Origin of the sequence: Streptomyces sp. NBC_01465 (assembly GCF_036227325.1) — a bacterium.
Lineage (GTDB): Bacteria > Actinomycetota > Actinomycetes > Streptomycetales > Streptomycetaceae > Streptomyces.
In genome coordinates this window covers 8,966,634-9,023,706 of sequence record NZ_CP109467.1, presented here as the reverse complement: position 1 = coordinate 9,023,706, position 57,073 = coordinate 8,966,634, and the positions used below count along the sequence as shown (strand labels likewise).

The following is a 57,073-nucleotide window of genomic DNA, read 5'->3' as shown; positions in this document are numbered from 1 at the left end:
TGACCCGCCTTGGCCGCCAACAGGCCGCCGCCTTGGTCGGCACCCTGGCCAACGAGAAGATCGACGCCCTCTACGCATCCACCCACCAGCGCACCGAACTGACTGCGGCCCCGCTCGCCGCGGACCGCGGACTGCCGGTGCTGATCCGCGACGGAATCCGGGAGGTCTCTGCCGGGCACTGGGAAGGCGCCAGCGACCACGCCTCGCACACCGCGTTCCTGAGGCTCGTCTTCAACTGGCCCACCGATCCGACACCCCGCGTACCCGGAGGCGAGAGCGGCCTGGAGGTGCTGGAACGGTTCGACAACGTCATCGACGAGGCCGTCCTAAGCGGCCTGGAGACGGTCGTGATGGTCAGTCACGGCGTGGCGATCCGCGTCTGGCTGGCCGCCCGCACCGACAACTTCTCCGTCCACGACGCAAAGAAACGCGAGTTGGACAACACCGGTGTCGTGATCGTCGACCGCAGCGCTGAAGGCGCCTGGCAGGTCGTGTCCTGGGCCGGACTGCCGGTCGGACCATCCAGAAACGAGCCGCAGGACAGCGGACCGCTGGGTCAACCGGTATGAAGCGATCCCTTGGCGGCACGTGCTGACCTCGCCCGGTGGTGCCGCAAGGTCCGCCTTCCCGAGCGGGTGTACCTGGCCGAAGCGGACCAGGGCCTTGCTCTGGATCTGGCGGAGAGCTCCCACCGGGCCTTGCTGCGGGCTCGGTTAGACCGCGACGGCACGGTGATCCTGCACCCCGCTCCCCGCGCCCAGGACCTGGGCTGGACCGGCGGCCGGGCCCACGAAGCGGTGATCCCCCTGGCCGCAGTCCAGAACCGGGCCCCGGTGCGAACAACGACAGCCCCCGTCGTCAGCCGCGAGCACGGGCACCTGCCCGGCGGTGGGAACCGCCTCTATCTCCATCTCCACGGGCGTCGCGACCGGCAAAATCCCATCTTGACCCGGCATCTGCCGGCGCTGCTCAGGGAACTGGGCGATCCACTCTGCTGGTTCATCCGCTATCCCGACCCCGACGAACACCTCCGCCTTCGCCTTGTCTGCGAGCCCGACACCCTTGGCGCGGTCTTCGAGCGCATCGGCACGTGGAGCGAACAGCTCCGCCGCCGCGATCTGATCACCCACACCAGCGTGGAGACCTACCATCCGGAGACTGCGCGGTTCGGCGGCCCTGCGGCCCTCGACGCGGCCGAGCTCCGGGTGGCCCTGGCGACGCTCCCTGGACAAGCTGGTGACCGCCTTCCTCAACCGGCCAGATGCCCCGGGCATGGCCGTCTTCGACACGAGGCTCGGACTCACGCTGCTGGACGTGGCCGGCTCACCCGAGGACCCGGCCGCACGCCTGGTGGTGGCCAACTTGTACCGCAGGGCAGTCAGAACAACCGATGGTTACGTCGCCCGAGAGGCCTTTACGTACCCACTGTTCAGTGTCCTCGCCACCGGACAGGAGCAGAATGCCTGCCGCGCGCTGCTGCACGCCTGCGGGCTGGAATCCGGGACGCTCCCCGAGTACCTCAGCGAGCTACTCGCAGCCGCCTTGATCACGAGTCACGGGGTCATCCGCCGCAGCGTCGGCTTCCCAGAACACGCTTGCCCAATTGGGGAAAAATGATCTCTATCTCGCGTGGAACGCCCGGCATCCCCGGAGTTGGGCACCTCACCACGTGGCCCGACTCACGACTTCAGCTCGCCGGCCGCCCGACGGGAACCCGCAAGGCTCCGCCGCGCGACACGCCAGTCCTCGATCGGGTGCTTCACCTCGCGCGAGTGAATCGAAAACGAGATCACGGCCGCCAACCCCACCTCGGCCCGCCCGCACACATGCAATCGAACTTTCGAGCGGCAGATCGCACTCACGACACCGTTACGAGGCACGGATGGGCCCAGTTATCCGAGCACCTGTCCGGTTCGCCGATCAAGGAGGCCACATGAAGCGTCAACGAGATGTGACTGGAGTTCACCTTGTGTTCGAGCGACCCCATCCCTGCCCCACACGGACGCGACGACATCGCGCCGCGTTCCTGGCCGTCGCTCTCGTCGCGGGAGACCCGGATCGGAGGCGGGTGGCGTGAACCAGCACACACAGCCCCCTGCCACATTGCTGGCCTGGGTCGAGCATTTCGTCGAGCCGATCGACTTCGTGCAGGACGCGTCGATGCCCCGGAGCAACTCCCGGGTGTGGCGCATCACGTCAGGTCGACGCTCGGTGTTCTTGAAGATCTCGCCGACCCCGAGCTTCTTCGCCCGTGAGACGCGGGCATACCGATCCTGTGTCCCGGCATTGGAACCGCGCCAGGCGCCCCGCCTCCTTGCTTCCCGTCCCACGCACCTGGCTCTGCTCCTGACCCAAGTACCTGGCGAGCCGATCAAGACGCTGCCCCGTATCCCGTCAACGCACGGCGCGATCCACCGGCAGGCCGGAGCCTGGCTACGGAAGTTTCACGGTGAACAGGAACTCGTCCGGGACGAACGAGGCGAGGCCCTCGCCGAGCTGGCGCGTGCCGCGCAGGGAGCCGAGCGCCACCTGCAGGACGCTGGCACCCTGCTCACCGAGCCCGAGTACAAACTCGTTCGTTTGCATGCCGAAGCCTTGAACGAGCTCGGCCCATTGCCCCTCGGCTTCGTACACGGAGACTTCCAGGAACGGAACTGGCTGTGGCACACCGATGCCCGCCGTCTGGGAGTCATCGACTACGAACGCTCCCGCCCCTATGTCCAGGTCTACGACTTCATCAAACTCGCCGGAGGCCCCTGGGCCGATGATCCGGCGCTGCGGAACGCATTCTTCGAGGGCTTCGGCCGCGACCTCACCTTCGATGAACACCAGGCCCTGCGCTGCCTGGGCGCGCTCGACGCGGCGAGCGCCATCGCGTGGGGATCGGCCCACGGCGACCACACAATCGTGGAACGCGGCCACCGCACGCTCGCACGCCTCACCGCCGGGGAGGAACTGTGACAGAGGCATCACAGCGATACCGCACGATCGTCGATGTCCTGGCCGTACTGCAGCGCTCGGACGGACGCGTCCTGCTGGTACGCCGCGCAGCGGATGCGGAGTACGCGCCCGGACTGCTCACCGTTGTCGGAGGCCATCTCGAGGACGGGGAAACGGTCTCGGCCGGCGCCCTGCGCGAGGCCCACGAGGAAGTCGGAGTCACGGTCGACGAAGAGAACCTGGAATTCTGCGGGTTGATCCACTATCGCGGCGAAGCGGGCGGCCGGCTCGGCACCGTCTTCATGGCGCAACGCTGGCAGGGCGAGCCGTTCAACGCCGAACCCGACAAGCACACCGGACTCGTATGGGCACAGCCCTCCCAGCCTCCTGCCGACTGCCACCCCTACACCGCCGCCGTCCTGCGCGCCTTCTCTGCGGGATCCCTGTACACGCCGGTGAACTGGGCACCGGCAGCGACGGAGGGGCACCAATGAGGCTGTTGCGGCACCCTCGGATGGAGAAGGCCACCGTCTCCAGCTCGGAAATGGAGCTGTTCGGCGGGCCGTTGCGCTACGACTCGGGGTGGAGCAAGCACGAGTACTCCCGCCTCGACCTCACCTTGTGGGGTGCGCTGAAGTCCCTGCCCTTCCTCATCGGGCGAACCGTCGCCCTGGCCTGGCGCACCGACCGCCGCTCGCTGATCACCGTCGGCGTCACGGAAGTGGGCCAGGGCATCGCTGCCGCGGTCAAACTGGTCGCCATCAACGCCGTCTTCGACGGCGGAACCCTCACATCCGACCAAGTGAAGGCGATCCGACTGCCGCACGAGGAGCTGTCCGAGTACGCGTTCCTCGAAACCCGGGACGCGGTACAGCGGCTGCGCCCCGTGGATGGGCAGATCATGCTCGCCGCCTACCGTGCCCGACTCGGAAACACCGCTACCGCCCACCTCGCCGACGGCCGGCACCTCTTCGACGTGCCGGCGCTGGATCGACATGACGTCCACGTCCGCTACCGCCCTCTGTGGGACAGCCCCTTCAACCGTGCCCCCGTCCCTGAGCGGCTCGCCGTGCAGCAAGCCTGGGCGTGGTGCTTCGTTCCCGACGGCCGGGTCGTCCTCGTCGCCGACCCCGGCCCCCGCGGTGCCTTGCCCATGCTGCCCGGCGGCACCGTGGAGATGACCGTCAGGTCGCCCGAGGTCAGCCTCCACCGCGAAGCCGCCGAGGAAGCCCAGCACACCCTGAATGACCCGGTGCGACTGGGCTGGGTGCTCGATGAGGCAGGCGAGGTCTTCGGCGGAGTGGGGCCCAGCGCCAGGCTCCGCCTCGCCGCCCGTGTCACCGGCATCGGGCCGGCGGCCGTCGACCTCGCCACCGGCCGCCCGTTCGCCCGCCTTCTCGCCACCCCTGCCCAGGCAGCCGCCCTCCTGGGATGGGGCTCGCCGGGAGCGCGGCAAGCCCAACTCGCCGCTGAAACGGCACAGGAGCGCTGGGCCCTGCCCGTCGCTCGCCCCGCTGCCATCGAGGAATTCCGCGCGGAGGGGATGCGGCTGAGCTGACACGAACGACCGCCCCACCCCGTTCCGCTTACCGCCGCTGTGAGGTACAACCATGCCGCTGTCGCACCCCCACATCCGCACCACCGTCGAGACCTACCTCGCCCACCACCCTCACGAGCGACCACAACTCGGCGGCCTCCTGGAAGCCCTCGACCGGCCCGCCGACATCGCCAGCCGCTCCACCTTCTCCGGACACGTCACTTGCGGCGTCGTTCTCGTCGACCAACTCGGCCGCGTCCTGCACGTGCTGCACCTGGCGAGCGGGAGGGTTCTCGCGCCCGGCGGGCACACAGAACACGACGACGAGTCCCTGGCAGGGGCGGCGCTGCGGGAGCTGTACGAGGAGACCGGGATCCCACCCGAGGCTGTGGTGCCGTGGCCCGGCTATGAGGCCGTTCCCTTCGACATCGACATCCACGACACCGACGCCCGCCCGGGTGAAGGCGAACCCGGCCACCGCCACTTCGACTTCCGCTTCCTCTTCCGCCTGCGCTCGGGCGACCCGGTGTCGGTTGTGCTGCAGGAAGAAGAAGTCGGCGGCATCGAGTGGCGGCCTCTGGACCAGGTGACCCAGCCCTCCCTGCGCGAGAAGCTCCTCAAGCTCACGCCCGCCGTCGACCTGGAGGCCGCCAATGCCTCCGCTCTGATCTACAACGACCGCGGTGAATACCTGCTCCACCTGCGCGACTATTTCCCCGGCCGGATCTGGGAGCCGGGCATGTGGTCCCTGCTGGGCGGCGGCCGAGAATCCCAGGACGCCACCCTGGAACACACGGTGCGACGCGAACTCGGCGAAGAAGCCGGACTGCACATCCCCGACCTGACCTTGTTCGGCACCGAGGAGGCGGTTGACGACGCCGGTGTGACCCTGCCCATCGCTATCTACGCCGGCAACTGGAACGGCGATCCACGCGAACTCCACCTGACGGAAGGAGTGATGCTCGCCTGGTTCGCTCCCGATGACCTCCTTCGTCTGCGCATCACGCCTTCCACCAGCGACCTGGTGCGACGTCATGCCGCCACCTCGCAGGCCGTCGCGCCCGCGCTCGGCTCCCTGGCCGGTCACCCTTCAGAGACCGAGCGCCGACGGGCCTCTCCCACCGGCACCGTCCTCAACGTGGTCGGCGTCCACCTTTATCTGGAGCGCCCCGACGGAGCCGTGCTGCTCGGGCTTCGCCATCCCGATTCCGGGTTCGCGCCCTCCACTTGGCATGCCCTGGCGGGCCACTGTGAGCAGGAGAGCGCCATCGCGTGTCTGATCAGGGAGGCGCGCGAAGAGGCCGGCCTTCTGATCGAGCCGCATGATGTCGAACTCGTCCACGTCGTCCACCTCGTCGACCGAGTCGGGGATCAGCCTCGCATGGGGCTTTTCTTCCGCGCGCGGGTCTGGAGGGGCGAGCCGCAGCTATGTGAGCCGGACAAGTGCACCGAGTGGAGATTCTGGGACCCGGCCTCGCTCCCGGAGGCCCTCGTCCCCTACACCCGGGGCGTCATCGAAGCCATCCGCGCCGGTCACCTCTATTCGGAGATGGGATGGGCGTGAACTGTCGCCGCACGGTCCAAGAGGACTTTCGGCGTCGCATCCCCGCCCTGAGCCCGTGGGGCCTGGCCGTCTGAGCCGGCACCCCCGTCTGCTCTCCGTCCGTGTACCTAGCGCTTGCACTCACCGTAAGGACTTCGCCGTTGTTCACCACGCAAGATGAATGGAATCGCGGCTACGCCGAAGGCCGCCGTTACCGGCCCCTCGCCGATGACGAGCGATCGTTGCTCGCCCAGCACGTGCCCGTGCCCGACGAGGGCCGCGCTCTCGACGTGGGATGCGGTGCCGGCGAACTCGCCCTGTACTTGGCGTCCATGGGCTACGCCGTCGATGCCGTGGACTGGGCCGACGCTGCCTTCCCCAGTACCGACGCGCATCTCGACGATCCCTCCCACCGAGCCGTCAGCTGGCAGCAGCTGGACATCGAGCGTGCCAACCTCTCGACACTGCACTCAGACGGCTACGACCTGATCGTCCTGCGGATGGTGTACGCGTTCCTGCGCGACCGCACGCGCCTGACCCGCACGCTGGGCGGCCGGCTGCGCAAGAACGGTGCCCTCGTCGTCATCACGCCCCTCGCCGCGACCACCCCCGCCGAGCGGCGGGGCGTGGCCCTCGACGAGGACGAGGTCGCCCACCTGATGAGCATGTGGGGCCAGGCACAACGCTTCGACGCGACCGGCATGGCCGTTCTGGTCCTGCGCGGGCTGAAGAAGCCCGCCGTGCACATCACGAGCATCCCTCCCCCACAGCCGAGTTCGGTGACTGAAGTACGCACTGTGGTCACCGACGCCCAGGGCCGAGTCCTGCTGGGCCGTTCGCAACAGGGGTGGGAGCTGCCCGGCGCATCGGCCGTGCCGGGAGAAGGATTCGAGGACACGGCGGTGCGCGCCCTGGCCGAGCAGACCGGCGTGGTGGCCGAGCCGGGCGACGCGCATGTCCTCGGAGTGCACCTCGATGCCCCGGGGGGCCTGGCGAGGTCGAGCATCGTGGTCCGCATCTCCGCTCACACCGGGCAGGACCAGCATCTGAAGCCGGAGCAGTTCGGGCAGGTGGGCTGGCACCCGCTGCACGCCCTGCGCCGTCTTGACCGGCTGTCGGCCGCCGACGCTCGGGCTCTGGACCTCATCTGGCCGGGGGTCCTTCCGTACGTGCCCTCCGCGCCCATGTATCTGGTCGACAGCGTCTGCCCGCCGGTGCCCGGGGAGCCGGTTGAGGCGGTCGAGCGGCGCGAGCGGATGGCTGACCGGGTCATTGCCGGCGGCTGGGCTCCCTCCCTGCCGGTTCAGCGGGCGCTGCGTGCGGTGCCGCGGCACCGTTTCACGCCCGAGAGCCCTCTGCGGACCGCGTACCACAGCGACCTGGCCGTAGTGACCGAGCACAACAGCCTTGCCCAGCCGACTAGTTCCGTGTCCGCGGCCTGGCTCCAGGCCCGCATGGCCGAGTACCTGCGTCTGACCGAGGGGATGACGGTTTTCGAGGGCGGATCGGGCGGCTACAACGCCGAACTGATCGCGCACATCGTGGGCCAGGCCGGCCGCGTGATCACCGCCGACCTCGCCCCATGGGTCGTGCGCCGTACACGCCGGCTGACCGGTGAGGCCGGCAGCGGTCGCGTCACCGCGCTGCTCGGATCTGCCAGCGACGGCGCCGCCGAGCACATGCCCCGCGGTGGCTTCGACGCGTCGGTGATCACTTACAACTGCTGGGACATTGCCCCCGCCTGGCGCGACCAGCTCGCCGACGGCCGTTATCTTGTGCTCCCGTTGGAAGTGCACGGGTACACGCGTGCCACCGCCTTCCGCAAGCAGGGCCGGGTGCTGCGGGCCACGGACTTCCAGTTCTGCGGGTTCGTCCGCGACCGCGGTCCCGCTGCCCGCACCGTCCCCGTCGTCGACCTCGCCTCCGGCGAACTGCAACTGCGGTTCCCCGACGGCGCACCCGCCCAACCCGCCGGTCTGGACGAAGCTCTCGCGGGCGCGCGCCACGAAGTGGCCACCGGCGTGAGCGTGGCCGGCAACGAGTCGTTCGAGACTCTGCAGCTCTTCCTCGCCACCACGCTGCCCGGCTTCTGCCGCCTCGCCCGCAACCGTGAAACAGACAGTGGCATCACCACGCTCCCGGGGGGCTCGGACGCCGCCGCGATCACAGTGGACGACTCCCTCGCCTACCTGACCCTCATCCCCGTCCAGGAAGGCCCCACACCCGAAGAGCGCCGGGCAGAGTTCCTGGCCCACGGCTTCGGACCCTCCGGGCGCGCCCTTGCCGAACAGCTCGCCGCCGCCGTACGACGCTGGGACGCCCACGAACGCGCCCGTGGATACCCCGAGTTGGCGGTGCATCCCGCCGGAACTCCGGACGGCGAGCTGCCCGCAGGCCACGTGGTGGACAAGACCCACAGCCGGCTCGTGTGGACCTGGCGCTCCGACGTCGCCGACACCCCGGCCCTGCAGCCTGAGAAGGTGAACGCCCATGAGTGATCCGGTCCCCGAGCTGATCCTGCCGCAGCACCGGCTGGGCCTGTACGAGCGGTATTACGCCCAGGTGGAGTCCGGCCGCAAGACCATCGAAGTCCGGGTGCGCACGCCCCGGATGACACGCGTCGCGGTCGGCGACGTGCTTGTGTTCCATGGCGAGGAGTCGGGGCGCGAACTCGACGTGAGGGCCACGCGCATCACGCCGTACGCCTCGTTCGCCGAGCTGCTCGCCGCGGAGGACACCTCCCGCATCGACCCCGACGCCACGCGCGAGGAGCAACTCGCCAACCTGCGCCTCATCTACCCGCCCGAGAAGGAGGCGCTGGGACCGCTCGCGATCGAGTTCGATCACCGGCCGGCGCTCGCGGGCCAACCCATGCCGCTGTCCGCCGAGGCGTACGTCCAGACCGTTCCGCACCACACGGTGTACGCCTGCTTCTACGTGCGCGACGACCACGAACGGCCCGTTCAGCTGCGCTCGGTGTACGGCGGTCGAGCCTGGCAGTTTCCCGGCGGGAACACCGACTCCGGCGAGGACCCTCTGGAGACCGCGCGCCGTGAGACCGCCGAGGAAACCGGGCTCCAGCTCGGCCAGGGCCACCCCCGCCTGCTGCTCATGCACTACCTCCACCCCGGGCCCCGCTGGCCCATGGGCAAGATCGGCTTCATCTTCGACGGCGGCACCCTGACCGCCGAGCGGCTGCGGCAGATCCGCCTCGATCCGGCCGAGCACGACCTGTGGGCGATCCATGGCCTCGACGAGTGGCAACGTCTGATGGGCAAGAAGGCGTTCGCCCGCCTGGAGGCCGTCGAACGCGCCCGCGCCGGCAGCGGCCCGCACTACCTCGTCACCGGTCCCGCCTGACCCCACCCCTCCCCCTCTTGGAGTTCCCATGCCTGTCGAGGCGTACCCCAACCCCGAGACCTGGACTGCCTACGGCCAGTTCCAACTCGACCGGTCCTACATGCCACCCCTGCCCGAACAGCTGCGCTGGGGCTTCTGGGACGGCGTCGGCCCCGGCGACGACGTACTCGGCCCCGTAGCCGGAAAACGGGTCCTGGACATCGGCTCCGGAGCAGGCCACTACGCCGTCCACCTCGCCCGGCGTCACGGCGCACGCGTCGACGCGGTCGAACTCTCACCCACCCAACACCGGCGCGCCACCGGGCACTTCGGCGACGTACCCGGCGTCCGGTTCCTGAACGCGGACGTGATGGAGCACCTTCAGAATTCGCAGCCGTACGACGCGGCGTACGGCATCTGCACGCTGGCCGGAATCGACCCGCACATCTCACTGCCCGCGCTCCGCAACGGACTGCTCCCCGGCGCTCCTCTCGTCTTCTCCGTGCTGCACACCAATCTGCACGGGCACGGTCCCTCTGCCACCGTGGCCCCGCGCGAGGAGACGGTCGGCCTCAAGGGCATGGAGCGACAACCGCTGCAGACCTGGGTGCTGACCACGCAGGTGTGGGAAGACCTCCTGACGGACTACGGATTCACGGTGGAGGCGATCACCCAGCTCCCTGCGCCCGAGCCGGACAACCCGGTGATCTGCCAGCTCATCCAGGCCCGCCGCAGGACCGTTCTGCCCGCGCAGATCACCAGCCGTCCCCGCACACGTCGCCCGCCCGTCCCGCACGCGGCGATCGGCGTGGGCGCCATCGTTCTCGGCGACCGCGGTCTGCTCCTGGGCCGCCACCAACGCGGCACACTCGAGCTGCCGGGCGGATCCGTCGAGGTCGGCGAATGCCTGGAGGAGACGGTCGTGCGCGAGCTGGCCGAGGAGACCGGCATCTCCGCGCGACCCCAGGACATCGTGCTCCTGGGCACCCTCGTCGATCACGTCGGCAACGTCGTACGCGTCACCGTGGGCGCCCTCGTCACCGCCTGGCAGAACGAACCCGCCACCCAGCCGGACGAAAGCATCGGCGACTGGGCCTGGTGGCCGCTCGATGAGCTGCCCGACGGGCTGTTCGAGTGCAGCGCCCAGATCCTCGCCGCCTGGCGCCCCGACCTTCCCATCGACCATCCGCCGGCGCACTTCACCCCCTACGCCCGCCGCACGACGCCGTCATCCGACTCAGGAAGCGCGGGTACATGAAGCCGTCCCCGCGTACGAGCCTGTGGCGCCACCGGGACTTCCGCCTCTACTGGACGGGCCAAGCCACCGATGTGCTCGGCTCCTCGCTCAGCTCGGTGGCCATCCCGCTGGTCGCGGTCATCACGCTGCACGCCACGACCTGGCAGGCCGCCGTGCTCGCCGCCGTACAGAAGACACCGCCCCTGCTGTTTGCACTGCCTGCCGGCGCCTGGTGCGACCGGGTCCGCAAGCGCCCCCTGATGGTCGCCACCAGCCTGGTCTGCGCAGTGGCGATGGGATCCATTCCCCTGGCAGCCGCCTTCGGCAGGCTGACCCTCACCCAGCTGTGGGCGGCGGCCTTCGTGGTCGGCTCCTGCCATGTGCTCGGAGCATCGGCGGGCCTGTCCTACATCCCCCAGCTTCTGCCGGAGGACCGACTCCTGGAGGCCAATGCCAAACTCGCCAGCGCCAATACGCTGGCCGACATCGGCGGACCGGCCCTCGCCGGAGCACTGATCGGCGTGATCGGCGCCGCCCGCGCGGTCGCCGCAGACTCCGTCTCCTACCTCGTCACCGCCTGGTGCACCCTGCGCATCCACACCCCCGAGACCGCCCCGCCCCCACGCACAGAAGCCCCCTCACTGCGCCGCGAGATCCGAGCCGGCCTCGCCTACACCTGGCGCCACCCCGTCATCGGCCCCCTCGTGACCACCAACGCGATCACCTCCACCGTCCTCGCCGGCACCAGCGCGATCTGGGTCGTCTACCTCATCCGCGAACTCCACTGGTCGGCACAGGCATTCGCGCTTGTCATGAGCGTCGGCGCGAGCGGCGGATTCCTTGCCTCGCTCGCCACCCCACACCTCACCGAATGGCTCGGGGCAGGCCGGGTCATGATCACTGCACTCACTCTGGCGCCCACCAGCCAGCTGCCGCTCCTCCTCGCCCATCCGGGACTCGCCGGTCAACTCACCGTTGGTGGAGGCTTGTTCGTCCAGCTCTTCGGCGCGGTCACGCACGGCCTGACCCAGCGCACGGTCCGTCAGCGAGCCTGCGCACCTGACATGCAGGGCCGCATGCAAGCAACCGGCCAATGGACCGCTTTCGGGCTGCGCCCCTTCGCCGCGCTGCTCGCAGGATCCGCTGGCACCGCGCTGGGGTTGCGCACCACCTTGGCGATCGGCGCCTGCCTGCTCGTACTGCCACCACTACGGCTGGCCCTCACACCGATTCGCGCCCTGCGGTTCGCCACCGTCCCCTGACCGACGACCCCGCCCGGCGACCCCCACATGAACACCCCCACCGATGCCTTCACCGCGCTCGCCCTCGGGCCTTTTCCCGTCATCGAACCCGGCGACGACCTCGCCACCGCGATCATCCGTGTACTCGCCGAGACCGAGCAGCATCTGCAGGACGGAGACATCCTCGTCGTCGCCTCGAAAGTGGTCTCGATCTCGGAGCGCCGCTACGTCAACTTGGCCACCGTCTCACCGGGAGAGGAGGCTCTCGATCTCTCTGCCCGCACCGGTAAATCAGCCGAGATCACTCAGCTCATTCTTGACGAATCCCAGGGCAATTTCCTTGCCACCGAGCGCGGCCCTATCGTCGCTTGGCACCGGCTGGGCTTTCAGCTGACCTCGGCCGGAATCGACCGGGCAGGAACCGGCGGCGCTTGGCTGCTGCCCAGTAACGACGACGTCACCGGCCGTGGACTTCGCCTCGCGCGGTAACCGGCGGCTCGGCTTCGAGCGGGGCGAGCGATTCCGTGGCGCCCGTCGCCGCGATGACCACATCGGTGTGTTCGGGCAGACGCACCGGCACGGTCGTGCGTTACTCCCTTGCGTGGGCTTTGTCCGGTCATGCCGATGTAAGGGCGGGTGACTTCACCGGACTCTTTAGGCGAGGGCCGCGACCCAGTCGTCAAACGAGTCGTCCTCGTCCAGCCACGCGGTGAGCCGGCCGACAGTGGGCCAGAGGTTGGTCAACTCCCCTCCATACAGCGGTGGAGCGGCGTTGACGGGTGCGCAGCCCGGAACGCAGGCTCAGGCCATGCAGAGTGAAGAGGAGTGGGAAAACTTGCTTCGCCACCACGAGCCGCCTCATGATCCGGATGACCGGTTCACGGAATCGATGTGGCTCCTGCTCAACGCGGCCCGGCGCAATGCAACGTATCAGCCGCTCTATCCAGGTCTGTCTGTGTTCATGCTGACCGTGTCTCAGTACGGCGACTTCTTCGATCCGCGCAGGAATGTCGAGTGGTTCCCCATGATCACCGCGATCGAGCGTCATTACGGCGTGGTCCCCTACCCGGAGCGCGGGCCCAATCTGTTGCTGACCCCCGACCCTGATGAGGCCGTCACCTTCGCTGCGGACCTCATACTGAAGCGGATCCGTGAGCTGGACGGCGACGGCTGATCACGTTCCCTCTTTCCCTTGCTGATTGCGGTCGCCGGATCTCGCGGCGCACTCGCCCCGGCGACAGCAGCCGCGTCTGCCGGCGTTCGCGTACGCGCCTGCCATCTGGTCGATGACGTCCTACGGGGGCGGCTAGGAGTTCCGTACAACTCTGCCAGTGTCCCTGGATGGGTTGACTCAAGTCGGCGGAGCCGCCACCTCCACTCCGCAACAAGGCCGTCTTGAATGCCACCCGGCCCGAAACCCGGGCCGCCGTCACCCGCGCGATGGACGACATGATCGGCGACCTCGGAACCTTCGAGGACACCGACCCGTGACCGCCGCAGCCAGCGCCACGAAGCCGCCCCCGGTGGCGGACCGCCGGCAGCGCACTGTACTGGAGCGCTTCCCTGCCGGCGGCCCGTACGGATCGTGGCCCGCCGACGCTCACGCCGCGGCTCTGCAGGCCCAAGGCACCCGTGCACGGGTCGTCATGGACCTGCACAGCGACCAGTTCCTCGTGGTCACCGACACCCCACACCAGTAACACCTCACCCCGAGCGGCGTGTTCCGGCCCTCACCACGAAGCTGCCCGCCCTCCCCGGCGGGCCGCTTCGTCCCTTCTCCGGCCCGGGGCAGCCGCCGGCACTGAGCCCGGCCGCCCCGGATGCCACCCCTCACCCACGTACGAGACCACTCAACCTTCAGGAGAGATCCCCCGATGACACCCCCCACGGAACTGCACCGGACGCGAACGAAGCTGTTGTCAGGTGCGTACGGCAACACCGACATCCGCTACCAACTCCTCGCATTCCGGCTGGACCAGGCTCTCGCCGCACTGGGCCGGAACAACCCGGCAGAGACCGAGGAGCTCGCGGCCGTCTGCCCCCAGTGGCCCCTGCAGTGGTTGCGGGCCCGGGGCCCCGTCAGCCGCCCAGCAGTCGCTCCCCCAGATCGCTTCGGCCGTACAGGACCACGCGGCCGACGCGGGCGCGGGTCACCAGGCCGGTGGTGCGCAGGGTAGCGAGGTGCTGGGAGACGGCGCTCGGGGTGATCGACAGGCGGCGGGCGAGGGTGGCGGTGGTGGTGGGGGTGTCCAGGGCCGCGAGGACGGCGGCCTTGCGGGGGCCGATCAGGGAGCCCAGGGCGTCCGGGGCGGGGGCGGTGACCGTCTCCCACAGGGTGGCGACGCCCCGGGCCGGGTAGGCGACGCGCGGTACGTCACCGATGGGGGCGGTGGCCCTGCGGCCGAACAGGGTCGGGCACAGGGTCAGGCCCCGGCCGGACTCCACGCGGTGTGGGGCTGTCATGCGGTGCAGGCGCAGAATCCCCGAGTCCCACTGCACGTTGGAGTGGAGGCTGCCGAAGAGCGCGGCGGCACCGCCCTCGGCCAGGAGCTGGGCCCGGTGCAGGATGTCCGCCTCCAGGACCCCGCGCATGCGCGGCCAGTGAGGGGCTAGGGCCAGATGCCAGTACGACTCCAGGATGTCCGCGATGCGGTCGCGGACCTCTGCGGGGGTGCCTTGGAGGGTGGGCGGGAGCTCTTCGTCGCGGTAGGCGGCCGCGAGGTCCGCCGCCACCGTCGCCGGGTCGGTGCGGCGGACCGTCGCCAGTTCCTCGGCCAGGTCCGGCATCCGGGCCAGCGGGCGGGGTGTGATGAAGTCCGGCAGCCAGCGGCGCCGGCTGACCAGGGAAAGGAGCAGCTCCGTGTCCAAGGCGTGCAGGTCGTCGCGGATCAGGCGCAACCAGCGCAGGTGAAGCGGGAATTCGCCCGGGTAGTGCAGCGCCCACAGACTGAACGAAGTCTCCTGCAGCGGTGAGATCGCGAAGCGCACATGGGCCAGGTCGTCCACGTTCAGGAACATCTCGATCATGCCGCGAGCCTAATGGATTAAGACGTCGGCTAAATGTCTACCTCGTGTGCCGTGCCGGGCGGTGGACTGATCGGCATGTTCCTGCCTCCCCCCGGGCCCCTGCGGGCCTATGCCGTCATGTCCTTCTTCGACTCGCTCGCCCGTGGCGTGATGCTCGCGGGCGGCGTCCTCTACTTCACCCGAGTCGTCGGCCTCGGCGCCGTTCAGGTCGGGGTGGGGCTCTCCGTCGCCACCCTCGTGGGGCTCTCGGCGTCGCTGCCCACCGGGGTGCTCGGCGACAGGATCGGTCACCGAAGGCTCCTCGTCGGCCTCCATGCGGCGCGGGCCGCGCTGCTCGCGGCGTATCTGCTCGTCGACTCGTTCCCCGTGTTTCTGCTGGTGGTCGGGCTCGCCGGGCTCGCGGAGAACGCCGTGGAGCCAGTGCGGCAGGGCTGCCTGGGCACCCTGACCACGCCCGGCAACCGGGTCGAGACCCTCGCGTACAACCGGGTCGTGCACAACGTCGGTATCAGCCTTGGCACCCCCGCCCTGGGTGCCGCGCTCGTCGCCGGGACCGCGTTCGCCTTCCGGCTGCTCATCACCTTCGGAGCGTTGGGCATCCTGATCGCCTGTGCGGCGGCGGCCCGGCTGCCCGATCGCCGTCCGGAGAAGTCGCCCGGCTGCAGCCTGATGACGGTCCTGCGCGACCGGCCCTACCTCGGACTCGCGCTCCTCAACGGGCTGCTGAGCCTGCACAGCGAACTCCTGGAGATCGCCGTGCCGCTGTGGGTCGCCGAGTACACCGGCGCTCCGGAGTGGACCGCGCCCCTGCTTCTCCTCGTCAACGTCTTCCTCGCCATCGGCTTCCAGATGCGGGCCGGGCGCGGCGTCACCGAGGTCGGCTCGGCGGCCCGCGCCATGCGGCGGGCGGGTCTGGCCGTGCTCGGCTGCGCCCTCGCGTTCGCGACGACCGGCTCGCTGCCGTCGCCGCTCGCAGTGGCCGTACTCGTTGTCGCGGTCACCTTGCTGACGGCGGCGGAGCTGTTCCAGTCGGCGGGCTCCTGGTCGCTCTCGTACGAACTCGCCGCACCCGAACGGCTCGGCGAGTACCAAGGTGCCTGGAACGTCGGCACCCAACTCGGCCGCGCAGCCGGCCCGTTCGCCATCACCCTGGCCCTGAGTGGCCTCGGCGCGGCCGGCTGGGTCGTACTCGGTCTGACGTACGCGGCGGCCGCGACCCTCGCCCTTCCACTGGCCCGACGCGCGGCGGCGACCAGGCCCCGGGCGGCCGCGGTCCAAGAACGCGCCGCCGAGCAGTTGGCTGGTGTATGAGTGCCTGCTTCCGAACTTCAGCCTCAGATCCGCATGCGTCGTTGTAGCTCCGTCGCGTTGCCATGCCGCCAGTCCACCTGCGAACTTGCTAGTCAGAAATAGGTACTTGTTTGTAAAAAGCGCTATGGCTACACCTTGATCACATCACCGACCGACAGCACGTTGCCCGACCGAAAACTGAGGAACCACAGATGCGTACTCTGATCAGCTCCGCCTTCATCTCCCTCGACGGCGTCGTGGAGGCCCCGGGCGGCGAGCCCGGCTACCGGAACTCCGGATGGACCTTCAAGGACATCGAGTTCCTCCCCGAGGCCTTCGAGATCAAGGGCCGGGAGCAGCAGGAGGCCGCCGCGATACTGCTGGGCCGGACCAGCTACGAGGCGTTCAGCCCCGTCTGGCCGGACATGGAGGACTTCGCCCAGTACAAGGAGATGCCGAAGTACGTCGTCTCCGCCACCCTCGGTGAGGACGGCCTGGTGTCGAACTGGGGCGAGCAGACCATCCTGCGCTCGCTCGACGAGGTCGCCGCACTGAAGGAGACCGAGGGCGGCCCGATCATCGTCCACGGCAGCGCCACCCTGAACCGGAACCTCTCGGACGCTGGCCTGATCGACCGCTACCACCTGCTCGTTTTCCCGCTGCTGCTCGGCGCGGGCAAGCGCCTGTTCAGCGGCACGGACAAGGACACCCAGAAGCTGAAGCTGGTCGAGCACGAGGCGTACGCCAACGGTCTACAGAAGCAGATCTTCGACGTCGTCCGCTGATGCGGCGGGACCGCCCGGCGGTCCATGCAGGTCAGGCTGCCTGCGCCAGGCAGTCCGGGGTGATGTCGCGTCGTTCGGCGGGGCGGGTTTTGCGGCGGGTGAGTCGCCTCGTCATGAGCGTGATGGCCGACCAGGTGATGAGTGCTTCGCTCATCTCGGGGCGGCGTTCGTGGTCACGGCTGTGACGGCGGGCCCGCATGATCTACGACCAGGACCGTTCAAATGCCCTGCGGTGCGGCGGCCTTGATACGGCGTTCGGAGCGACACTTGTCCCCCGAACACACCGACATACCCACCGCCGAACACTGCATGGCTGGAATACCAGCCCTCCCCCAGTCGGCGAGGTCGACAAGTCGTACTACCTTGAGGTTCTTGCCGATCGTGTGGCCGTGGCGCACCGCCAGGAGCACCACGCCGCCCTCGCTGTCATTCGCTGACCCACCACCTCTGCGCGGTGGCCCGAACTCGGGCCGCCGCGCCTTCCGTTCCCGGGCCCGCCGCGGACCTCCTGCGGCGACCCAGCTCTTCACGACCAAGCATTCCCGGACTCGCCGACTCCTCGGTTCAATAGTCGTTCGGCTCACGTCCGTAGTGCACAGTGCGTAGCGGTCGAGCGGCTTCGGGGTCCGCTAAACCGAGGTCCTCCCGAACGGCGACTGTCAGAGCATGGTGGGCAGCCAGGAAGGCGCGATCCGTCTCCTGGAACTCGTCGGACGACAGATCGTGCCCCCGACCCACGACATCTCTGACCGCTTTGATTCGAGCGTGCGCCTCATCACTACACAGCAGCACTGCTGCAGGAGCGAGTATCAATAGTTGCTGGCGCGCCTCGTAGATGCCGCTTCGCTCAACGACCTCACGGGCCCTGGGGGCGTCGCGGTCGGCGTTCCGGTCAGCGCGAGCCAGCACGAACAAGGCTTCGTAGGCCCGGCTCAGCGTAGTGAAAAGTTCAATGTAGGCCTGCTTCCGAGCAACAAGCCCGTGGTGATCCCTCTCGCGTCGCCACCTCAAGTGGTCAGCCGTGAGCGTCGAGACGACGCCGATCACTGTTCCCGACAGCGTGGCCAGCAGCGTGGACCATTCCATGGGTGCTGGGCCTCCTCTTCGCCAGTTGCAGCGTAGAGACGAGTTGACCCACGGTGCCAGTTCCCGCCCAGCGTCTCGACGCGGGCCACGCCTGGGTTGTCGTCCACTGAGACTTCGGTGACCTGGACGTTCAGGTCGTCAAGGTGTGCTGGCACGTGCTCAAACTGCGATGGGTGTAGTTCGCGGCTCATACAAGATTTTGGTAGCCGTTGATCGACCAGAGGTCGTTGTCGGGCGGGGGCTCGCTGCTGCGGCGTGAGTGGGCGACGAGGATGACGCGTTTGCGCAGGAGTTGGATGCCTGCCCGTCCTGCCATCTGGCGCTTGATCATTTTCAGGTCCGTGATTCTGCCTTCCGCCACACCGGAGCTGTGAGGGAGGGTTACGGCGGCGTGCACGGCGTCGAGGTCGTCCAGTGCGTCATCCGGACGTAGAACGCGTCACGTGCCCCGGCGTTCGCCACGGCCGACAGGAAGGCCAGGCCGCTGTCGACCGGAAAGTCGATGAGCGTCCAGCCACGCCTGGACTCCACCCACTTCTCCATGTGCGGCAGCTTCTGGGGCCAGACAACGTTGCTCTCACCGACGTCCTGACAGCAGGTGAAGGTGTCGAACCCGCACTCCCATATCGCCTGGATCGTAGGTGCGAGCTGCTCGTCGATCTGTGCGTGCTGGTCGCCCACCCGGACGAGAACGGTGGGGTGGGTGCCTTCGTAAGACGTCATCGAGCGAGCATAAGAGCGAGGTACGACACCTGTCCGAGCAGGTGTCGTACCGTCCGCACCGCGGCCTACGGTCGAGCCCACCCGTCGTGCTCACGCTGGCCAACTAAGAGGTTCTGACCGCTGTTCCGTGAGAACCCCGCTCAGGTATGTACTTGCGGCCGTGGCAGCGTCGTAGCTGCTGCGTATGGGGCATCGCTCCCTGGAGGAGGGGCCTGAGATAGTCGAGGTATGGATCCCATTGCACCGGAGTCGGCTGGTGAAGTGTTTCTGACGGCTGAGGAGTACGAGGCGGTGCATGCGGCTGTCCGCACCGTGGCTGGGGCCTGGGGATCTGGCCAGCCCCGGACGCTCAACGCGCTTCTTGAGCAGTGGAACGAGTTGGTGCACGAGGTGGAGGAGGGCTACGGATGGTCGGCTCCAGAACTCTCAAACGATCTAGGATGTCGCACCGCGTTGGCCCAGATCTGGCGTCTGCTGCCGCCACGAGTCCGTGCCATCCGTCAGCCTGAACTTGATGAGATCGACCGCAGGTTCCACGCCACCACCGTGGGCTGGCCGGGTCGGGATGGCCAAGAAGGACAATGGTGGCTGCGGCGTGTGCCACAGCGCCTTGAAGCCGAGACCGCCCAGGGCAGTACGCACGGCTGGCCCATGGGGTGGGACGTCATGACCTTCCCAAAGCCGGAATCGGTAGAGATCACCCACTGCAACGCGGCAGAGCTCAGCGCATCCATCTCACCAGGTATGAAGGCTACGGCTGGGTGAGGATGCGGGCTCTGAGCAGGGTGAATGATGCTCTGCCATACATCTGACGCTTGATCGTTTTGATTCTGTTGACGTGGCCTTCGACTATGCCTGAGCTGTAGGGCAGCGTGAGGCCGGCGGTGACCGCGTGGAGGTCCTGGCGGATGGAGTCGGCGAAGATGCCGATGGCGTCGGGGCCGCCCAGCTCGGCCTTCTGAATCCAGTCCCGCAGCAGGTGGCCGCGGCGTTGGCGGAGCATGTCGGTGAAATCCCGTGCGAGGTCGCAGGCCTGGGCGATCTCCGGGCAGGCGCTCCGCACAGCGTCGAGCTGGGCAACATCGGCGCTGTTGAGTGACTCCTGGGGGCGCATGATCCATGAGGTGATGTCTCGAGGGCGGGGAGTCACCGAGCGCGCGGGGACCGCGATGCCTTTCCGGACGGTCACTACGTAGCGGTGCACGACGTGGTATCCGCCGGTGTAGCCGAGAGCGAGCACCTCGCGGTAGAGCTGCATCGGGCTGGTGCAGCCCGCATGAAAGCGGTGCTGCACGTGCTCAATGAATGGGTCGAGGACACCGTGTCCTCGGTCCTGCGCCGAGGCGAGAAGCCCTGCCAGGTCATTGTTCCGGTAGCGCCGGACTGTCTTGCGATCCAGCTGTAGGCGGCGGCCGATGGCGTTCAGCGACATGCCGGTGGCGGCGAGCTCGTTGACCTCCGCGTGGCGTTGTCGGATCCGGTTCAGGAGTGGAGTATCCGGTGCGGCTAACGGTGGGCTGGCCTCTGGTCCGGCTGGCCGTCGGAGGCAGTCACGGTGCTGGCGGCAGGTCTTCTCGATGGCCGTGGAGAGGTTCTGGAGGAGGTGCCAGCGATCTGCCACCTCCAGCGCGTCCGGGGCGGCCTGCCTGATGGCCTTGGTGAATGCCATCAGGCGGTCCCGGCAGATGATCTCGGCACCGGGGTGGTCCTGGAGCCAAGTGGCGACCGTGCTGGTCTCTCGATCCGGCAGCACGTCCACCGGCTGGGAGGACTCGACATCAACGAGGACGGTGCCGTAGGTCCGGCCCTTGCGGAACGCGAACTCGTCGATCCCAAGTATCCGAGGGGCCCGACTCGGCACGGGCCGAGCCGTTAACTGTCCCAGGAGGGCCGTCCGTCGGCCACGGATCCGCAGCTTCGTGCATAGGCGTTGGCCTGGCCGGCCACCGAGCTCGGCCGCGACTGTCCTCATCGCCGACCGAGCTGGCGTCGACGTACGCAGCCTCGGCTCGGTCAGGCCAGCCACCTGTCCTACGTATGTCCGGCGTCGACACTGGCTCTGATCGCAGAAGAACCGGCGAACACGGAGACGGACGATCATCTGGCGGCCGCCAGCGGGCAGCCCGACAACGTGACGCCAGTACCGGCTATGGACGCGTGCCGCAGGATGCTGACACTGGGGACAGGGGCCTGGCGATCCGCAGCAAGCCGCGGTGACCACCAAACTTTCCTCTACAACTGTGGCCTGGCGCACTACGAGATTTAGGCCCGGGAAGAGGACGTCTTCAAGTGTTTCCGTCTCCATGAAGACGTCATCCCCCGGTGAAACGGTCCTGCAGTCCTGCTCAGGCCGCGACGTCCAAGGTGCGCGTGACTTTCTGGGCCGTCGATTCCAGCACCCGCAGATGGCGTAGCCATCACGGAAGCGCGGTCAGACCCAACTAGAACGCTCAGTTGTCCTGCGCCATCCAACCTTGAGCGTGTGCCACCGAAAGATGATCGCTACCGGCGCCCCACCAGTCCGTTGGAGTGGATACGCCCTAGTCAGACAGTGTGTAGCCGTGGCCCCTTGTGAGCTTCCGGCACCTCAACTGGGGTGTCAGAGATGGCTTCTACCCCCTCCTCTGCCATGTCCTGGGCCGCGGGGCGGAACTTCGTCTTGAGGTGCGGCGCCGCCTTCATGGTGGCGACAGTGAGCCCGCTGGCCACTACTGCGGAGACCGCGACGAGCCCGGCGACGGCTCGCCACCCTTTGAGCAGGTCCGCATGGCCGACCAAGTTCTCGGCGCCGTCACGCAGGAGCGTGCTCAATCCGCCGCTCGCCGAGTTCGACAGGGCTGTCCCGACCGGGTGCTTCACCACCATCAGTTCCCAGACCGAGCCACCCCAGCGAATGTTCATGAGGTCACTGTAGGAGGCTCCGGGGCGAGGAAGGGGCGGATTTTCCGAGCAGCCCTGACCAGCATGACCAACCTTCGATGACACAAGCGAGCGTCGGTCAACGTTCGATGGCACAGGACAGACGGCTCTCCGTGACTGCGAGTGCACCTGATCTGTCCCGTCTCGAAGGATCTGGACCCCGTCTCAAGTGACCTGGTTCGATTCGTCGTTGATCTCAGTTGATCCGGTTCGTGATCCTGATCGCTGCACTACTCTGTCGAGCCATGAACGCGGACCTCTGGTTGGCAGACACCCGGACCTCCTACGACACGGTCGCGGTCAGCTATGCCGACCAGCTACGCGAGGCTTTGGCCGGGGCACCGTATCTTCGGGCGGCTCTGGCGGTGTTCGCCGACTTGGTGCACGTCGCTGGCGGTGGGCCGGTGGCGGACGTGGGCTGCGGACCTGGACACGTCACCGCTCACCTGCACAAGCTGGGTGTGGACGCATTCGGCATCGACCTTTCATCCGTGATGATCGACGTGGCTCGGCGTGACCACCCCCACCTGCGGTTCGAGGTGGGCTCGATGACCGACCTCGACCTCACCGATGCTTCAGTCGTCGGCCTACTCGCATTTTGGTCGCTGATTCACATCCCCGACGAAGCAGTCCCCACGGTCTTCGCCCACTTCCGGCGCGTGTTGCGTCCCGGCGGACCACTCCTGCTCGGCTTTCACGTCGGCGACGAGTCGAGGCTGAAGACGCAGGGCTACGGCGGCCACCCGATGAACGTCCACGTTCACCGCCGCCAGCCTGACCAAGTGGCGGCCTGGCTACGCGATGCCGGGTTCACCATCGAGGCCCAAATGCTGATCGAACCCGACAAGAGCGTTCCAGGTGGGGTCCTCTTCGCACGCCGTCAGTCCTAGCCACATCAGCGGTCCGGTTGCGGCCGACGACATAGGGAAGTCGGACCACATCAAGTGAGACAGCCTCCGGCATTCGCTCGCCAGGGACCACATCACTTGAGATTCCAGGCTTCCCCACGTCTCAACTGAACTGGTCGCCGCAGGCCAGCGGCCCGTCTCGGAACCAGATCATCTAAGACGGGACATGATTGTCCGCTGTCATCCAATCGAGGCGTTTGACAGCGAACCCAGTCGCTTTGGCTTTCTTGCCAGTGAACCAAGTCGTACGGGGCGAGGGACTGGGGAGGCCGAGTGGCCGTATCGGCTGGGGTGGATCTTGCGAGGCGTACGTCGAGCTGTCGTACGTGCCGCTGTACGTGAGCGACGACGGCGTCCACTGCTCGACGACTGCGTGACGGGCGAAGGTCCCGGCCGGCCGGGACGGGGACAACGCTCTGCCTACCCGAACGCGCTTCGGCCGCTGCGTCCGGCCTGCTTGCTGTACGGCCTTGTGGACCAACTCCTACGCGGATACGTGCTCGTAGGGCTCTGTGGCGGGCAGGCCCTGGCGGAGACGGCTTGAGAGGGCACGGAACCGCGCGCGTTCTTCGTCCGGCCCGGCAGGCAGTGGCAGGTGGAAGGCGGTGAGGAGGTCGAATCTGTGGAGATTCACGGCCGTGTTGACGAGTCGGCCGTAGTTCTCGGCAGCGCTAATCGCGCTTCGGTACGTCAGGGCGGAGGCGAGCAGGAACGCTACGGCCAGAAACGTCCACCGGCTGAACGGGAGAATCGCTGCCGAGAGGCCGCCCATCACGGCGAAGGCCGCGGTCATACGGCAGGTCATATCGAGCTGATCCCGGGCGTCGTCCACGAGAGACGCCGTCCGCTCCGGAAGGACCGCGTAGAGCTCCGGCCAGGCGGCCACCGTGTCGAGGCCATAGGTCTCAGCGGGCCGATCCTCAGCGGCACGGAGCACGTTTCCGAGCCTGGTAGGCATAAGCCGCTCCGGGGCGCGCGGCAGTTTGGCCAGACGTGCTGCGGCTTCGACCATCACGGGCAGGTCCTCAGGACGAGGATCGACCCGTTGCTGCAACGTATTCAGCCGCTCCCAGCGCCGCCGCCATCGCGCGATGAGCGGACGCCCCAGGAGCACGCCGACTCCTCGCGTCAATGGGTAGCCCTCAAGCCAACGCACCAACTGCTGCTGGAGGGGCTGGAGCAGGAGCGCGGCGATGGTCACGCCGAGGAAGAGCAGGACCCACTCGCCGGGAACCAACGACTGCAGAGAACTGACCAGCTGTTTCCTGCTGGGCATCTGTGAGGGCGCGCCCGCAGCGAGCTCGGCCAGCACGGTGAAGAGCACAGCCAGCGTGGGGATGGTGCCGGTGATCGAGAAGCGGCGTCCGTGGTCCTGGCCCAGGCCGGGTGGTGCCATGGCGTTCATCCGGCGACCACCAGCGTCTGTTCGGAGTGGACCGGGCATTGCGGCGGCTGGAGCGGATAAAGGATCAAGGCGAAGCGGTGGGAACAGTTCGTGACGGGACAGCGCATGTTGATCATCTCGTACCGCACATCGCCGAGCAGCGCCGCCTGGTCAGAAGCCCCGTAGTCCCGCGTACTCAGCAGGGGCGGCGGCAGGCTGTAGGCGTCACGGCGGTGGAGCAGGCCGAGCTCTTCTCCGGCCAAGTGGACCGTCACAGCTTGACGGTCGTCGTCCGCATCGAAGTACTGGAGTGCCGCTGTCAGCGCGCGGGAGGCGTCCTGTTTGTCGTCCACCATGACGCTGGGGTACGGGTTGGGGCTCGGCAGCGGCCGCAGCAACGCGGTGATTTCGGCGACGCTTGTCACGTGTTCTCCCTCTCTGACTGGTCGAGTTGGACAGGGCCGGGATCGCCCTGGCAGACGAACGCCGCCCAGTAGATGGGGTGCGGGTATTTCACGCGCTGCACCCTTCGGGCGGTAGTCAGCGCTTCCGCCACGGCCGCGCCGGCCATCACCCGGGCATAGAACTCGGTCATCAGCTCGCGGGTCTGCTTGTCGGGCACCTTCCATAGGCTCATCACCAGAGTGCGGGCGCCTGCGAGCGAGACCGCACGCCGCATCCCGAAGACCCCTTCGCCGGTCCGAGTCTCACCGAGCGCCGTGTCGCATGCCGAGAGCACGACCAACCTGGTCCCACTCAGGTCGGCGGCTGCCAGGTCAGCCGCAGTGACCACGCCGTTTCCCGCCTCGTGTGGCGGTTCTCCTCCGGCGAGCCATGTATTGGCACCGGCCAGTGCCAGGCCAGAGCGCAGCATTGGGTCGTCCAGGCCGTCGCCGGACAGGCGCCGGAACGCGCCGTCACGCTTGACGGTGAAGTGGATCGGCGTGGCCAGCGTCCCGTTCAGGGTCATCATCCGCCGGTCAGGGTCGGACGGCTGCAGGACAGCACCGCCTTGAATCGACTGGGGATCCAGGAGGTCCGGCGTGGTGGCCGGCAAGAAGAAGCCGTGGGTGGCGACGTGGAGCACCGAAGGACTGGACGCCCCGGTCACCCTGTCCTTCACGGCGTCGCTGCCCAGCAGAGATACGACGCCGAGCAGTCCTGCAATGTGCTCCGCCTCGGCACGGGCGGCGGGCAGTGGGCCGAAGACGGGTGCGGCCGACGCCGGTGGCACGTCGGTAGAGGATCTCAGGTCCAGGTCGGGATCGGCCACGACGAGGGGCGGGCCAGCTGGGGCCAAGGGCGCGCCGATCCGCAGGACGTCACGTGCACTCGCGAGGTAGCTCACCTCGTAGTCGTCCATGACGAGGCGGCCATTACCGAGAGGGACGGATTCGAACGGGAACCGGTTAAGTTCACCGTCTGGGGCGACCAAGACCGCGCGCGCTCCCTCGAGCTGCGGCAACAGCGGGTCGATGACTGCCTCGCGAACGGCGGAAATGGCAGTGTCATCGACTGTCTTCAGCCCGCTGAAAGCAGCGACCACGTCAACGACCATGGCGTCAATCTCGTCGGCTGCACCGAGCGGGACGAGTGTAGGGGGCCTGTGTCGGTGCAGGACGAGCGCGGCATAGCGATGATCGCCGGCAAGGGAGGCCGTCCGGTCGTCGCTCGCGTAATCGAATGAGGCGTAGCGCCGCAGGGCGACCAGGGTGGTGTCGGCGGGCAGAGCCTCCGCGATCTGACGCCACCGCAGGGCAAACGCCTCGATGCCGGAGCTCGCAAACAAACGGATTGAGAGTTCGGACTCGATCGCCTCTAATCGGAAACGGTCTTCGATCAGTCCTGTCTCATGGCCGCGTTCCCCTCCTACGGGCGGACCCGCCAGCCTCCTGCTCTCGATAGCCCTGCTCAGTTTCGTGTGGCTGTGTCTGAGTTCACCGATCCGGGGGTCCGTGCCGTACCCGAACGCGATGTCGCGCTGGAACATGCTCGTCGTGGTCGCAAGACCGGCGCGGTTCAACAGCACGTCTGCTGCCAACTCCACGCTATCGCGGGCGCCATGGCCAAAGGTCACGACCATGTCGAGCAGTTGGTCGACGCGGTACTGGGCGGCCGTGACCGCCTCAAGCCACTCACGCTGCGAACCTGTTCTGAGCATGGACGACAGCTGCGCGTCCTCAAGGCTCAGGCCCTCCTTGAACGTTGATACGGCCGAGGCGGTGTCGCCGAGTGCCAGTTGCACCTCGGCGAGATTGAAGAGGATGTGCCGCCGGTCGGGCTCATCGCCCTCATCCGCTCGGCAGGCGTCCAAAGCCTCCTGATAGAACCGTGCTGCCTCACGGTCCCGGTGGGAGTTGAAGGCCAGCCGTCCACGATTGTTCAGCAGGGCCGAGCGTTGCTGCGGCGGGGTCTCGCCCGTCAGGAACTCGGCGGCCTGACCAAACAGACTTCTAGCCTCGTCGAGGCGCCCCTCCTGCTCCCGCAGAGCACCAAGGTTGGAAAGAATCCGGAGTCTGGTCTGCGGCAGAGGCTCAGCGAGCCCGTCCAATATCGCAAGCGCGTGGTCGTAGTGTCGCTCTGCGGCCTCGAAAGCCCCGTGCGCCTGATAGGTATGCCCGAGTGCCACAACCGCGTCGGCCACCGACTCCCGCCTCGCGAGGGCTGAATACAGGTCGATCGCCTCCTGGAGCGCCCGCTCCGCGCCAAGGAGGTTATGCCTGCCGCGGTGAGCGATGCCAAGGTTGAAGAGCATGTCGGCCACGGCCGCCGCGCCGGTTGTCGGGGTGAGCCAGGCCGACTCTCCGGGAGAGTCGAGGATCAAGCGGGTTTGTTCGTAGGCTCTTTCAAGATGGTGCGCTGCTCCGGACGTATCGGAGAAGGCCAGCAACAACTGCCCGAGGCCGAGATGCGCGGCGATCCGCATCGGTCGGCTGTCGGCGAAGTGTTCTGCCCAGGCCAGTGAACGGGTCCAGTGCTCATCAGCTGCGTCTCCTTCACCGAAGCGCAAGCACAGCTCGCCCAACAGATAGTGGGCCGACGCCCGCGCGGATGCCTCATCGCTGTCCTGCGGGCCTTCCCCCGGCAAGCCCCCGGCCAGCTCTTCGTACAGCGGTCGAGCCGCGTCAACGTCGCCCACCGCGAGGTGCAGGCGTGCAGCGTCGTTCAACGCCAGAACGAGGTCGGGGTGCCGGTCGGGCAGATATCCCCGCCTCGCTTGAAGGACGTAATCCGCCATCTTCCGGGCAAGGTCGTCCTGTCCGACTCGCTCCGCGAAGAGCATGACCGTGGTGGCACGCTCCACGATCGGAGGGCTGTCGCCCTGGACGGCCCGTAAGAGGGACCACAGCGTACGAGTGAGGGACAGCACCGCGCCAAACTCACCGGCGCGAAATCCGGAGAAGACCAACTCGTCGGCGGCTGTGAGCAGTTCGACGTCGGGTGCGCGCCTGATCTGCTCTTCGAGAAGTGCCGACGCCTGTGCGTAGTCCCCTCGCACCTTGAACTTCGCGGCGCCCTTCAGTGCTCGCCTCTTGTCTCGCTCATCGCCAGCCTGCACCGCGAACCCCCTCCTCGGCCGCACCTCTTACGCGTTTGGAGCCTGGTAGCCCAGAAGACTAGGCGACCTTGGTGACTCGTGGTGCGGCTTCGGTCGGCACCCTTCCAGGAGTGGCTGACATGGTGATGAAACTCCTGCGTGTGGAGCTGTCGTCACCTCACGGAGGCAACAGACCAGGACTGATCGTTTGACATCCAACCTAGTCACCCCCGGCCAGGGCATCGCACCGGACTAACTTGGCTGTCAAAGGACACTGATCTAGATCGCCGGGGGTGATTCCTACGGAATCACCCCCGGGCCCTCGTAGACCGAAGCGGCTCTCCCCCACCGGGAGGGCCGCTTCTTTTTTTGCCCACTCCCAGAGAGGCACTGCCGTGACGGTTTCCAACAGCACGATCGAGACACTCGCCGCCGAAGCACCGGGTCACGACGGGCACCGTCAGGTCCTGCGCCTCGCCGTGAACACCATCGCTGCAGCCCGCTCCCTCCCGAAGCCCTGGGCGCTGGAACTGACCAACGACGCGGCCCAGCGGGCAGGCAAACTCCTGGCCGACCTCGGCAATCTCGGCGCGTGGGATGGTGTCAAGCTCGGCCGGCTCCGTGAGCAACTCCTGGCCTCCGCGGAGCGCACTGCCTCCGGTGCCTGGTACACCCCACCCGAAGTCGCCCGGCCGCTGACCCGCGCGGCACTTTCCGAGATCACCGACCTGCGCCTGGACGACGCCCCCGCGGATGTCCTGGACGTGTCGGTCCTCGATCCAGCGTGCGGCGGCGGGGTGTTCCTCGTCGCGGCGCGCCAACTGCTCGCCTCCGCGTACACAGGCCTGCTGTACGGAACGCAGAATCCCGCACCACTGACCGTCCGCGCCGTCATGGCCGACGTGCTGAAGGCCTGCGTGTACGGCATCGACACCGATCCGGTGGCCGTTGATCTCGCCAAGTCGGTGTGCTGGCTGGAGACCGGCGGTCTGCAGCCGATCGACTGGCTCGACGACAACATCGTCGTCGGCAACGCCCTCCAAGGTGATCTGCCGCCGGCGCTCGCCGCGCGGCTCAACACCGACGGGCCGCTCGCGATCGTGGGCAACCTGCCGTACAAGGACAAGGCCAAAGGTGCCGCACCCTGGATCGAAGCCCGGCGCCCGGGACCACGCAGCGTACGGGGCGAGGACGAGTTGTGGAGGCCGAGCCTGGACGAATTCAGGGTTCCGGGCCGCGGACGCACCGACTACACCCTCAGCAACCTCTACGTGTTCTTCTGGCGGTGGGCCATGTGGCAGGCCTTCGAAACACGCCTGAGCGCCGGAACGGTCGCCTTCCTCACCCCCAGCGCCTGGCTCTCCGCCCCTGCCTTCGACGGCATGCGCGCGCACATCCGGGCCGCCGCCGATCGCGGAGCGATCATTGATCTAACCCCCGAAGGGAAGACACCGCCCGTCCCCACCCGCCTCTTCCCTGACGTCACCCTCCCGTTGTGCGCCGCCGTCCTCACGCGCCGCGGCGGCCCTCAACCTCACCTGCCGGCCCACGTGATGTGCACGAAGGTCACCGGCAGCCGAGAAGAGAAGTTCAACCAGCTCGCCGACCTGCTGCGCCCGGGCAGCCAATGATTCGTTCGTCCCGATGGCGGGCGTTCATCGGTCGGTGACCCGGATGAACACACGGGTCACCGGTCCCCCAATAGAAGATGGAGCAGCGTCACCAGGCCGATGCCGACCAGGAGAGCAGTGCCGATCGGCGGGTGCTCGAAGGCCGCGTAGGCCGCACCTCCGCCAGCGACGAGAAGCAGTACCGTCCGCTGCTCTCTCTGACCGTTCATGCCTGCGGCTCCCTTTTCACGTTTGCCTGCCCACGTCCACGTCTCGTGGCATATACGAGATCGTGCTCTTGGTCTGCCTTGGTGCCCAGCAGCTTCCTGGGTGGCGGCATCCGTACGCCCTCCGGGACTTGCAGCGCGCGCACTCTCGTGTGCGCTCAGCTGGCCTGCAGCAATATCTGGTTGCACCCCAGGAAGCGCCGGGCATACGGCGCGAAGCGGCGTCGATCGTCGGGGCTGGGGAAGTATCGATGCATGGACGGCTCAAGCGAGTCGGCGTTCTGAGTCCATGCAGGCGACCAGCTGCGGGTCAGCTGGCACGAACTCTCGGCCCGCCACGGTTCGATGGCACCGGACACCTACCGAGCTCCGCGACCACGTCGGCCCGGATCGGGACCGTGGGGGTGATTCCGTAGGAATCACCCCCACGGCTCCTGGCCAAGAACACGAGCTGGTTGGTGGGCGGATGTCCTGTGCCACTGATTCCTAATGCCGTTCGTCAAGCCGCGGCGCACGCTTGAGGTAGCGGACAGGATGTGTCGGAGGTGCGCGGTACGGTCCGTTCATCCGACTGGGGAGGGCTCATGGGGACCAAGTGGAGCTTGACGATCGACTGCGCGTGCCCAGGGAAGCTGGCCGCGTTCTGGGCGCTGGCGTTGGGCTACGAGGAGAAGCCCGCGCCCGCAGGGTTCGGGAGCTGGGAGGAGTGGTTGTCGCATCATGAGGTTCCGGAGGACGAGTGGGATGACGGGGCGTACCTCTCAGATCCGGACGGCGTGGGCCCCACCTTGTCCTTTCTGAAGGTGCCGGAGCCGAAGGTGGCGAAGAACCGGCTGCATATCGACGTGCAAGTTGGTGGCGGCCGTGAAACCCCATGGGAGGTGCGCTGGCCGCGCGTGGTCGAGGCGGTGGAGCGGTTGACCGCTGCGGGCGCGACCGTGGTCCGCGAGGACGAGTTGCAGGGCAGGCCGGATCACGTGGTGATGGCAGACCCGGAAGGTAACGAGTTTTGCCTGGTCTGACGGGGTCGGTCAGACCACCTGGCCGCGCTCAGAGTGTCGCGTCCCTTCCTATGCGGCAGCCCTTGCCGGCGGAGCTGGCTCGTAGAGCCGTCCGTCTCGCAGGAGGGCCCAGAGACACCTCACGGAACTAAGTCGTCAAGCACCGATAGGAAGACCGGTGGGGAAGGCGTGGTGTTCTTCGAACAGGATGTGTCTTTGGAGGCAGCAGTAAAGCTGGCCGATCATCTTGTTGAACAGGTTCCTCTGAGCGGCAGCGTGCCAGTCTCCGGCCTCGCGGCGTCGGTCGTAGTGGGCCTTGGCCCCGGATGATGCGGTCAGGGCGGCAAAGGCCCAGAGGTAGCCGGTGTGGTTGAGCCGGTCGTTCTTGACCCATCGTCTGGTAATGCTGGACTTTTTGCCTGATGCCCTGGTGATGGGGGATGCGCCGGCGTAGGCCTTCATGCCGCGGGCGGTGGCGAAGCGGGTGTGGTCGTCCCCCATCTCAGCGAGGAGCCGGGAGCCGAGCTGGGTTCCGAGCCCGGGGAAGCTCAGGATGATCTCGGCGTCCGGGTGCTGGGGGAAAGCCCCCTCCACTGCCTCGACGAGCTGGTCGGCGACACTGCAGGCGGCGTCGAGCTGCCGCAGCAGAGCGAGCATCTGCTTGCCGAGCGCATCCTCGACCAGCGGTGGCTGGTGAGCGTACTCGGCCCGTAGGACCTCGCGGATCCGTTCGGCGTCGGCGTCGATCCGGCGTTGACGGCTGGCTCGCTTGAGTGCCGAGCGCAGTTGCGCGAGCGAGAGCCTGGCGGCTCTCGTGGGGGTGGGCGCGAGCTCCAGCAGAATGCGGGCCGCGGGGCGGCAGAGGCCGTTTTGCCAGTGGAGGTAGGCGTCGAGGGCGGAGGGGAAGTATTCGCGCAGGAGCGAGCGGAGCTGGTTGGCGAGCTGCTGCCGGTTCCAGACTGCGTCCTGTTGGGCTCGGACGAGGACTGCGATGGCGCGGACGAGGTCACTGTCGTGCGGTAGTGGCCGGTGGGCGTGGATGTCGGTCCGCAGGATGTTCGCCAGGACCAGTGCGTCGCCGGGGTCAGACTTCTTGCCGGTGGCGGCGTGGCGGTCGCGTTAGCGGGCGGCGGCCATCGGGTTGATGGCGTAGACCTGACCCAGCCGAACATCTGACGCTTGATCATCTTGATGTGGTTGACCCTGCCCTCTACTGAGCCGGAGTTCCAGCGGTCGTCAGTCCTTGGAGCACGTCCTCTCAGGCCCTTTCCAAGCCGTGGGCGACGGTGTGGAGTTCGGCAAGGCTTTCAACGCGGGCGGCGAGTATCCAGTCTTTGAGGTGCTGGCCGGAGTGGGTCGTGAGTATCGTGGCGAACGCACGCACATGTCCGTTGAGAGCAGTCAGCTCTGAACCCTTCGCCCCCCTCGAGCGTGACCAGCTTGTCCGGTATCGCCCTCGCGCTGCCATGGTGCAGCTCGGCAAGGGGCCGCCCTGGTGACGCTCCACTACACACAGACGGTCGTCATTGCCCGAGCCCCGTTCGTGGTGGACCGGCACGGCAGCGAGACCAGCGAGCGGGATTGGCTGAACGCGGCCACGACCAGGAGCCGTTCGCGCTCCGGGCGGTGGATCTACTCGCCGCGGAACTCCGGTGCACCAAAAAAGTAGGCGAGGGCGCGCGGGGGCCGCTCGCCGAGGATCACGTCGGCGTCGTGGACGGTCGCGGCAATCTCATCAGCAATTCCCTGGGCGAATGATCCACTCGGTGGACGCGGACGACAGTCGACGGCCCTGCCACGCAGAGCACGGGCATCACCGCGAGGGTGGCCGGGCGATCGCGGACGGTACGTCGTCGACCTCAAAACACAGGGTGCGGGTGCATTCGATGAACCAAGGGCGGCGCCGGCAACGCCGATCGCCTGGATGATCACGCAGAACGTCGGCTCCCATTGGAAACAAAGGCCTCGAAACCGACACAAGGTCGACGGAAGTGATCACAACTGTGCGGACAACATCGGAGTAATGAGCTCCATCGCTTCCTCCCAGCGGAAGCGATCGCCCCCACCGCCAGCCTTTGGCCGGTGGGGCTCGTACGAGCCGATCCGTACGCCCATCTCGCGCAGCCTCTCCAGGCTATGGCTGTACGCGGGATGGGAGGCCTGGGCGGAGTTCAGGTATGGCAGGACAGCAGTCGGAATGCCGAATCCGTACGCCTCGCACAGGATGCCCAGTGCCAGAGTGTCGGAGATCCCCGCAGCCCACTTGTTGATCGTGTTGAAGGTGGCCGGGGCCACGGCGATGGCATCGGCTGGCGGCAGCGGGCGAGGATCGCCGGGTGAGCGCCAGGCCGAGCGGATCGGATAGCCGGTCTGCGTCTCGACTGCGTCGGCGTCGATGAAGCTGAGGCCCTGTGGGGTGGCGATGACGCCGACGTCCCAGTTGGCTTCCTGGGCAGCCGTGATGAGCGTGCCGACGTCGCCGGCGATACCGGACGCGCACACGACGACGTACAGGAAGGGCCTTTTGGTGTGCTGGTCGGGCTGATCGCTCACGCGGGGACTCCCAGTTGACGGCTGAAGTGGTGCAGTTCCGGCAGGGTACGGCGGCGGTCGCGGGCCGCCATGTCGGCGATCATTTCCCGGACGGCCGGGCGGCGGACGTCCTGGGCCGCGCAGCTCTCGGCGATGCGCAGGGCCTGGTAGCCGTCGGTGAGGCGGCCTTGTTGGGTGTAGGCGCGGGCGGCTTCGACCCAGAGGGCGGCTCGGCGCTCGGGTACGGGGATGTGGCGCCGCATGAGAGGGCCGGCGGTCTCCAGTGCGACGCCTGCGTCGCCGAAGGCGTTTGCGGCGCTGACCGCGTGCAGGGCGACGTTGGTGGGGCTGAAGTTGGCCCGTGCGTCGGAGCGGTCGAGCGTGACGAAGCGGGCGGCGTCTTTCGCCTCGGTGAGGAAGTCCTGGGTGGCTGAGCGGTCTCCGCCGTTGCTGGCCGCGGTGACGCCGCGCAGGAGCAGGAGGCCGAGGGCCGCGAGGTAGCGCGGGGAGCGCTGGTCGTAGGCGCCGGTGAGTTGATCGGCGGTGTGCCGGACCAGGGTGACCGCTTGGGAGGTGTGCTTCTCGCGGGCGAGCAGGTGGGCGTGGACGCGGACGCTGGAGGCCAGGATGACCGGGTCGCCGCAGCGTTCGGCCTCGGCCATGGCGCGGCCGACGGCGAGCCAGGCGTTGCCGTGGTCGCTGAGTTTGAGGAGCAGGCTGGCGGAGGTTTGGTACGCGGTGGCCAGCAGCCCCGTCGCTTCGGTCGAGCCGGCTGCCTCGTGGCGGAGGTCGGTGATCAGGGCGGGGAGGGTGCGTTGCAGCTCTGCGTAGTCGCAGGTGCAGAACAGGCGGCGAACCGTGGACACCCGCGCGCCCAGTTTCGCCAGCTCCTGAACTCCATCTGCGGCAGGTGGAATTGGTCCTGGCAGGAGAGAGTGGATGAGGTCGTCGTGGGCGGCGGTCGGCGCGGGTGTCGCGAGGGCGGCGAGGCTCGCGGCGGACGCGGCCATGGCCTGCGGGTCTTTGAGCCACCGCTCGCCCGGGTCGAGGCGGCGGCGGTCGATGGGGCGCAGCAGGCGGGCGGCGTCCAGGACGTCGGCCAGGCGGTGCTGCTCGGCGTCCGCGTAGCGCACCGCCCCGGTCAGCACGGCGGGGATGTTCAGGTGGTCGGCGAGCTGCAGGGTCCGGCCGGCCAGCCGGAGCGAGCCGGGTCCGGTGCCGGTGCGGGCGTAGTCGATGACCTCCAGGCGCAGCGCCTCCCCCGCCAGCTGCTGCCACGGGGCGAGCAGCTGCTCGGCCAGGTCGGGGCGCCCCGCGCTCAGCGCGCGTTCCGGCTCCGAGACCGGGCCCAGCAGGAACAGCAGGCCCTCGCCCGTGTGGGTGTTCAGGTCGTCCCAGGACAGCACCGGCGCCCCGCCGACCGCGGCCGCGTGGGCGGCCGAGACCAGGCGGCACAGCCGTGCCCACCCCGCACCCGTCTGGGCGAGGAGGGTGATGCGCCGGGGCGGCTCCATCACGTGCGCTCCGCCACGGACCGGGGTCCGTCGGCGCTCGGCGCTCTGGCGGGGTGTGTACGGGGCGACGGCCATGTCGACTCCGAGGATCGGCCGCACCCCGTACTTCGCGCAGGCCTTGAGGAACCGGACGGTGCCGGTGACGGTGTCGCGGTCGGTCAGCGTGAGGGCGCCCATGCCCCGCTCGGCGGCCCTGCGGACCAGGTGGTCGGGGTGGGCGGCGCCGTAGCGGGCGGAGTACCCGGAGGCGACATGCAGATGGGTAAAACCGCCTCCCATGGCGCACCTCCGTTCACCCGCTGCTCCGTACGACTGGACACCGCCCACCCCACTTTTTCGAATGCCTGTACGAATTACTGTAGCCCGTGGGACGTCCCCGCACGAAAGGGACAGGCGACTGGTCGAGACAGGTGTCACCTGGTCGCGATGGTTGTCACCGGAGAAGGCCAGCCTCACGGGCGCGCGCCCCCGATCGGTTACGGGCCAGCTGCTCGGGCTGGGGCCACGTAGCGGCGCGGGTGTCGTCGATGTACGCGGCGAGCCGCTGCAGGCCCCCGTACCGTGCCCTTGCCGCGGCTCAGTCCCGGTGCAGGGTGAGCGCCGAGATGTGCGGTGTCCGTCGCGCACCGGTGACCACGATGCGTACCCGCTCGGTGGTGACCGGCCGGCGCAGGTGTTGGTAGCGCTGGAAGCCGATCCGCTCGTTGCGGTCCGGGATTTCCTGGTCCTTCTCGTTCCAGGTGGTCGTGGTCAGTCTGTGCCAGGCACGTCGCCGTGAGTCCCATGCTTCGATCCGGTATGACTCGACGCGCTGGCCGTAGTGGGCGATGTCCTCGCGCAGGCCGATCCAGTTCAGGGTTGTGGGCCTGGGGAGCCGCCGCTCGATCACCGTTCGGTGCGCGGAGAGGATGACCGGCGCTGAGCCCGCCAGGTCGCGGCCGAAGACCCGGTCGATCCGCTGCTTCAGCCCGTGCGCGCGATCCGCCTGGTCCGCGGGAATGCGGCCGGTGCGGTCCGGGCCGAAGTTCAGCAGCAGGCTGGCGTTGCGCCCCACCGACGCGGTGTAGATGTGCCACAGCGTCTCGGGGGACTTCTGCTCCCGTCCCGGGTTCCAGGACCAGTTGCCGCCGGCCGACATCGGTACGTCCACCTCGGTCGGCAGCCACACCAGGCGGGTGGCTTTCGCCCAGGTCATACGGTCGCCGGGTGCCCCGCCGGGCGCGAGTTGCGGCACCCCGGTGCCCGGCTTGTTGCGCACCGCGATGGTGGACCACTCGCCGCCGACCCGGGCGAACCCGGTCTCGTTGCCGACCCACCGGATGCCCCACCCGTTGAAGACCGGCATGGCGGGCTGGAGTGCGCGGGCCAGCCGGTACCAGGCGGCATTGTCGTAGCGCTGAGTGGGATCGCCGGGGAGTCCGGGCGGCGGAGCGTACCCGTCCCGGGGAGTGCTGCCGGGGGTCTGCGAGGTGGCGTTCTCGTCGATCCACCACTCGGCGACCGGCCCGTAGCCGGAGAAGATCTCGTACAACTCGCGCAGGAACAGGCAGTTGTACTCATCGGTCCGGAAGGAGAACGAGGGCTTGCCCGCGACCCGTCGCGCGGGCACCGGGCAGGTGCGGTTCCCCTTGAGCGCGCTGTACCCGTAGCGCGGGTAGCCCGGCTTCCACCGGCTGCGCTCGACGTTGAGTTCATGACGGTTGGGCGGCGAGAAGTAGAAGCCGACCGAAAGACCCGCGCGGTGCATCGAGTTGGTGAACTCGCGCAGCACATCGCCCTTCCCGTTCCGGTACGGGCTCCGTGCCACCGAGTAGGTGCTGTGCGCGCTCGGATACAGGAGGAAGCCGTCCCCGTGCTTGACGGTGAGAACGACATGCCGGTAGCCGCCCGCCTTGAATACCCGGGCCCACTGGTCGGTGTCCAAGTTCGTCGGGTTGAAGACGGTGGCCGGCAGGCGGCCGTCGGGCCCTGGTTTGTCGACGAACGTGCGGGTGGTGAAGTGGACGAACGCGGTCAGTTGTTTACGTTGCCAGGCCAGTTGCGCGGCGCTCGGTACGACGTGCGCCGCCTTGGCCTCAAGCATGGCGGCAGAGTCGCCGGGGGCGAGCACGATCACGGGAGACGGAGGAAGGTGCGGGTTGCCGTCGGCCGTGGCGGGACCGGGAAGCGAGGCCGCAGCGAGGCCCAGGAGGATGCAGGCTGCGACCCGCGGGTGTGTGGCTCGACTCTCTGGCACGGAACGACCTCGACTCCGGGAGGAAACTGCACGAAACTGGGGATACAAGTGCAAATCAGTGAATTTCTCGCAAAGTTTGCCCCTCTGGGGCGCGAGACCGGCGCATGCCACAAACTCTGAGTTGCTCAAAGGCAGCTTTGAGCAGCACTCCCTTGCGGGACTGGGGGTCATCCAGGCCGAAAATAGGCGTGGTGCCAACAAGGAACGACCTTCCGGCGCCAAGTAGAGCGATCAGCTCCCCAAGATTCCCGAGGTCGGCCGCGCACCCTGGTATCACCTATCGCGAAGAGTCGCAGGACAGGCGGTCACAACGGTGCAGGCCAGTGCCCGTACGGGATTCCCGTTCCCACGTGCGGCAGGGCAGATGGTCGGCGCGTCGCAAGAGACCGCGGTCCGCGCGGTGGGGAGGGTCACGCCTTGTTTGGTGTAGGCCGCCATGAGGGCTGCGTAGGCTCGAGTCCCCCTCTCACCGAACGCTCTGAAAGCCTCAGTCCGTATGTCACTCCGCCTGAACATTCCTCAGCCTGGCCGCGTCTCCTGCTTCGCTCGCCTCACCGGGGGCCGCCGTTGTGGACCCAGGTTCTTGGCGATCAACGCCTTTTCCCAGGACCGAGCCGTGTCGCGACAGCGTGGTTGGTGGTAGATCCGATGTTGTCCAACCCCTGGGCTCGCGTGACGGGGACGGCGCCATACGCGGTCCCCGAAGATCTGCCCCACTTGCAGGCCCTCAGGGCCACGACCACCGGAGCGAACCCGAAATACCGGCTCGACCTGGCGCTTCCGCCGGAACCGTTCCTCGGGCTGCATGACGCCCCACTGGTCACCCTCCTGGCGAACCCGGGCCGGAGCGAAAGCGACCCAGCCGCCTACGCACGCCCCGGGATCACTCCAAGGACCCTGCACAACATCGCCACCGACGGCGGAACGCCGAACCACTTCCTGTCGGGTGCCGAGCCCGATCACCCGGGGAGCCTGTGGTGGCGCAGGACCTTGCGCGGACTGACCACCCTCGGGCACAGCTATGAGGAGCTCTCCAGGACGGTCCTCGCCCTGCAGTTCCACGGCTACCACTCGCCCGAGTGGCGCCCAATCCCGTTCACGCTTCCCTCGCAGAGCTTCACCTTCGACCTGGTACGCCGTGCCATGTCCCGCGACGCAGTGATCATTCTCGGGCGCATCGCGGACGTATGGACGATCGCGATCCCGGAGCTGAGGTCGTACCCGAACGTGGTGACGCCGAAGACGCGCAGGAACGCAGCGATCAGCCGCGGCATGTTCACACCACAAGACTTCGAACGGATCACCGACGCCCTCGCCGTCTGAGCGTTTCGCTTTGCGGGTCAAAGGGCCTCTCTGCCTAGGTCGAACGGCTCTACAGGCCCTGACCAGCACGTGATGCCGTGGAGAGGCACACCCTCTGGCCTCGGGCAGTGCCTCCATGGCTGCCCCCAACCGGCAACGAGAACGCCATTCGGATCTCCTTGCCCGAAGACCTGGCCACCGCGATACCGACGTAAGGAACGAATGACTGATGCCTGAGACTCGATGCGAACGTTGCGAGCTGATCGTCGGTGCTGGGTGTGCGTGCCCGGCGAACGGGAGTGCGCCACGAGTAGCGCGGGGCGTTGCGACCGTGCGTGCGCACTGGGTCGGCTGGCCACAGAACTCGATCATTGTTTCCCCTGCCGGGAACGCCCACCTTCCGGGGTGTGGGCACCTCGAAGACAGCGAGATCGCCGCCCCGAAGTTCGGATGGGTCCAGGATCCCGTCCCGGGCGCCTGGGGGCGGATATCTGAAGGGAACCCGCTGCAGGCGACGAAGGGCAACGCGGATCGGGTAGCTGTCCGTCGTTGCGAGTCCTGTGACGCCGGCTACTGAGCGGGACATCGTCACCGGCCCCAGCCACGTTGGGCTTGTAGACGCTCTCTCGAGCGCGGTGTCGGCGATGGCGACCGGCCGCGAGGACCGTGCCCGCGCCACGATGGAATCGATTGCCTTCGTCCGGCCGGAAATCACACCGCGAAAGCAGGTGCCCCTTCGAAGCCTGACCGCGATCTACGACCGCGACCGGTACCTGTGCCGGTACTGCGGCAGAGCCACCGTGTGCCTGCCCGTCCTGCGCATGATGTCGGGTCTCTTCCCGCAGCAGTTCCCCTTCCACCCCAACTGGAAGGCCGACAGCTGCCACCCCGCATACTCGGAGATCAGCACTTCAAACGATCACGTCGTACCGGTGTCGCGAGGTGGCGACAGCCTGGACGAGACGAACATCGTCACCTCCTGCGCAGGCTGCAACTACCGCAAGTCTGATCTGCTCCTTGAGCACCTCGGGATGACCCTGCAGCCGATCGAGCACAACTCCGCGTGGCGCGGCCTGGCAGACATGTACCGGCCACTGTGGGAAGCGGCGGGACAGCCCACCCTCTCCACCAATGACAAGACCTGGATGCGGCTGACGGACGCGCTCTACAGGGAAACATGACCCCCCACACCAGCGTATCCACAGGCACCAACACACGTACACAACGGTGCAGGCCAGCGCCTATCGAGCTGGCGTTGCAGGTTACGGCGGTGCTGGAGGTGCCGATGGTGACCAGCTGGCACAGCGAGCGCCCCGTACGGCAGTGAGCCGAGCGCCACCTCCAGCCTCGGCGCGCACGGCTGCGCCGAGGCGCGCATCCTGAAATTGAGTCCCGAGGTTGTGGAGGGGTCATGCTCCAGAAGTGGGCCCAAAAGCGCTACGCGAAGATCCTCGATGAATACTGGTCCGCCATTGAACCCTTCATGCAACCCGGTGAACAACGGCTCGCCTATGCGCCGGCCATGAGCCTCACCAGCGACCTCCCGCCACGCGAGGGATACCTCTACCTGAGCAGTACGACCCTCTACTGGGGCGCCTACCTCGGCCAGGGACGCCACGTGAGACCTGCGTACGCCGAAAAGCACAGGTCGTGCCCGGGAGCACGACTCAGCAGGGAAGGCGTGCTGCAGGTCGCCTCGTCTACTGAGGAGGGCTGCTTCGCTGCGTTCACCGCCGCACGAGGTACGCAGCGCGCATTCAACGAGCTCTGCGACTTGTATGCCAGCACCCTGCGCATCGCAAGGACAGCCAGGTAAGGCGGTGCGTTAGCAATGGATCCCAAGCATGACGTCACACCGGAGGCCGTAGCGGCCCGCCGAGCGGAACAAGAGAAGAGCTGGTGGGGCCGCCGGAAAGCCAAAGCTCGCGCCAAGAGCGACGAGAGATGGGCTAACCGTGACGAGACAGTCGTCCGCGAGCGTTTCACCATCGAAGTGACGGAAAATCTAACTGGCTTGGGTGGGGCCCTTGAACACGAGAGAGGCCGAAATCAGAGCCTTCGCTACCGAGTCGTTGTAATCGACACCCAAACGGGTCGCCCGCAGCACGTCTCCCAGAGTTTCACGTATCGGATGGCATTTACAGACGGCGAAAAGTACGTCGGCAAGCTGGTCAACGGCACGAAGCTGGTGAAGTAGCCGCCGACGGCGTGGGCAACCCGCTCTTTGCGGGCTGGGGCGCCACCCCATCCACTCCGACGGCGAAGCCGGAGGGTGCGGCATCGCATCCACTCCGACGGCCGTACGGGAACACAGGGCGCAGAACTCGACCGTCTCGACATGCCGTCGCAGCGCCGGGATCCACCGTGCCCCCGATGCTCCGAATGTGTGACGTCGCATCAAGTGTGCTCCCCAGCACCGACAGCGCTCCGGCCTTCGAACGAACGGATCACGGACGCCTCGTGTGTTGCCCATCATGCGGTGTCATCAACTGGTGAAGTTGCTTCCTGTTCTCAGATGTAATTCCACCTTGAGCAGGCACGATGGCTTCGGCATCGGCGAACTTTCCTGAACTGGCTTTATTTTCCTCAGAGTTCACTACTCTGGTGGGAGCTGGAGCAGTGGAGGTAGAGATGTCGGAGAGCGAGGGGACCCCTCGGGTCCTGCGGATCAGCTTCGAGTTCAGGGTGCCGCGCGCGCTGAAGAGGAACATCCACGGCAGTCGGGTGGAGAAGGCGCTGGACGCGCTCACCGAGAGGGTTCTCGGGCTCGCGGAGGCGCACTTTCCGTGGGCGAGTGAGGTCGTCGTGCGCAAGGAGTGGCTCTACGACTGGATTGATGAGCGCGAGACGCACCCGCTGGCCGCCACCGAGTACAACTCGGCCCGCTGAGACGAACACCCGCCCGGCGGGCCGTCCGCACCCCAGGGCCGGAGCGTGGCCGGTGAATGGTTCATGCACATCGAGGAGGACTGGTTGAGAGACAGGGACGTCGTGCCTGTCGTGCTGTCCGAAGGTCAGCACCAGGACATCCTCAACACCCAGATCATCCCGGTCTTCACCGGTGGCGCCGTTGCGCAGAAGCAGCCGGTGAAGGTGCTGGTCGCCGGTCCCCCGGGCAGCGGCAAGTCCGAGGTCGCCGACCTGATCCACGCCGCGCTCGGCCGTCGGGGCGGGGCGGTGCGGATTGGCTCCATTACCGAGCGCCTCGTGAGTGTCTGGATCACTCGTTGGAGCGGTGTGTAGGCCCGTTGCGTTCTCTTTTACCGATCTTGGCAAGCCTCTTCGTGGCATCGGGCTGTACGGAGAGGGGGATCGGTGCGAAGCGTGATCGTCTTGGACGAGATCCGCGTGCAGCAAATGGTCCGGGGGGACGGCGGGTTGTCGTTCACGATCGTCTGGCCGGACGGCTCGGTGGATGAGGAAGCGGATAGCTTTCTGCGGATGTACGAGGGTTCGGGGACGCAGAGGACGTACGCGTTCACCCTCGTTGATCACCTGCGGTGGCGGGTGCGCGAGGGGCTGGTGACGGAGCGGGTCACGGTCTCCCGCGCGACGGTGTACCGGGTCCTGGAACGAGCACGAAGCGCCAGCACCGACACGCCGGACGATGCAGCGCCATAGCGGCTCACTCGGCACCCATGTCTTCGATGAACGCCAGCGTCTGGCGCGCGGTATCGAGAGCGGTGGCGAAGACATCCGGCCAACGACCCGCCAGCCCCTGATACATCTCCACCGCCCAGGTGATGGCGGTCAGGGCCTCCTCCCACCGCCCCAGACCCACCAACCGGATCGACTGGTCGCTCAACGCCATGGCGAGGTCCGGCAAGTCGGGATCGGGCGCCGTGGGTGAAAGGAGCCACCAGAACTGGAACCCAAGACATGGGGCAGGTCAAACTGGAACCCAAGGCGTGGGGCAGGTCAACCTGTCACCCAACCCTGCATCAGACCCGTTGTTGATCCCTCGTGGTCTGTGACGTTGGGGGCACACGAGCCGCTCGACAGGGTTTGGTGAGGTACGTCCACGGCGTGAGTGCTGTCGATATTCAGGGCTCCTGACCACGCACCTTCGCCCCTGTGACGCGGCTTCAGTGTCATTACCTCGTCGGTAGTTCGGCTACGGCAACACCCGTTGCCCCGGCGACCACCACTGCGGGCGAGCCGCTGACTAGGTATGTCATTGCAAGGTCATTCACCGCATTGTTGGTCAAGAGAGCGTCGCCCACAGCCTGTCTTGTTGCCAGATCCCACACCCGCACCCTCCCATCGCCACTTCCTACGACGGCCAGTGCACGGCCGTCCGGTCGCACTACCGCCGTAACTGCCTGCACATCGGTGTGGCTAGTTAGGAGTTCGCCGACTGGCTGGCTGGAGGTTAGGTCCCACACTCGCACGGTGTGGTCGTAGCTGCCGGTGACTGCCAGCGCGCGGCCGTCCGGTAGCGCTACCGCCGTAACGGCAAGCACCAGGTCCGTATGGCCATGCAGGGGTTCGCCGACTGGCCGGCCCGAGATCAGATCCCATACCCGCACTGTTCCGTCCGACCTCCCGGTGACTGCCAGCGCACGACCGTCCGGTAGCAGCACCGGTGCGACCGCAAGTACGTGCCCTGTGTGGCCGCGCGGGGGTTCGCCGACTGGCTGGTCCGAGATGAGATCCCATACCCGCAGGGATGTGTCGTTGCCTCCGGCTGATACCACTGCCACGCGGCCGCTCAAGAGTACGACTGTCGAGAGCGACCAAGCCGGAGCGTTACGACCGGTGAGGGGTTCGCCGATCGGACGGCCTGTAGCGAGGTCCCACACGCGTACCGTGCGGTCGTCGCTGCTTGAAACTGCCAGTGCGCGGCCGTCCGGTAGGACCGCTGCCGCCACTGACACGACCGAGCTGGTGTGGCCGGTGAGGGGCTCGCCTGCCGGATGGCCGGTGGCTAGGTCCCATATCCGAACCGTGTGGTCCTCACCTCCGCTGACTGCCAGCGCACGGTCCGGCGACAGCGAAATCGCCGCAACCGCGAGCACCTGTCCGGAGTGGCCGGTGTTGGGATCGCTGGCTGGATGGCCTGTTGCCAGCTCCTGCATCCGAACCGTGTTGTCTTCTCCAGAGGAGAGCACCGTTGCACGGCCGTTCGGCAGCACCACCGCTGACACCAGTCCAACATGGTCAGGAAGGTCGATGAGGGGTTTGCCTGCCGGATGGCTGGCGAGAAGGTCCCACACTCGCACCGTGCGATCGGCGCTGTTGGTGATCGCGATCGCGCGGCCGTTCCGCAACGCGACCGTCGACAGCGACGAAACCGGGGCAGTGTGGCCGGTGAGGGGTTGGCCGACTGGACGGCCGGTCGCCAGGTCCCACATTCGCAGCGTGCAGTCTTCACTTCCGGTGACCGCCAGGGCGCGTCCGTCTTGCAACACCACGGCCGCCAGCGCCAGTACCGTGCTGGCGCCTCCGGCCCGGGAGTCACCGACCGGATCACCCGAGGCCAGGTCCCACAGCCGCACGGTGTGGCCTTTGCCTCCGGTAATTGCTAGAACGCGGTTGTCCGGCAGCACGACCGCTGCTACTGGGGCGGTGTGGCCGGTGAGGGGTTGGCCGACTGGACGGCCGGTCGCCAGGTCCCACACGCGTACCGTGCGGTCGTCGCTGCTTGAAACTGCCAGTGCGCGGCCGTCCGGTAGGACCGCTGCCGCTACCGACACGACCGAGTCGGTGTGGCCGTACAGGGGTTCACCGACTGGCTGTCCCGAGATCAGGTCGCTCATTTGCACCGTGTTGTCTTCACCGGCGGTGAGCAGCAGGACGTGGCCGTTCGGCAATGCCACGCTCGCCAGCGCCCGCACCGGGCCTGCGTCGGTGGTCCGGGATTCACCGACCTCAAGGCCAGAGATCAGGTCCCACACCTGCACGCCGAGGTAGTCGCCGAAGGCGGCCAGCGCACGGCCCTCTGATGTCACCACCGTCGAGACCGCGAGTACTGGGGTGTGAAAGCTCGTGAGGACCTCACCTTTATGCGGATTTGGAGTGGCCCAATGGATTCGCCAGCCGTCTGGTGTGGTGCGTTCGGGGAAGGGGGTGCCGAGGCGGGCGGCGTGAAACTCCAGAGTTGCGGCGTTCTGTGTAGGGCGGTCGAAGTCCCATTGGTGGTTGGCGTGGCGGAAGGCACTCCATAGGCCGGAGGTGGTATCGGGCTCAGTCTCGCTCGCGGTGACGCTGCGCAGGCGAACGGCGTCGAGGTAGGGGAGGAGGCGGGGGGTGAGGATCCGGCGGTCGAGGAGACCAGCCGAGTGGGCGTGTTCCGTGAGGTGGCGGCGCAGGTAGGGGGACAGGTTGGGAGGGTCGTCGGCCAGGGCGTCGTTAGCCATGGTCAGGAGACGGTGAGTGATGCGGGCTTCGGTGTGCTGCGTGTCCTGAGTGATGTCGGTCATGGGGCGGCCGTGTGGAGGAGATTGCGCCAGTGGTCGCGCAGGGTGGCGCGAAGGGCGTCATGGAAGAGGCGGTAGACGGTGGTGTTGTCGGCGATGTCGGTGGTGAGGTATCCGCCGAGGGGTGAGGCGAGTAGGTCAGCGATGTCGGTGTCGCCGTATGTGCGGTCGAGGTCAACGGCGTTGGCGAAGGCCGGCCAGATGCGGTGCCAGGGCAGCCCACGGCCGCGGGCGAAGGCGACGGCGCGCAGGAGGTGGACCGCTTTGAGGCGATCTTCGGTGTGAGGGCGGTGGGCGTACAGGTCGGCGCGGAATACGCCCAGGACACCCTCGTCGACGGTGGCCAGCCACGCTGGGTCGTCAGGGTCGACCCGTACGGGGCGGGCCGCGAGGTTGGCGGCGGCGATGCGGGTGACAAGGAAGGAGGTGCCGGCGTGGTGGGCGAGAGCCTGGGCAACGGCGGCAGTGGCCTGAGGGAGAGTGTAGGGGGTGTTGTCGGTGGTGGTGAGGATGCTGGCGGCGTAGTTGGCGAGGTCGCCGTCGTGCCACCACGGGGTTTCGTCTGCTCGGATGCGGCGTGCGGTGAGCAGGCGTTCAGCCTCGTCAGCTAGTGGTATGCCACGTGACGGACGTGTGGCGGGTGGGGTGCCGTCGTCGCCACCGGGTGAGCGAACACCGATGATCAGCCGTATCCGCTCGCGTCCAGAGTCAAGGTGGGCCAGAACGGTCCTGAGAAGGGTCAGAGGGTCGTCGGCCTCATCGAGTGCGTCGACCACAATGGTCACTGGCATGCCGCGCGCGGCCAGCCAGTGCTGCCATGCGGTGATCCACTCATCCAGCGACGGCGTGGCGCCCGATGTCCGCGGTGTTGGGACGTCCAGAGCGGCGCATAGCTGCGCGATGACTTCATGGGCGGTCTTTCCCGTGGCCAGCACGGCCACATCCACCGCCCCTTCGTCGGGCTGTAAATCTTCGGGGACCTCGTCCAAGTACTCGCCGTAGCGGGCGCGGAACGCGGCGTCGCTCAAGGTCACCAGCCGCGCCAGTACCGCGGACTTACCGCTGCCCGCGCCCCCGGTGACCACCGTCGCCCCTCCAGGGCCGCTGGCTGCGGCAATCAGGTCTTGCATCAGTTTCTGGCGCCCGGTGAACAGCCAACCCTCCTCGCCGCTTTGAGCTACGCCCCGTGAGCGGGGCTCCCAGTGGGCGTCCACATCCTTCTGGGGCAGGGCCAGATCACTGCGCTGCTCGGCCACGGGGGTCTTGTCTGCTGAGCGGTAGTGGGGGTTGGGTAGGCATGGGTGGGGACCCGAAGCCTGACTGCCGGGTAGCGGGATCAACCGCTGTCCTTCGCCGAGTTTGCCCTGAACCCCGTCCAGAAACACTTGCACGTCCAGCAGCGGGATCTTCGGGCCAGCGTACGACTCGCCATTGTGGGATTGGAGCTCGGTTAGGAACGCAGTCACCGCACCGGTCAACGCACCCAATACAGCCTTCTGGTCCTTGGTGGCGCTGGGCAGCACAAACCAGGTGCCGGGCAGATCGGTCTCGAACGCGGCGATTTCGCCAATGGTCCGGCCAGCAAAGCACTGGTCCAGAATCAGGAACAGGTGCCGGATGCGCGTGTTTTTAAGCCAGTTGATGAGGTCCACCGTGCGTAGAGCCGTTGACTCCACGCGGTCAGACTCGGTGGCCTGCAGCACCGTCCAGTGCGCACCAGATTGCGTCACGCCGTGGCCGGTGACGAAGACAACCGCCGCGTCCGCTTCCCGCCACCGACGATGCCCTGGCGGATCCTCCAGAGCGTCGCGGACAGCTCCTTTGGTCGGATTGTCCGCCAGCTCCTCATACGCGGGAGCGAAGGCCCGCCCGCCAAGATCGAGGCAGCATAGCCACTCACGCAGAACACGCACCTCGACACCGACGGCTAGGGGCTCGTAGTCGGGGTCGTCGTACTCGGAGGTGGCGATCGCGACGAAGTGCCGGCGTTTGACCTCCCCATCCACCGGTGGGGAACTCACTTCGCCAACTCCGGCAGTACCGCCAGGACCGCGGCGCCCGTCTGCTTCTTACCCAGGTACCGTGACGCGGAGTGCGCATCACCCCCGTTGTCCAAGATCACGTCCTCTATCCCGGGCCAGTGCCGGGATAGAGCGCCGGCAAACGCCACGGGGTCTCGAAGGTCGCGTGCATTCACCCATGTCGCCGCCCCCTGTGGCAGGCCCTGCCGGCCGTGGCCGGAGTCGGGCAGCAGGGCCCGAACGAACCGCGCCCCGAGCGGCGAGCCGATAGTGAGCAACAGGTCCAGTCGGCGCTCGGGGTTCCGGCGGACAAACTCAAACGCCACCACCGATCCTAGGGAATGCCCCACCAGCACCCGACATTCATCCGTTACCACCTCATCGACGATCGCGTCGATGCTCACCTTCAAATGCTGATCGCGCAGGTAGCGGCGGACTTGCCGGAACGAGCCTGCGAACAGCAGTGCCGCCCCGGGGCCGAAGCGCCAGTCCAATGCCCGAAACAGCACCTGTAGTGCACGCGGCACTCTCGAATACCCCTTGGATACCTGCTCCTTGCCTATCAGCATCGCCTCCGCCCCAGCGGCCTCCTCGCCAGAGGCGATTAGCTCGTCCAGCTCCTCCGCCGGCAGGCTAGCCAGATCCGCCTCGACCGCGGCTGCTTTGCTGCCGCCTCCGGCCGAGCTTGTTGCGTCGAGGAACAAGCGCCCGTAGTAGGCAAGGTCGAACGGCAACTCGGCAACTCGCTTCCCATGCGCGGCCGCCTCCACTCCGTCCGCCAAAGACGGCCCCCACACCGCCATCAACTGCCGCCGCCCCAACTGCTGCTGAGCGATCCCATGCACGCCGACGATCACCGACACTTCACACCCCCGAATGCTCGACCCCAGATCAACCTGTTCAAGCCACCATGCGCACCGAAGCCACAGCCACACCAGTGCCACACAGCACGACCACTAGGTCCCCATCCACCACGGTTGCCGCCAACGCCCGCAGCCGCCCCGGCGCACGCAACACGGCACACGCTGGCAGGCCGGCAGCCAGGTCCCACACCCGCACCGTGCTGTCGTCGCTCCCGGAGACAGCCACAGCACGGCCGTCCGGAAGCGTCACCGCCGCAACGGCGAATACCGAATCGGTGTGGCCGGTCAGTGGTTTGCCTATCTGTTTGCCGGTAGACAGGTCCCATACCCGTACCGCGTTGTCGTCGCCTCCGGTGACCGCGGCCCACCGACCGTCCGGAAGCCCCACCACCGCAACTGACCACACGAAGTGGGCAAAGCCGGAGCGATGTTCGAAGAGAGGTTGGCCAGTTCGTAAGTCCCATGCCCGCACCGTCGCATTTCGGCTACCGGTCGTGACCACCACTGCACGGCCATCGGGCAGCACGTCTGCAGCTAGCGCCCACACCCCCTTGGTATGGCCGATCAACGGCTGGGCCGCCCACCGCCCGGTAAGAACATCCCAAATCCGTACGGCCGTGCTATCGCCACCAGCGATCGCTACCGCTCGGCCATCGGGCAGCACCACCGCAGCCACCGCATTCACATGCTTCCTGTGTCCAGTCAGGGGGCTGCCGATCTCCTGACCAGCAACGAGGTCCCATATCCGCACTTGGCCGTCACGGCCTCCGGTGACCGCTACCGTCCGTCCGTCCGCCAGCACCAATGCGGCCACCGACGCCACCCAGTCGATCGGCACGGTCAGAGGCTCGCTGAGCATCTGACCGGTGGCCAAGTCCCACACCCGCACGGTGCCGTCGTTGCTTCCGGTGACCACTGCCCTTCGCTCGTCGGGCAGTAGCAACACAGCAACCGAATGGTAGGAACTATCGGACAGACGTCCGACGACCTGCCCATCGGCAGTGAGGTCCCAGATGCGCAGTGTCTTGTCCATACTCCCAGTGATTGCCACCGTCTGGCCGTCGGGGAGTGCTACCGCCGCAGCAGCGAGCACCGTACCCTCGTGGCCAGTGAGGAGTTCGCCGACCTGCTGGCCAGTGACAAGGTCACACACCTGTACCCCGGCACCCTCACCGCTGACTACTGCGATTGTGCGGCCGTCTGGCAGTATCACCGGGGCAATCGCCCATATCCATGGCATGGCCACAGAGATCGGTTCGCCGACCTGCCGGCCGGTGGCAAGGTCACACACCCGTACGTCATTACCTCCGGAGACCGCCACCGTCCGACCGTCCGGGAGCACCACCACCGCAATTGCCAACACAGTCCCGTCGTGCCCCGTCAGGGCCCTACCGACCTGCTTGCCGGTATCCAGGTCCCATATCCGCACCTGGCCGTCGTCGCCTCCGGAGACCGCCACGGTCCGTCCGTCGGGCTGCACGACAGCTGCCACCGCCATTACCCGTCCGGTGTGACCGTCCGGGTGACAGCCGACCATCTGGCCGGTGGCCAGGTCCCATATCCGCACCTGGCCGTCGTCGCCCCCAGTCATCACCACCGTCCGTCCGTCCCGGCGAACTGCCGCTGCTGCCGCTGTCACCCGTCCGGTGTGACCGGCCGGGTGACAGCCGACCATCTGGCCAGTGGCAACGTCCCACAGCCGCACTGTGGCATCCCGGCCACTTGTGACCGCCACCGCGCGGCCGTCCGGCAGCACCGCCGCGGCCATCGCCCCAACCCACCCGACGTGACCAGCCAAGGGTTCACAGACCATCTGGCCGGTGGCAACGTCCCACACCCGTACTTCGCCGTCATCACCCCCAGCGATCGCCGCTGTCCGCCCATCCGGCAATATCACCGCCACCACTGACCGCACTGCGCCGGCGTGTCTGGCCAGGAGTTCACCTTGGCCCAGACGCCATGACGCCCACCGCCCGGTCCATTCCTCGCCGGTAAACGGACCAGCGGGAAGGCCAGCACACACCGCAAACAGGCTCAGCGTGCAGGCATTGCCCATTGGGGACTCCCAGTCCCATGCATGCGCAGTCTTGCGCCACACCCTCAGTAGATCCCGCCACGGCATTTTGCCCGTCTCTATCAGAGAATCTACTGCGCTAGTCAAAGCGCGCAGGCGACCAGCATCGACATAAGGCAGGAACTCCCACGAGATGAACCGCTCATCGAGCACGCCGCCCGCCTGCGCATGTTCCACGGCGTGCCGACGCACGTACGCCGGCGGAGCAACAGCCACGCCAGGCGGCCCAGCCGGTTGAGTGAAACGGGACAACTCATCAGCGATGCGTGCCTCCACCACGCGAATCTCCGCCAGCGTGTCCGCCTGCGCTAGACCACCGGACACGCTTTCGACTCGGTCGTCAGCCGCACTCACGTCCACCCCCCGGCTGTGCCCCTGCGTACAGGTCACTAGAGGCTGCAGCACACTGCTATTAAGGAGTTCAGTCAACCCATCGAGCCAAAGAGCTCGTAACGCCCAAGTTTCCTCGGTCGAGCGAGTACGGGCCATCGGCATCGAAGCCAAGATCGGACCGTTGGAGCTTGAGCGGTTTGTGCTGCCTACGATGGAACAGCTGGGCTGGGTTCAGTGCGACCGGCGGCCCGACGGGGGGCTGGTCAGCGTGGCGGCCTTCGTTCCGCCGAATGCCGAGCTGTTGGGTGCGACGGATCGGCTGCTGGGCATGCTGTTTGCCACGCCGACGCAGCCCGCCGGCTGGAGATCATGCGGGCGACCTCAATCCAGCCGCTGGAGCGCCCTGCGGCTCTGCAGGCAGGCTCTGGCTACGGGGATGAGTCTACCGAGCGGGCGTTGGGCTGCTTGACCACCGTCAGCCTCGTGCGCGAGGTGCAGAGTAAGGACGGCCGCGCGTTGGTCTTCAATCCGAACATCTGGGTCGGTGACGCCGAGGTGGTGACGGCCGCGCTGCACACTGAGGACGCGCGCGTGCAGCGAGAGGTCGCTGCGCTAATTGAGGAGGTCATGGCCTCGCCTGGTATTCCGGAGGAGCACGTCAAGAGCACCGAACAGCGGTGGATCGACTTCGCTGTCAGTGCCGGGTCCAGTGCAGTCACGGATGCCGACTGCTGTGCGGCGGCGGCCACCAGGTGCTCGTTTACGCCCTCCTCACCTCCTGCTCGCACTGCTGCGGGCTGTTGACAGCGCGAGCACCGCCTCCGAGCTCTCCACGGGGCGGGTCGACGCACACGCTTCCCGGCCATGGTGCACCAGCCCCACCGCGGCCTCCCGGCTCAGTACCACTCCACAGTCGAAACCCTCTGCCCCGTGCAGGCTGGGCAGCGGCACCACCGCCGCCGTCTCGGACGCCACGAAGTAGCGCTCCATCGCCGACCAGGGCTCCACCAACCCGATATGCAGCGTCTTGATCCCGTTGTGGCGTGCTCGCGGGTCCCGTAACTCCAGCAGCCGCAGCAGATGTGCCTGCAGTTCCTGGTGGCATGGTGGCCCGTACAGGACGCGGTAGTGCACCAGGTTGGGCCGCTGGGCCACCGCCGTCTCGATCGACGACAGGTACGTCTTCTCGCGGCTGTGCGAACCGGTCACCACCAAGTGCTCCTGGGCGCCGGCCACCACCTCGACCAGATCGGAGTACCGGGTCAGGACCCGAACCACCACAGCGGTCCCCGACTGCTCCAGGACGCTGGCCTGCGCACCGTCCTGATGCGCGAACAGCACCTCCGTGCGCTCCCGGTACAACCGGCACAGCGCTGCGCGGTTGCGTTTGCCTGTCCGCCGGCGCCCCGGCTCCCAGGCACTGAGCAGACTCGCGTCCGTGGAACCCCCAGTGAGAGCGTTCAGCGCATCGACGGCCGCCTCCTGCGTCAAGTTGCGGGCGGTGCGTGCCCGCTTCAACGCCGACTCCACGTGAGCATCTTCCGCCATGGCCGCCCTCCACATCCCTGAGCGAATCCGCGCGCTCCCCACTATCAACCTGCCCAGATCAGAGGGGAACTACAGGTATCAGCCTGTGCTGCCGACGAGCAGGACGGTGGTGAGCGGATGATCTCCTGCGCTTCCCGGGCAAGGAGTTCCTCCCGTACTTGATCCCGAGCACGCGCTCTTCGACTGCAGTCCACGGATGGAGTGGGGTGAGCTGCACAGAGCGCGTCGTCCCAAGAGCAGGGCCTCTCCTCCGCCTATCGCGGAGTAGAGGTGTCGTCAGACGGGAGAGGCTTGCCAACCGGCGCTGACCAGGCGCGGTGAAGGATGCGCGGAAAGGGGTGGTGCAACTCTCGGTGCAGCCCTCGGTACAGGTATCTAGCACCCGGCGCAGCCCACTGCCCAGCACCCTGTGGAAGCAACCTCCATTCGCCCGGCGCGGGAGCCCTCTACGGGCTGGGTCGGAAGCTAGGGGTGGTGGACGATGAAACGAGTGCGTCACCAGAACCCTCACGCAACAGCCGTCAATGAAAGACTGTTCGACTTAAAGGCGGCAGTCCATACAGGGGGCGGGATCTACTCGTGGCGACACCACTGCAGCTGACACGAACGCACCGGATACTCGTCGGTGTTGTCGTAGCCGGTGCGGTAGTGATCGCCGGGATCGGTTTCGCAGGGAGTTACGCGGCGGTCCGCGAGCTCGCCCAGGAGAAGGGCTTCGGGAACTTCTCGGTGGTCTTCCCCATCGGGATCGACGCGGGCATCTGTGTCCTGCTCGCCCTGGACCTGCTTCTGACCTGGATCCGAATCCCCTTCCCGCTGCTGCGCCAGACGGCGTGGCTGCTGACGGCGGCGACGATCGCGTTCAACGGCGCGACCGCCTGGCCCGACCCGCTCGGCGTCGGGATGCACGCCGTGATCCCGATCCTGTTCGTCGTCTCCGTCGAGGCCGCGCGCCACGCGGTGGGCCGGATCGCGGACATCACCGCGGACAAGCACATGGAGGGCGTGCGCCTCACGCGCTGGCTGCTCTCCCCGATCCCCACGTTCCGCCTCTGGCGCCGTATGAAGCTGTGGGAGCTACGCCGTTACGACGAGGTCATCCGCCTGGAGCAGGACCGCCTGATCTACCAGGCCCGCCTCCAGGCACGCTACGGCCGCGCCTGGCGCCGCAAGGCCCCGGTCGAGTCCCTGATGCCGCTGCGCCTGGCGAAGTACGGGGTCCCGCTCGCGGACACCGCCCCCGCAGGACTTGCCGCCGCCGGGATCGAGACACCGTTCGTGTCCGTCGTACGGGTCAGCGATGCTGCAGCAGAGGCTGACGGACAGCAGCTCTCCTACCCGGTCCTGGATTCGGCGCCCGGATCCGAGGAGTCGTGGCTCACCGGGCAGCAGGTGCACGACGGCGATCTCGAAAGGCCGGCGTACGGCTTCGTGCCCGGGCCGCGCGCTGCGGAAGCGGAGGCCGAGCCCATGCACCGGCCGGTCGAGGACGAGCCGACATTCGCGGAGGCTGCGGTCGAGGAGACCCGCGCCCACCGGGCCGAGGACTTGGGCTTCCCCGGCCCGGAGCATCTGGACGCGAACGGTGCTGAGTTCGCCGGCCCCGTCGGTCCCGTGAGGTCGCCGGAACCGGCTTTCTCTGAGAGCTCTCTGGAGGTGTTCTCGGTTGAGGCGGAGCAGCCGCTTGAGCCGGTCGCTGTGCAGGAGACGGTCGCTCCTGCAGCAGCTGCTCACGAAGGGGTGGGTGTCGGGGGTCAGCAGACTTCCCTCGATGTGCTGGGCGTGGCTGGGGATCCGCTGGTGTGGGAGGGCGCGGTGGCCGAGGCCGGTGCGGCGACGGCCCGGGTGCCGGAGGAGCGCCAGGAGCCGGAAGTCGATGCCGAGGAGCGGCGGGTTCGTACGGTCGCGGGATGGTTGGCCGAGGCCGAGGCGGAGGGGAAGAAGTTGTCCGGGGCGGAGGTGGCTCGCCGGTTGGAGGTCTCGCCGAGTACGGGTCAGCGTGCGCTGCGCAACGCGCGGAAGTTCGCTGAGGAGCAGGCGCGGACGCAGGGGCGTGCGCGCCTGCGATCGGTCAACGGCCGCTCCTGATCCTGCTTTCGTAGAGGTGCCGATGACCGGGACCGGTCATCGGCACCTGTGCGTCTGGGTTCCGGCGATGACCGATTTCCCCGGCTGTAGTGCGTGACCGGTCGCGGCGCGCGGTCGGTCGTGACCGGTTGTTGGGCGGGTGAGGGGTGACCGGTCCTCCCGCGGTCGGTCACCGGTCGTGACCGATCCGGCCGGGTCCGTGACCGCTGGCAGGCTAGTCTCGCAACGGCCCCGTGTGAGCACCGTGGTGCCGGATGCGCTTCGGCTTGTCACGCCCCTGGGGGGCTTGCCGGGGGTTGCTTCGCCCGGCTATCGGGGGCTTGCCGAGGGGGACATGGGGCTTGCCAATTGGCTTGCCAGAAGGCTCTGAGCTGGTCTTTTCGTGATTTCGGCAAGACGTTCGGCAACCCGGTGTGAGGAGAGTTCACGGCACGAGATCCGAAAGGAGCTGTGCCGTGCTGAACCTGAATCGCCCCGCCCCCGCCACCGGCCTCGCCGCTGGTGGAGTCTTCGCCGACCTGGACGCCGACTGGGCGCTGCTGTGCGCGGACACCTCCGTACGAATGGCGGTGACCGACTGGCTGACGACCGATCGTCTCGCCGAGGGCGTCGCCGCTGTGACCGATTCTTGGGTGCGCGCGCTGGGTCCCGCCGAGCTCCTCGCCGCGCTGCGCCCGCCGGCGGGAGCGCTGAGCGATGAGCTGACCGACGCCGTGCTGCGCAGTCTGCTGGAGCGCGCGGCCGGTCATGACCGGTCCGCGATCCTGGCCGGGCGGATCGTGGTGCAGGCGATGATCCCGGCCGCGGTGCGGATGACCCGCGGACAGGTTCGGCCCTTCGGCGGCCGCCGTTTCGACGACGTCGCGCCCATGGTGATCGCCGCACTGTACGAGGTGGCCCGCTCGGGGCGGATCCACGCTCGCCCCGGCCGCCCGGCGGCGAACCTCGCGCTCGATGCGCTGCGCCGGGTGTGCCGAGAGTTGGCCGCAGAACGCGAGGAGCGCGGGGAGGACCTGGCGGCCGCCGAGGATCTGGCGGACCCGTCGCCCGGGCCAGACGAGTACGTCGCCGGTCGGGAGGTCCGTACGGCGGCGGCCGCCGCCGGGCTGTCCGCGGGCGGCGACCCGTTCGCTGAGGAGCAGACGCACAGTGCGCGCCTTGAGCTCCTCGACCTGGTCCTGGACGCGATGGAGAACGGCACGCTCTGCGGCGCCGATGCGCGGGCCATCGCCTGGCACTACGCCTCCATCCCCGTTCCCGACTCCCGGGCCGCCGCCGTGGTCGGCACGACGCCCGCCGCGTGGCAGCAGCGGCGCAGCCGGGCGCTTGGCCGGTTGCGCTCCGCGCACCGCCGCGCGGCCTGACCACCCTCGCCCACCCCTTTTTGATGGTTGGAGTTCATTCGATGCCTCGCCGCGTAACGGTCCGACTCGACACCGGCGCAGAGAGGGTCACCCGCGCCCAGCGGACGCTGATCAACCTCGGTGCCGCTCTGGTGATTCATCCCTTCGACCCGGTGACGCACGACAAGCTGCGCCCCTTCCTCATGGACGAGGCCGCCGGGGTGCTGGCGTCGCTGCGGGTGCTGGAGCTGCGCCCCGAGGCGCAGTTGCGTGAGCGGATTGCAGAGTTGACCGGTCGGCGCCTTGAGCAGCCGTCGGGCGGTGCGGCATGAAGCGCTCTCTCCTGCGCCGTTCCTCTCGGGGTGCCGGCTTCGTGGAGGCTGGCCCCGAGCAGCTGACGGAGCAGCACCCCGACCCCTCGGACGGTTGGTCGACGGGAGCACGCGCCAACACCAGCACCTTGCTTCGGTGGGCCGCTTGGGCACTGCTTCTTGTCGGCCCGATGCTGGGGGCAGCCGCCTGCCTCTCCATCCCGTCGGTTGCCGCCGGCCCCCGGCCGGCCGCCGCGCAGGGCACCCCGGTGGCGACCGGGTCCCAGGGGGCGGCGGGCTTCGCGAGCCTGTTCGTCGCCGCGTATCTGCGGGCGGGAGAGGGCGATGAGGACACGCTCGCCGCGTTCTTCCCCGGTGCCGCCGACCTCCGCCTCGAGGGGGCCCCGAACCGGCGCAGCGGTGAGCAGTTGACGGTGGTGAGGCTGCGGCAGACCGACGCCGCCGTGTGGTCGGTGACGGTGGCCGCGCAGGTCACCACGGCGGCGCCGAGTGATGCCACGCCGACGCCGACTGCGATGGCCTCACCCGATGCCAGCGCCCGTGTGGGTGGTGAACTCCGCTACTTCCAGGTGCCGGTGGCGACGGGCCCGGCAGCGGGCGGGGCGACGGGGTACGTCGCGCTGTCGATGCCGGCGGAGGTCTCCGCACCCCCGAGGATCGCCGCACCGGATCTGGTCTACGGGCTCATGCAGCCGGCGTCGCCCGCCGATGCGCGGACCCAGGCCGTCATCGAGTTCCTCACCGCCTACCTGACCGGGAGCGGTGAGCTGGACCGCTACCTCGCCCCTGGGGTGCAGGTCTCGCCGATCCGCCCTGCTCCGTACACGGCTCTGTCCGTCGACCAGCTCGCCGTTGAGGGCGCGGGGGGTGCCGAGTCGGAGACGAATGTGCCCGTCGACGGCACCACGTTGCGCCTGCTGGTCAGCGTGCACGCCACCGGTTCCGACCAGGTGCGAGTCCCCCTGACGTACGCGCTGACCCTCAAGTCGAGGGCCGGGCGGTGGGAGATCGCCTCCCTGGATGGTGCCCCCGCACCCGCTCCTGCCGCTGGCGCCCGGACTGCTGCCGCACCCCTCTCGCCGTCGCCCACCTCCTGATTTTTCGACAACCGCAAGGAGTTCATCGTGCACACCACATCCGTCACCCTGTCCGCCGGCTGGATCTCCACGCTGACCCACTTCGGCACCGACACCAAGAGCCTCATCTTCAACATCGCCATCCCCGTGCTGTGCGGGCTGTTCGTCGTCGTGACCGGCTGGAAGTCCAAGGCGGCCGGGCCGACGATCATGGCGGTGATCCTGGCGGGGGTGGTGTGGGGGCTGTCCTCGGACATGGGGACCCTCAAGGACAAGACGACCTCGACCGTCAATGAGTACGACGGCGGTCCCACCACCCTGCAGGGCGACCAGTGAACGCCGCCGCTCCGGAGGGGATCGAGGATCTCGTCGGCCGCTGCTACACCAAGGCGCGCCGTGCCCCAACGGTCGTGGGCGTCATTCCGGGCGGCATGGGGCGCAGCATCCGCCTCCCGTTCGGGCCCTACACCCTCACGCAGCTCGGGGCGATGGTGGCCACCGCGGTCCTGCTGGTCCTCACGCGCCCGGTGTGGGGTGGTCACGGGTATGCGGACGCGGCGGCCGTCTTGTTGCTGCCGTTCGCCGCGGCGTTCGCGCTGCGCTACCTGCACGTGGATGGCCGCAACCCGTTGGCCGCGGTGCTGAGCGTGGGGCTGATGCTTGCCAGTCCGCGGCGCGGCCGCCTGGATGGCCGGTCGTGGCGGCCCGCCCCCGCGCGGCGCACGGACTGCCTCATCACCCTCGGCACGCCCGCAGAACCCGTTCGACAGCCGGCACCAGCCCCGCCCGCGGTTGCCGACCCGCCAACTCGCCCCGCACTGCGTACTCCTCACGCCCCGACCGCTCCGAGCCCCGTGCCCCCTGCCCCGGCCCCGGGTGTGCCCGGCCGTCCGGTGGTCTCCGGAGTGCAGGCCCTTCTCGCCCGCCGTACTGCGGCGCCGACATCGACTTCCCTGGAGGACTGATGCGCCTGCCCGTACGGCACATCGCCAACAACATCATCTGGACCACGCTAGGCACCTGCTGGGCGATCTGGCGGGTGGAGGCCGCGAACTTC

At 67.8% G+C, this 57,073-nt stretch carries 54 protein-coding genes and 3 pseudogenes (2 of these 57 only partly in view); 35 read left to right on the top strand and 22 right to left on the bottom strand.

What is annotated here, in order from left to right; translation table 11 throughout:
• The 14 genes and pseudogenes from OG707_RS41880 to OG707_RS41815 form a co-directional block, all read left to right on the top strand.
• On the top strand, positions 1–569 hold the 3' portion of the coding sequence (locus OG707_RS41880; protein WP_329127460.1) for a histidine phosphatase family protein. 82 nt of this gene lie to the left of the window's left edge; only the last 569 of its 651 coding nucleotides appear in the window; the start codon falls outside the window, past its left edge; its stop codon occupies positions 567–569.
• Between the two features lie 66 nt (positions 570–635).
• A pseudogene (locus tag OG707_RS41875) lies at positions 636–1,139 on the top strand (thiopeptide-type bacteriocin biosynthesis protein); the annotation flags it as partial.
• 97 nt (positions 1,140–1,236) lie between these two features.
• On the top strand, positions 1,237–1,617 hold the full coding sequence (locus OG707_RS41870) for a hypothetical protein (RefSeq protein WP_329128251.1): 381 nt from the start codon (positions 1,237–1,239) through the stop codon (positions 1,615–1,617).
• Between the two features lie 456 nt (positions 1,618–2,073).
• Positions 2,074–2,961, top strand: a complete 888-nt coding sequence (locus tag OG707_RS41865; protein WP_329127459.1) for an aminoglycoside phosphotransferase family protein — start codon at positions 2,074–2,076, stop codon at positions 2,959–2,961.
• Entirely contained in the window at positions 2,958–3,434 is a 477-nt protein-coding gene (locus tag OG707_RS41860) for an NUDIX domain-containing protein (protein WP_329127458.1), read from the top strand. Before OG707_RS41865 ends, OG707_RS41860 begins: the two co-directional genes overlap by 4 nt.
• Positions 3,431–4,498, top strand: coding sequence for an NUDIX hydrolase (locus tag OG707_RS41855; RefSeq protein WP_329127457.1), 1,068 nt, complete (start codon positions 3,431–3,433; stop codon positions 4,496–4,498). Before OG707_RS41860 ends, OG707_RS41855 begins: the two co-directional genes overlap by 4 nt.
• Before the next feature lie 52 nt (positions 4,499–4,550).
• Positions 4,551–6,041 (top strand): NUDIX hydrolase, encoded by a 1,491-nt coding sequence (locus OG707_RS41850; protein ID WP_329127455.1) that lies wholly within the window; start codon positions 4,551–4,553, stop codon positions 6,039–6,041.
• Between the two features lie 140 nt (positions 6,042–6,181).
• Entirely contained in the window at positions 6,182–8,518 is a 2,337-nt protein-coding gene (gene fxlM, locus OG707_RS41845) for a methyltransferase, FxLD system (protein WP_329127453.1), read from the top strand.
• Positions 8,511–9,380 carry an NUDIX domain-containing protein gene (locus tag OG707_RS41840; RefSeq protein WP_329127452.1) on the top strand — a complete coding sequence of 290 codons (870 nt, stop codon included), beginning with the start codon at positions 8,511–8,513 and terminating at the stop codon, positions 9,378–9,380. The genes fxlM and OG707_RS41840 overlap by 8 nt, the downstream gene beginning before the upstream one ends.
• 28 nt (positions 9,381–9,408) lie before the next feature.
• Positions 9,409–10,617, top strand: coding sequence for a bifunctional class I SAM-dependent methyltransferase/NUDIX hydrolase (locus OG707_RS41835; RefSeq protein ID WP_329127451.1), 1,209 nt, complete (start codon positions 9,409–9,411; stop codon positions 10,615–10,617).
• Positions 10,614–11,858, top strand: a complete 1,245-nt coding sequence (locus tag OG707_RS41830) for an MFS transporter (RefSeq protein ID WP_329127448.1) — start codon at positions 10,614–10,616, stop codon at positions 11,856–11,858. Before OG707_RS41835 ends, OG707_RS41830 begins: the two co-directional genes overlap by 4 nt.
• A 27-nt stretch (positions 11,859–11,885) precedes the next feature.
• Positions 11,886–12,326 (top strand): coenzyme F420-0:L-glutamate ligase, encoded by a 441-nt coding sequence (locus OG707_RS41825; protein WP_329127446.1) that lies wholly within the window; start codon positions 11,886–11,888, stop codon positions 12,324–12,326.
• Positions 12,327–12,645: 319 nt separating this feature from the next.
• Positions 12,646–13,011, top strand: coding sequence for a hypothetical protein (locus OG707_RS41820; RefSeq protein WP_329127444.1), 366 nt, complete (start codon positions 12,646–12,648; stop codon positions 13,009–13,011).
• 313 nt (positions 13,012–13,324) lie between these two features.
• Entirely contained in the window at positions 13,325–13,537 is a 213-nt protein-coding gene (locus OG707_RS41815; RefSeq protein WP_329128250.1) for a hypothetical protein, read from the top strand.
• A 379-nt stretch (positions 13,538–13,916) separates the two neighbouring features.
• Here the strand turns inward: OG707_RS41815 and OG707_RS41810 are convergent, their stop codons facing one another.
• Positions 13,917–14,864 carry an ArsR/SmtB family transcription factor gene (locus OG707_RS41810; protein ID WP_329127442.1) on the bottom strand — a complete coding sequence of 316 codons (948 nt, stop codon included), beginning with the start codon at positions 14,862–14,864 and terminating at the stop codon, positions 13,917–13,919.
• A gap of 75 nt (positions 14,865–14,939) precedes the next feature.
• On the opposite strand from OG707_RS41810, the gene OG707_RS41805 reads away from it, so the two are divergent.
• Together OG707_RS41805 and OG707_RS41800 are read left to right on the top strand one after the other, a co-directional pair.
• Entirely contained in the window at positions 14,940–16,175 is a 1,236-nt protein-coding gene (locus OG707_RS41805) for an MFS transporter (RefSeq protein WP_329127441.1), read from the top strand.
• A gap of 191 nt (positions 16,176–16,366) precedes the next feature.
• Positions 16,367–16,939 (top strand): dihydrofolate reductase family protein, encoded by a 573-nt coding sequence (locus OG707_RS41800; protein WP_329127440.1) that lies wholly within the window; start codon positions 16,367–16,369, stop codon positions 16,937–16,939.
• 31 nt (positions 16,940–16,970) lie between these two features.
• Here the strand turns inward: OG707_RS41800 and OG707_RS42545 are convergent, their stop codons facing one another.
• From OG707_RS42545 to OG707_RS41780, 4 genes are all read right to left on the bottom strand, one after another.
• The gene (locus tag OG707_RS42545; protein WP_443071462.1) at positions 16,971–17,093 is read right to left on the bottom strand and encodes a hypothetical protein; all 123 of its coding nucleotides are present in this window, start codon (positions 17,091–17,093) and stop codon (positions 16,971–16,973) included.
• A 410-nt stretch (positions 17,094–17,503) separates the two neighbouring features.
• The gene (locus OG707_RS41790; protein WP_329127438.1) at positions 17,504–18,025 is read right to left on the bottom strand and encodes a hypothetical protein; all 522 of its coding nucleotides are present in this window, start codon (positions 18,023–18,025) and stop codon (positions 17,504–17,506) included.
• Positions 18,026–18,212: 187 nt separating this feature from the next.
• Positions 18,213–18,356, bottom strand: coding sequence for a hypothetical protein (locus tag OG707_RS41785; protein ID WP_329127436.1), 144 nt, complete (start codon positions 18,354–18,356; stop codon positions 18,213–18,215).
• Positions 18,357–18,406: 50 nt separating this feature from the next.
• Entirely contained in the window at positions 18,407–18,748 is a 342-nt protein-coding gene (locus tag OG707_RS41780) for a hypothetical protein (RefSeq protein WP_329127434.1), read from the bottom strand.
• Positions 18,749–18,976: 228 nt separating this feature from the next.
• Between OG707_RS41780 and OG707_RS41775 the strand changes: the two genes are divergently transcribed.
• Positions 18,977–19,513 (top strand): hypothetical protein, encoded by a 537-nt coding sequence (locus OG707_RS41775; RefSeq protein WP_329127432.1) that lies wholly within the window; start codon positions 18,977–18,979, stop codon positions 19,511–19,513.
• Here OG707_RS41775 and OG707_RS41770 read toward each other — a convergent pair.
• Together OG707_RS41770 and OG707_RS41765 are read right to left on the bottom strand one after the other, a co-directional pair.
• Positions 19,500–21,053, bottom strand: coding sequence for an ISL3 family transposase (locus tag OG707_RS41770; protein WP_329127431.1), 1,554 nt, complete (start codon positions 21,051–21,053; stop codon positions 19,500–19,502). The two genes, OG707_RS41775 and OG707_RS41770, sit on opposite strands and share 14 nt — an antisense overlap.
• A 239-nt stretch (positions 21,054–21,292) precedes the next feature.
• Positions 21,293–21,649 carry a hypothetical protein gene (locus OG707_RS41765; RefSeq protein ID WP_329127430.1) on the bottom strand — a complete coding sequence of 119 codons (357 nt, stop codon included), beginning with the start codon at positions 21,647–21,649 and terminating at the stop codon, positions 21,293–21,295.
• Between the two features lie 263 nt (positions 21,650–21,912).
• Here OG707_RS41765 and OG707_RS41760 point away from each other — a divergent pair, with 263 nt between their 5' ends.
• The gene (locus tag OG707_RS41760; RefSeq protein ID WP_329127429.1) at positions 21,913–22,557 is read left to right on the top strand and encodes a class I SAM-dependent DNA methyltransferase; all 645 of its coding nucleotides are present in this window, start codon (positions 21,913–21,915) and stop codon (positions 22,555–22,557) included.
• A 502-nt stretch (positions 22,558–23,059) separates the two neighbouring features.
• On the opposite strand, the gene OG707_RS41755 is transcribed toward OG707_RS41760, so the two are convergent.
• From OG707_RS41755 to OG707_RS41745, 3 genes are read right to left on the bottom strand one after another with little or no spacing between them, the layout of a single operon-like run.
• The gene (locus tag OG707_RS41755; RefSeq protein WP_329127427.1) at positions 23,060–23,980 is read right to left on the bottom strand and encodes a hypothetical protein; all 921 of its coding nucleotides are present in this window, start codon (positions 23,978–23,980) and stop codon (positions 23,060–23,062) included.
• On the bottom strand, positions 23,977–24,384 hold the full coding sequence (locus tag OG707_RS41750) for a hypothetical protein (RefSeq protein WP_329127426.1): 408 nt from the start codon (positions 24,382–24,384) through the stop codon (positions 23,977–23,979). The genes OG707_RS41755 and OG707_RS41750 overlap by 4 nt, the downstream gene beginning before the upstream one ends.
• Positions 24,381–27,518 (bottom strand): CHAT domain-containing tetratricopeptide repeat protein, encoded by a 3,138-nt coding sequence (locus OG707_RS41745; RefSeq protein ID WP_329127425.1) that lies wholly within the window; start codon positions 27,516–27,518, stop codon positions 24,381–24,383. Before OG707_RS41745 ends, OG707_RS41750 begins: the two co-directional genes overlap by 4 nt.
• A 374-nt stretch (positions 27,519–27,892) precedes the next feature.
• Between OG707_RS41745 and OG707_RS41740 the strand changes: the two genes are divergently transcribed.
• Positions 27,893–29,128: an N-6 DNA methylase gene (locus tag OG707_RS41740; RefSeq protein ID WP_329127424.1), complete on the top strand. Its 1,236-nt coding sequence runs from the start codon at positions 27,893–27,895 to the stop codon at positions 29,126–29,128.
• A gap of 56 nt (positions 29,129–29,184) precedes the next feature.
• Here OG707_RS41740 and OG707_RS41735 read toward each other — a convergent pair whose 3' ends face one another.
• A complete protein-coding gene (locus OG707_RS41735) occupies positions 29,185–29,337 on the bottom strand; it encodes a hypothetical protein (RefSeq protein ID WP_329127422.1) in 153 nt (50 codons plus the stop codon).
• Between the two features lie 581 nt (positions 29,338–29,918).
• On the opposite strand from OG707_RS41735, the gene OG707_RS41730 reads away from it, so the two are divergent.
• The gene (locus OG707_RS41730) at positions 29,919–30,356 is read left to right on the top strand and encodes a VOC family protein (RefSeq protein ID WP_329127421.1); all 438 of its coding nucleotides are present in this window, start codon (positions 29,919–29,921) and stop codon (positions 30,354–30,356) included.
• A 135-nt stretch (positions 30,357–30,491) separates the two neighbouring features.
• Here OG707_RS41730 and OG707_RS41725 read toward each other — a convergent pair.
• The 5 genes and pseudogenes from OG707_RS41725 to OG707_RS41705 all read right to left on the bottom strand — a co-directional run.
• Positions 30,492–31,493, bottom strand: a pseudogene (locus OG707_RS41725) (IS110 family transposase); the annotation flags it as partial.
• 837 nt (positions 31,494–32,330) lie between these two features.
• Complete coding sequence (locus OG707_RS41720; protein WP_329127420.1) at positions 32,331–32,888, bottom strand: flavoprotein; 558 nt, start codon at positions 32,886–32,888, stop codon at positions 32,331–32,333.
• Positions 32,885–33,877, bottom strand: coding sequence for a heavy metal transporter CzcB (locus OG707_RS41715; RefSeq protein WP_329128234.1), 993 nt, complete (start codon positions 33,875–33,877; stop codon positions 32,885–32,887). The genes OG707_RS41720 and OG707_RS41715 overlap by 4 nt, the downstream gene beginning before the upstream one ends.
• A 240-nt stretch (positions 33,878–34,117) precedes the next feature.
• A pseudogene (locus OG707_RS41710) lies at positions 34,118–34,660 on the bottom strand (PHP domain-containing protein); the annotation flags it as partial.
• Between the two features lie 298 nt (positions 34,661–34,958).
• The gene (locus OG707_RS41705; protein ID WP_329127418.1) at positions 34,959–36,617 is read right to left on the bottom strand and encodes an alpha-L-fucosidase; all 1,659 of its coding nucleotides are present in this window, start codon (positions 36,615–36,617) and stop codon (positions 34,959–34,961) included.
• Positions 36,618–37,334: 717 nt separating this feature from the next.
• On the opposite strand from OG707_RS41705, the gene OG707_RS41700 reads away from it, so the two are divergent.
• The 7 genes from OG707_RS41700 to OG707_RS41670 all read left to right on the top strand — a co-directional run bounded on the left by OG707_RS41700 (position 37,335) and on the right by OG707_RS41670 (position 41,540).
• Positions 37,335–37,940 carry a hypothetical protein gene (locus tag OG707_RS41700; RefSeq protein ID WP_329127417.1) on the top strand — a complete coding sequence of 202 codons (606 nt, stop codon included), beginning with the start codon at positions 37,335–37,337 and terminating at the stop codon, positions 37,938–37,940.
• Positions 37,941–38,563: 623 nt separating this feature from the next.
• Positions 38,564–39,100, top strand: coding sequence for an HNH endonuclease (locus tag OG707_RS41695; protein ID WP_329127416.1), 537 nt, complete (start codon positions 38,564–38,566; stop codon positions 39,098–39,100).
• A gap of 230 nt (positions 39,101–39,330) precedes the next feature.
• A complete protein-coding gene (locus OG707_RS41690) occupies positions 39,331–39,735 on the top strand; it encodes a hypothetical protein (RefSeq protein WP_329127415.1) in 405 nt (134 codons plus the stop codon).
• Between the two features lie 15 nt (positions 39,736–39,750).
• Positions 39,751–40,116, top strand: coding sequence for a hypothetical protein (locus OG707_RS41685; RefSeq protein ID WP_329127414.1), 366 nt, complete (start codon positions 39,751–39,753; stop codon positions 40,114–40,116).
• Between the two features lie 434 nt (positions 40,117–40,550).
• Positions 40,551–40,808, top strand: a complete 258-nt coding sequence (locus tag OG707_RS41680; protein WP_329127413.1) for a hypothetical protein — start codon at positions 40,551–40,553, stop codon at positions 40,806–40,808.
• Between the two features lie 63 nt (positions 40,809–40,871).
• Positions 40,872–41,162 (top strand): zeta toxin family protein, encoded by a 291-nt coding sequence (locus OG707_RS41675; RefSeq protein ID WP_329127412.1) that lies wholly within the window; start codon positions 40,872–40,874, stop codon positions 41,160–41,162.
• Positions 41,163–41,252: 90 nt separating this feature from the next.
• Complete coding sequence (locus OG707_RS41670; RefSeq protein ID WP_329127411.1) at positions 41,253–41,540, top strand: hypothetical protein; 288 nt, start codon at positions 41,253–41,255, stop codon at positions 41,538–41,540.
• Between the two features lie 4 nt (positions 41,541–41,544).
• Here OG707_RS41670 and OG707_RS41665 read toward each other — a convergent pair whose 3' ends face one another.
• The 5 genes from OG707_RS41665 to OG707_RS41645 form a co-directional block, all read right to left on the bottom strand.
• A complete protein-coding gene (locus OG707_RS41665) occupies positions 41,545–41,745 on the bottom strand; it encodes a hypothetical protein (RefSeq protein ID WP_329127410.1) in 201 nt (66 codons plus the stop codon).
• Between the two features lie 268 nt (positions 41,746–42,013).
• The gene (locus OG707_RS41660) at positions 42,014–44,341 is read right to left on the bottom strand and encodes a WD40 repeat domain-containing protein (protein ID WP_329127408.1); all 2,328 of its coding nucleotides are present in this window, start codon (positions 44,339–44,341) and stop codon (positions 42,014–42,016) included.
• Complete coding sequence (locus OG707_RS41655) at positions 44,338–46,344, bottom strand: ATP-binding protein (protein ID WP_329127406.1); 2,007 nt, start codon at positions 46,342–46,344, stop codon at positions 44,338–44,340. Before OG707_RS41655 ends, OG707_RS41660 begins: the two co-directional genes overlap by 4 nt.
• Positions 46,345–46,355: 11 nt before the next feature.
• Entirely contained in the window at positions 46,356–47,222 is an 867-nt protein-coding gene (locus OG707_RS41650; protein ID WP_329127404.1) for an alpha/beta fold hydrolase, read from the bottom strand.
• Positions 47,223–47,259: 37 nt separating this feature from the next.
• Positions 47,260–49,650: a WD40 repeat domain-containing protein gene (locus OG707_RS41645; protein WP_329127403.1), complete on the bottom strand. Its 2,391-nt coding sequence runs from the start codon at positions 49,648–49,650 to the stop codon at positions 47,260–47,262.
• Between the two features lie 444 nt (positions 49,651–50,094).
• Here OG707_RS41645 and OG707_RS41640 point away from each other — a divergent pair, with 444 nt between their 5' ends.
• Positions 50,095–50,433, top strand: coding sequence for a hypothetical protein (locus OG707_RS41640; RefSeq protein WP_329127402.1), 339 nt, complete (start codon positions 50,095–50,097; stop codon positions 50,431–50,433).
• Here OG707_RS41640 and OG707_RS41635 read toward each other — a convergent pair.
• Positions 50,401–51,177, bottom strand: a complete 777-nt coding sequence (locus tag OG707_RS41635; RefSeq protein WP_329127400.1) for an XRE family transcriptional regulator — start codon at positions 51,175–51,177, stop codon at positions 50,401–50,403. The genes OG707_RS41640 and OG707_RS41635 overlap by 33 nt on opposite strands.
• A gap of 579 nt (positions 51,178–51,756) precedes the next feature.
• Between OG707_RS41635 and OG707_RS41630 the strand changes: the two genes are divergently transcribed.
• The 7 genes from OG707_RS41630 to OG707_RS41600 all read left to right on the top strand — a co-directional run.
• Positions 51,757–53,265, top strand: a complete 1,509-nt coding sequence (locus OG707_RS41630; RefSeq protein WP_329127399.1) for a DUF2637 domain-containing protein — start codon at positions 51,757–51,759, stop codon at positions 53,263–53,265.
• 455 nt (positions 53,266–53,720) lie between these two features.
• On the top strand, positions 53,721–54,629 hold the full coding sequence (locus OG707_RS41625) for a hypothetical protein (protein ID WP_329127397.1): 909 nt from the start codon (positions 53,721–53,723) through the stop codon (positions 54,627–54,629).
• 41 nt (positions 54,630–54,670) lie between these two features.
• Positions 54,671–54,940 carry a hypothetical protein gene (locus OG707_RS41620; protein ID WP_329127396.1) on the top strand — a complete coding sequence of 90 codons (270 nt, stop codon included), beginning with the start codon at positions 54,671–54,673 and terminating at the stop codon, positions 54,938–54,940.
• On the top strand, positions 54,937–56,037 hold the full coding sequence (locus OG707_RS41615) for a conjugal transfer protein (protein ID WP_329127395.1): 1,101 nt from the start codon (positions 54,937–54,939) through the stop codon (positions 56,035–56,037). Before OG707_RS41620 ends, OG707_RS41615 begins: the two co-directional genes overlap by 4 nt.
• Before the next feature lie 27 nt (positions 56,038–56,064).
• Complete coding sequence (locus OG707_RS41610; RefSeq protein WP_329127393.1) at positions 56,065–56,352, top strand: hypothetical protein; 288 nt, start codon at positions 56,065–56,067, stop codon at positions 56,350–56,352.
• Between the two features lie 95 nt (positions 56,353–56,447).
• Positions 56,448–56,981, top strand: coding sequence for a hypothetical protein (locus tag OG707_RS41605; protein ID WP_329127392.1), 534 nt, complete (start codon positions 56,448–56,450; stop codon positions 56,979–56,981).
• Positions 56,981–57,073, top strand: partial view of an ATP-binding protein gene (locus tag OG707_RS41600; RefSeq protein WP_329127391.1) — the start only. 2,445 nt of this gene lie beyond the right edge of the window; the window shows 93 of its 2,538 coding nt (coding positions 1–93); it begins with the start codon at positions 56,981–56,983; its stop codon lies off the right edge, out of view. Before OG707_RS41605 ends, OG707_RS41600 begins: the two co-directional genes overlap by 1 nt.

Bases quoted from the DNA above. Each gene is read 5' to 3' on its own strand.
- OG707_RS41855 (WP_329127457.1), top strand. From the start codon at position 3,431: ATGAGGCTGTTGCGGCACCCTCGGATGGAGAAGGCCACCGTCTCCAGC.
- OG707_RS41850 (WP_329127455.1), top strand. From the start codon at position 4,551: ATGCCGCTGTCGCACCCCCACATCCGCACCACCGTCGAGACCTACCTC.
- OG707_RS41840 (WP_329127452.1), top strand. From the start codon at position 8,511: ATGAGTGATCCGGTCCCCGAGCTGATCCTGCCGCAGCACCGGCTGGGC.
- OG707_RS41835 (WP_329127451.1), top strand. From the start codon at position 9,409: ATGCCTGTCGAGGCGTACCCCAACCCCGAGACCTGGACTGCCTACGGC.
- OG707_RS41830 (WP_329127448.1), top strand. From the start codon at position 10,614: ATGAAGCCGTCCCCGCGTACGAGCCTGTGGCGCCACCGGGACTTCCGC.
- OG707_RS41825 (WP_329127446.1), top strand. From the start codon at position 11,886: ATGAACACCCCCACCGATGCCTTCACCGCGCTCGCCCTCGGGCCTTTT.
- OG707_RS41820 (WP_329127444.1), top strand. From the start codon at position 12,646: ATGCAGAGTGAAGAGGAGTGGGAAAACTTGCTTCGCCACCACGAGCCG.
- OG707_RS41810 (WP_329127442.1), bottom strand. From the start codon at position 14,864: ATGATCGAGATGTTCCTGAACGTGGACGACCTGGCCCATGTGCGCTTC.
- OG707_RS41805 (WP_329127441.1), top strand. From the start codon at position 14,940: ATGTTCCTGCCTCCCCCCGGGCCCCTGCGGGCCTATGCCGTCATGTCC.
- OG707_RS41800 (WP_329127440.1), top strand. From the start codon at position 16,367: ATGCGTACTCTGATCAGCTCCGCCTTCATCTCCCTCGACGGCGTCGTG.
- OG707_RS42545 (WP_443071462.1), bottom strand. From the start codon at position 17,093: ATGAGCGAAGCACTCATCACCTGGTCGGCCATCACGCTCATGACGAGG.
- OG707_RS41790 (WP_329127438.1), bottom strand. From the start codon at position 18,025: ATGGAATGGTCCACGCTGCTGGCCACGCTGTCGGGAACAGTGATCGGC.
- OG707_RS41785 (WP_329127436.1), bottom strand. From the start codon at position 18,356: ATGATCAAGCGCCAGATGGCAGGACGGGCAGGCATCCAACTCCTGCGC.
- OG707_RS41780 (WP_329127434.1), bottom strand. From the start codon at position 18,748: ATGACGTCTTACGAAGGCACCCACCCCACCGTTCTCGTCCGGGTGGGC.
- OG707_RS41775 (WP_329127432.1), top strand. From the start codon at position 18,977: ATGGATCCCATTGCACCGGAGTCGGCTGGTGAAGTGTTTCTGACGGCT.
- OG707_RS41770 (WP_329127431.1), bottom strand. From the start codon at position 21,053: ATGGAGACGGAAACACTTGAAGACGTCCTCTTCCCGGGCCTAAATCTC.
- OG707_RS41765 (WP_329127430.1), bottom strand. From the start codon at position 21,649: ATGAACATTCGCTGGGGTGGCTCGGTCTGGGAACTGATGGTGGTGAAG.
- OG707_RS41760 (WP_329127429.1), top strand. From the start codon at position 21,913: ATGAACGCGGACCTCTGGTTGGCAGACACCCGGACCTCCTACGACACG.
- OG707_RS41755 (WP_329127427.1), bottom strand. From the start codon at position 23,980: ATGAACGCCATGGCACCACCCGGCCTGGGCCAGGACCACGGACGCCGC.
- OG707_RS41735 (WP_329127422.1), bottom strand. From the start codon at position 29,337: ATGAACGGTCAGAGAGAGCAGCGGACGGTACTGCTTCTCGTCGCTGGC.
- OG707_RS41730 (WP_329127421.1), top strand. From the start codon at position 29,919: ATGGGGACCAAGTGGAGCTTGACGATCGACTGCGCGTGCCCAGGGAAG.
- OG707_RS41715 (WP_329128234.1), bottom strand. From the start codon at position 33,877: ATGGCCGCGTCCGCCGCGAGCCTCGCCGCCCTCGCGACACCCGCGCCG.
- OG707_RS41695 (WP_329127416.1), top strand. From the start codon at position 38,564: ATGGCGACCGGCCGCGAGGACCGTGCCCGCGCCACGATGGAATCGATT.
- OG707_RS41690 (WP_329127415.1), top strand. From the start codon at position 39,331: ATGCTCCAGAAGTGGGCCCAAAAGCGCTACGCGAAGATCCTCGATGAA.
- OG707_RS41685 (WP_329127414.1), top strand. From the start codon at position 39,751: ATGGATCCCAAGCATGACGTCACACCGGAGGCCGTAGCGGCCCGCCGA.
- OG707_RS41680 (WP_329127413.1), top strand. From the start codon at position 40,551: ATGTCGGAGAGCGAGGGGACCCCTCGGGTCCTGCGGATCAGCTTCGAG.
- OG707_RS41675 (WP_329127412.1), top strand. From the start codon at position 40,872: ATGCACATCGAGGAGGACTGGTTGAGAGACAGGGACGTCGTGCCTGTC.
- OG707_RS41660 (WP_329127408.1), bottom strand. From the start codon at position 44,341: ATGACCGACATCACTCAGGACACGCAGCACACCGAAGCCCGCATCACT.
- OG707_RS41635 (WP_329127400.1), bottom strand. From the start codon at position 51,177: ATGGCGGAAGATGCTCACGTGGAGTCGGCGTTGAAGCGGGCACGCACC.
- OG707_RS41620 (WP_329127396.1), top strand. From the start codon at position 54,671: ATGCCTCGCCGCGTAACGGTCCGACTCGACACCGGCGCAGAGAGGGTC.
- OG707_RS41615 (WP_329127395.1), top strand. From the start codon at position 54,937: ATGAAGCGCTCTCTCCTGCGCCGTTCCTCTCGGGGTGCCGGCTTCGTG.
- OG707_RS41605 (WP_329127392.1), top strand. From the start codon at position 56,448: ATGGGGCGCAGCATCCGCCTCCCGTTCGGGCCCTACACCCTCACGCAG.